A 55976-nucleotide genomic window follows, 5' to 3' on the forward strand; every position below is an offset into this window, starting at 1 on the left:
TGGGTAGCCGGCCTCCCCCCCGACCCCCGCTGCTCGCCCCCGCCCCGGGCACACCCCCCCGGCGCCGCCGTCCCCCCAGGGACGGCGGCGCCTCGCCATGTCCGCAGTGCTCCGGGGCCGGGGGTTCGCCGGTCACGACATGAGGCGGAAGTGACGGCGATGGCCCAACTTATAGTCTTCTAGCAGCATTAACGCCGCCAAAAACAGCGTGTCGCCGTACTTCCGACAGAAGCAGGGGTATTCCCCGATGGGGGAATCTCGGCTTTCAAGGAAGGTGAGCAATGGCGCGCATCTATCGATTGGGGCTCGCCGCCGCATCGGCGTTTCTTTTGGTTTCGGCACCGGCCGCCGCGTTCGCCGGCGACAGGGCCGACTCGAGGATCGATTCCTGGGGCGACACGACCGCCGCCAACAACTTTGACCCTTTCGCCTTCGCCTTCAACGATGGCGACAACAGCACACTGAACACGAACTGGGTCTTCGCCAACGGTGACACGGACTCGGAGGATGATGACACCGACACCGACGACACGGTCAAGGATTAGGTGGTCCGGCCGCAGGTGTGGATGCGCGAGGACGGCACCCACACCTGCGTGACCCCACCGTCACGTCGCGACCGGCGGGAGCGGGCGCCGGATGACCCGGGTGCCGCTGAGCAGGTCGCAGTTCCGCAAAGGGAAGTCGAACACGATGTCGCCACCGGGACATCCGGCGGCGTGGACGCTTCGCTTCTGCACTGGTGGGTGACGTGGGTTGATATCCGTTTCGATATCAATGAGTACCTGATATCGGTCTTGGACAGTGTGCCGAGAGACGTGCTGTCATGGCCGCCATGTCCAGGTCGTCGGTTCATACGCGGATGTTCAGCATTGCCCGGCTCACGGTGGCCGCCACCGCCGCCGGGCTGGTGACCGCGGCGCTCGCGCTGCCCGCCGTGGGCGGCTCGGGGGCGGCGATGGTCGCGGCGACCGAGGCGCTGAACCTCCGGCCGGAGGAACTGGTGGAGCCGCCGCTGGCGGAGAAGACGACGGTGTACGACGCCGAGGGCGACAAGATCGCCCAGTTCTACGCACAGGACCGCAAGGTCGTGCCGCTGGAGCGCATCGCGGACGTGATGAAGACGGCCATCGTCGCGATCGAGGACTACCGCTTCTACCAGCACGGCGCGATCGACTTCGAGGGCACGGCCCGCGCCCTGGTCAAGAACCTCGCCTCCGGCGGCATCGGCCAGGGCGGCTCGTCGATCACCCAGCAGTACGTCAAGCAGGTCCTGCTCAACTCGGCCGACACCGACAAGGAGAAGAACGCGGCCCTGGAGGCCAGTTACACCCGCAAGCTCAGGGAACTGCGCTACGCCATGGCCGTCGAGCAGAAGTACACCAAGGACCAGATCCTGGAGAAATACCTGAACATCGCCTACTTCGGCGCCGGGGCCAACGGCGTGGAGGCGGCGGCCAGGCGCTTCTTCGGCGTGCCGGCGGCCCGCCTGGACCTGGCGCAGGCCGCCACCCTCGCCGGGGCCGTCCAGGACCCCAACCGGACCGACCCGAACCTCGGGCCCACGGCGCGACGGCTGCTGCTGCAGCGGCGCGACGTCGTGCTCGACCGGATGGCGGAGCTGGGCCGGATCACCCCGGCACAGGCCGAGGCGGCCAAGGCTCGCAAGCTCGGCTACAAGGGAATCAAACAGCCCAACGGCTGCCAGGAGAGCCGCTACCCGTACTTCTGCGAGTACGTCCGGTACGAGCTGCTGGCCGACCCCGCGTTCGGCAGGACGCAGCGGCAGCGCGAGCAGGCCGTCAACCAGGGCGGGCTCAAGATCTACACGACGCTGGACCCCAAGGCGCAGAAGGCGGCCGAGGCGGCCCTCAAGAAGCACGTCTTCGCCTCCGACCGCGCGCTTGCCGCCGAGGCGCTGGTCGAGCCGGGCACCGGCAAGATCAAGGCAATGGCCGCCAGCCGTCCCTTCGGCGGCTCCGCCCGCAGGCACGAGATCTCCTACAACGCGGTCGCCGACAAGCGGCACGGCGGGCTGATCGGCTTCCAGCCGGGGTCGACCTACAAGACGTTCACCCTGATCACCGCGCTCAAGCAGGGCATGAAGATCGACGACGGCATCACCGCCGGCGCCGGCTACACCGCGCCCGGTCACGCCACGTTCAAGAGCTGCGCGGGCGAGAACGTGGCCGATCCGTCCTGGACCGTCACCAACGACGAGGGCTCGCCCGGCTTCAAGACGCTGGCCACCGGCACCTGGGGCTCGGTCAACACCTTCTTCATGGCGCTGCAGGAGCGGGTCGGCCTGTGCCCGACGGTCGAGACCGCCGAGTCGCTGGGCATCCGGCGGGCCGACGGTACCAAGCTGCGCGAGGTCGAGACGTTCACGCTCGGCGTCAACGAGAGCGACCCGGTCACCGTCGCCACCGCCTACGCGGCCATCGCCGCGCGCGGCACCTACTGCCCGCCAATGGCCATCACCCGCGTCACCGGCCGCGACGGCAGGCCCGTGGAGTACCGGCCGCGGTGCGAACGAGTCCTGGACCCGGAGATCGCCGACGCGACCGCCCACATCCTGTCCGGGGTGTTCACCCACGGCACCATGCGGGGTGTCGGCGGCATCGGCCGCCCGGCGGCCGGCAAGACCGGTACCACCGACGGGTACGCCAGCGCCTGGTTCGCCGGGTTCACCCCCGACCTGGCCGGGGCTGTCAGCATCGGCGACCCCCGCGGCTCCCAGCGCCACAAGCTCACCGGGGTCACCATCGGCGGCCGCTACTACGACGCGGTCCAGGGCGCCTCACTGCCCGGCCCCATCTGGAACGACACCATGAGGGCCGCGCTGCGCGGCGTGGCGGCGACCCCGTTCACCCCCGTGGACGAGACCCGCTTCGGCGGCTGCGACCAGGACTGCGCCCCCTCCCACCAGGACCCCGGCGACGCGACACCGGCCGACCGGTAACGGACCGGGACTCCAGCCGCCACAATGGAGAAGCGCTCAGGGGGTTGCGCCGAGCTGGCAGAACGCCGGACCTATCGATTCACATCTGCATCACCTTTGGCGAGAAGACCGCCGCGACGGTCCACAAGCAGAGAAGCGGTAATCCCTCCCAACAGAGTGAAGCCCACCCGTACAACACTTCCCTGGCTCGACAGGGCCGCCCACCCACACAACCCCCAGCCAGAAAGGACAAGCCCTTCCCTACCAAAGAGCGCTGTCACACCGACCATGCACATGGCCCGACGGCCGACCACGAGAAACGCGCCAGACAGGGTAGGAGAACGGTCACTCGGACACGGAGTGGCTAGAGGTGGAACCTGCCCGCCTTGATCCCATCAACGAAGGCCCGCCACTCCTGCCGCGGGAAGGCCAACACCGGGCCGCCAAGGCTTTTGGAATCCCGGACCAGGTACCGAATCTCAGCCCCATTCAGGCTTCCACTCGGGATGACGCCCGTAACCGCGAGCTCGATGCAACCGTTGGCACCCTCGCTGAAGCTGCTCTTACGCCAGGTCAGCCTGCCAACGTTCTCTTCTCGGTACGACATCGCGCATCCCCTTGCCTGTAGGACTACAGTGTCTCGGCGATTCTGCTGATCATCTCGAGCGATTCGTCTGGACCAAGCGCCATCGCCCTCAGCTGGTCGTACGCCAGGGCATATCGGTGCACATCCGCATCTTCCTCGACATAGAGGCTGCTGGCCATAGTCTCCACATAAACGACGCTGGGGTCGTACCTCCCCGGAAACTCAAGGATGGAGAACGCACCTACCGCTCCTGGATGCGCGCCGGCGCTGTTCGGCAGCACCTGGATCGTCACATTGGGCCGATCCGACTGCTCGAGAAGATGCCTGCATTGCGCCCGCATCACTTCCGGCCCTCCGACCACGCGTCTCAGCGCTGCCTCATCGAAGACCACCCAGAGATGAAGTGGGTCGGCTCTTCTCAGGACCTCCTGGCGAGTGAGCCGGACCTCCACCCGCCGGTCGATTTCGTGGGCAGGCGCAAGAGACATGAGTCCTGACCGGATCACAGCCCGCGCATAGTCCTCCGTCTGCAGTAGCCCATGGATCAGGAGGAGGTCGTACCGCTTGATGCCACACGCGGCTGCCTCAAGGCTGATGTAGTTGGCGTACTCGGTGGGGATCGAGTCGTACATGTCCCACCATCCACGCTGGCGATCGGTTCGAGCCAGCGTCAGCAACGCACCGCGTCTGCTCTCAGGGACGTTGTACAGATCCAGTAGAGCCACGAGGTCCCTGATCCGCACGCCGACGTGCGCAGTCTCGATACGACTGACCTTCGAGGCCGACCAGCCGACGCTCTCCGCGGCCTGATCGCCGGTCAGGCCAGCCCGTTCACGAAGGGTACGCAGCTCAGCGGCCAACCTGCGCCGACGAACACTGGGACCACGACGGTCGGCCACCGGCTCTCCTTTCCTCAGCACGGGCACAGTGTCGCGCACCCGCCCCCACTCCTGAGGTGAGCTGGCCAAAGAAGCTGGAGCTGCAATTCTTGCAATAAGCTTGCCGCAATGCTCGCGGTGAGTAACCATGCCGTCACAATCAATGAAGGAGACGGCATGGCTGGAAGCAGTCTCGTGGCCACGATCAACCTGATCGGCGCGAAGACCTCGGTGGCGCGGGCGCGGCAGTTCACACTCGACCTGCTCGGCGATGGCCACCCGGCGGTGGACGAGACGGTTCTCGCGGTGAGCGAGTTGGTGACCAACTCGATCGTCCACTCGGATTCCGGCCGCCAGGGAACCGTCGCCCTCTCCATCCGCGGCTCGGATGACAGCGTTCGCGTCGAGGTCACCGACGCGGGCTCCTCCTGCACAGCCCCCTACATCAGAAACGACCCCGACGCCGAGAGCGGACGTGGACTCCGGATCGTCAGCGCACTGGCGAAGGAATGGGGAGTCACCCATCGCGGTACCGCTGTCACCACCTGGTGCGAACTCCCCTTCTGAACGGCTTCCAGGTCAGTCCTCGGAACGGCCCTTTTCGGCGCGTACCAGTACCTCGGTGAGACGTCGGCGGATGACGTCGAGGGCGCCCATCCGCTCCTCCACGTCGGCGAGCCGGCGGGCGATGACCTGGGCGCTCGCGTGGCAGATGAGGCCGGTGTCCGAGACCTCCTGGTCGAGACACGGCAGGAACGCGCGGACGTCGGCGCCGGTGAGGCCGACCGACAGGAGCAGCCGGATGTTACGCACCCGGGCGACGGCCGACTCGTCGTACTCCCGGTAACCGTTGGGGGCTCGCCGGGGTTCGAGGAGACCCTGCTCCTCGTAGTACCGCAGCGCCTTGACGGTCGCCCCCGCCCGGCCGGCCAGCTCTCCGATCAACATCGCCCCGTCCTCAACCCCCCGTGCTCAGGCCGCCGTCCACACGGATGACCGTACCGGTGAGGTAGGCCGCCTCGGGGCGTACGACGTTCACGATCCACCAGGCGATCTCCTCCGGACGGGCGAGACGCCCGAGCGGGATGCGCGCCCGGAGCCGCTTTCCCATCTCGGCCGTCTGTTCGTCGGAGAAGCCGGCGTTGGCCATGACCGGTGTCGCCGTGACGCCGGGGGCCACGGAGACGACGCGGATGCCGCGCGGCGCGAGCTCCACGGCCCAGGTGTGGGTCAGGAAGTCGAGGGCCACCTTCGTCGCTCCGTACACCGAGTTGTCGCGCCAGCCGTAGTAGGGCGGGTTGGAGGTCACGTTCACGATGGTGGCCCCTGCCTCCAGGTGCGGCAGGGCCTGCTGGGCGAGGAACAACGGGGCGAGGAGGTTCGTGGCGATCTGTTCTCCGGCGACCTTCGGGTCGATCGCGCCGAGGGGGGCCGGTCTGGTGATCGCGGCGTTGTTGACCAGGGCGTCGATGCGGCCGAAAGCGTCGAGCGCGGCGTGCACGATGGCCGCCGGCGCCTCCGGCGCGGCGACGTCGGCCGTGAACGCGCGAATACGGGGGTGCCGTCCGGCGGTCTCCGCCAGGCGTTCGGCGGTGCGGCCGACGATGAGGACGTCGGCACCCTCGTCGGCGAACCGTTGCGCCGTCGCGCGTCCGATCCCGGCGCCTCCCCCGGTGATGATCACTGCCTGACCGCGAAGGCTGTTCGTCTCTTCCATGCCCGGGACGCTAAACCTTGCCCCCGGGGGCAGGGTCAAGCCGGCACGGGGGACGCCCGCCTACGAGGCCGCATGTCCCTTTTCGGCTACGTCTCCGAAAGGGATGCCGCGCAGGGTGAGCAGCAGGAGGAAGGCACAGCCCGCTGTGAGGGCGATGTCGGCGAGGTTGCCGACGAACAGGCCGGCGTAGTCGATGAAGTCCACGACATGGCCGTGGGCGAAGGCGGGCGGGCGGAACAGACGGTCGAGCAGATGGGAGGTGGCGCCACCCAGCAACATCCCCAGGGCGACGGCCCAGGCCGGCGAACGCAGCCGCCGCCCGACGTAAAGGATGCCGGCCACCGCGGCGGCCGCCGTCAAAGCGAAGACCCATGTCACGCCCTCACCGATCGAGAACGCGGCGCCGGAGTTCAGCAACAGCCGCAACCGGATCAGGCGCGGGATCACCGTGATGCCTTCACCGTCCGAGAGCGCTGAGACCGCCCAGAGCTTGGAGGCCTGATCCACGAGCAGAACTCCTGCGGCCAGCACGAGCATCCGCGCATACGGCCGCATTCCCCGTCTCGTCCGCTCTTCAGACACCTTCACCTCGCAACCTAGGACTTTCTTCTGCCAAACCTACCGAGATCGCCCTCTTCCGGGGTCGTCTCCCCGAAAAGGGACATGGATCGAGGAGGTCACCAGCCGCTGAGGCGGCCCACGACCGGCTCGGCACGCGCCGGCCGGTCAGGCCGTGACCTCCTCCACCGCGGCACGCCGGAACTCCCAGGGGTCGTGGGCGGAGATCACCTGGACCTCGGCCGAGCGCAGGCGGGCCAGCTGCTGGAGGCGGGCCAGGTTGCCGAGGCGGAGGGGGCGGTCGGCCTCGGTGACGGCCTGCAGGACGTCGGTCTCGGGGTGCGGGTGCGGGGAGCGCGGATCCAGCTCACCGTGGTAGAAGTACGCGTCGCCGGCATGGAGCAGCCAGCCGTCTCCGGTGTCGACCGCTACGGCGGCATGGCCTTCGGTGTGCCCGCCGAGCGGGACCAGCAGGATCTCCGGCGGCAACCCGTCCAGCTCGCGCACCGCGTCGAAGCCGAACCACGGTTCGCCGCCCGGCGCGGCGTACGTCACCCACTCCGGTCCGTGCCGGAAGTGGGCGTCGCGGAAGCGGTGACGGTTCTCCTCGGCCAGGGCGGCCGCCAGCTCCGCCTCGCGGAGGTGCACCTTGGCGTGCGGGAAGTCCGGCAGCCCGCCGGTGTGGTCACCGTGCAGGTGGGTGAGCACGATGTGCCGGACGTCCCGCGGCGAGTGGCCGAGACGCCTCACCTGCCGGATCGCCGTCTCCTCGGGGTCGAGCACGGGTTGCGCGAACGCCAGCCAGTCGGCGCCCAGCGACTCGGCCGGATGCTCGATGTCGACGGTGCCGAGGCCGGTCTCGACCAGCACCAGCCCCGAGGCCGGAGTCTCGACCAGCAGGCAGTGGCACACGGCGGGCGCGGGCTTCAGCCGGCCGTCCTCGTCGTGGACCGGGGCGACCTCGCGCAGGGATCCGCAGTTCAGGTGGTGGACCTTCATGGTTCTCCTTCAGGGCGGCACGGGGAGCGGAGCCAATAATATGACGTTCGGTCTATATGTTAGAGCGATGGCGAAGGAGGGTGGACACGTAACCCCGATGGGGGTATACAAGGGTTATAACCCTCTACTAACCCCATCGAGAAGGGGCCACCGTGATGCCGAAGATCAACGTCTATCTGCCGGACGACCTGGCCGAGGCGGTCAAGGAGGCCGGGGTGCCGGTGTCGGCCGTCTGCCAGCGGGCACTGGAGCAGGCGGTGCGGCGGGTGACCGCCATCCGCGAAACCGTGATCGGCGACCTGGACGTCGACGACGCGACCGCACGGCTGCCCCACTTCACCCCTCGGTCCCGCAAGACGATCAAGCTGGCCGTGGAGCAGGCCAGGGCCGCCGGCGCGTCGAACGTCGGTACCGAGCACCTGCTCGGGGGCATGCTCGCCGAGGGCGAGAACCTCGCGCTGCACGTGCTCCGCGCCGTCGACATCGAGCCGGAACACCTGGTCCGCGAGCTGGCCCGCAAGGTCGCCCACGCCGGCACTCCCCCCGTGGACGGCACGGAGAAGGACCAGGACGGCGTGGCGCGCCACTTCAGCGTCCCCGCCGCCAACGCCCTGGAGTTCGCCGTCACCGAGGCCACCGGCATGGGACACAACTACATCGGCTGCGAGCATCTGCTGCTCGGCCTGGTCAACGAGCCCGACGGCACCGCGGGTCAGGTCCTGCGCGCCCTGGGCGCCGAACCGCGTCTCACCCGCCGTGCCGTCGCCGCCGCCCTCGCCGGTTACGTCCACCTGCGCGCCCAGACCCAGGGCACCGCCGCCGCACCACCGGCGGGCGCCGCCCAGGCCCTCGCCGCCGCCGTCCGCCAGGAGATCCAGCCTCTGGTCCAGCGCATCGAGCGGCTGGAGGAACGCCTCGACGTGACGCCCGAGAACTGACCCGCATCCGTGAGAGCAGCCCGGCCCTGAGGAGGTGGGACGAGTCATGAGGCGTCACCCGAGCCCGCCGTCCGGGACTCTGCCGGCCCTGATCGGCGCGGTCGTGTTCCTGGGATGGCTGTGGACCGCGCAGGGCGCCGCCATGAAGGACCTCGTGATCGTGGTCCTCCTCGCAGTGATCAGGCGGTGATCTCGGGGCCTGACGTGCTGCGAACATTATTTGGCCGCGTACGTCACGGACAGCAGCGGGCGGTCGGCTGATGCCGATGACCAGAGCATCGCGGGCGACGTCGATGACCTCGGTGGTGATCCGGTCGACGCCGTTGAGTTTCATCACCCGTTCGGCTTGTTCCAGAAGTCGGGTGACCAGCCGGAAGTCGCCTGCGGTGGTGCGGTTGATCGCGGCGATGGCCTCAGTGGTAGTGGCGTCCGGGATGTCCAGGCCAAGGTGGGCGAAGGCTGTGGTCAGGACGATGACGACGAGTTCGGTGTAGAGGCCGGCACCGTGGAGGTTGGTCTCGCGATTGGGGTCGTCGATGTCGCGGGCGCGGACGACTGGCCGACCTGCGGGGATGTCTCCGCGGCGACGTTGCCCGGGTCGCGTCTCGAAAGCATGGATTCGAGACGAGCAGGGCTGAGCCAGATCACGTTAGTTGGCACCAGTAGGCCATCGCGACCTGGTCTGTGGGATCTTCCCGATTCAGGCTTGTTGGCACCGATGGGTCACGCTACTTGCAACCGAACGGGGAAGGCCCTCGGAACGGCGGGGTGAAACACTCGGAAAAGGTGCCGGACATGTATCGAGATGTCCGACACCTTGGTACGAGGAGAGTCATCTGTGACCCACCCCCCGGGAGCGCGAGACCGCTTCGAAGCGATCTACAACGCGCACTACCCGGCCATCCACCAGTACGCCGCCCGCCGTACGGACTCGCCCGAGGACACGGCGGACGTGATGTCCGAGACGTTCCTCACCGCGTGGCGGCGCATCGCCGACGTGCCCGAGGGCGAGGCCGCCCGCCTGTGGCTGTACGGCGTGGCCCGTCGCGTCCTGGCCAATCAGCGGCGCGGCCAGTCCCGTAGGGCCGGGCTGGCAGAACGGCTGAAGGATGCGTCGTCCGCCGCGCGGCCGTCCGGGCCGGACGGGCTTGACCGTGTGCGGGAGGCGTTCGACGACCTTCCCGCCCGTGACCGCGACGTGCTCACGTTGGCCTGCTGGGAAGGCCTGACCGGCCCGGAGATCGGCAAAGTGCTCGGCTGCACAGCGACGGCGGCCCGCATCAGGCTGCACCGCGCACGCAGGCGGCTGGCCAAGGCGCTGGGGCTGACGGAAGAAGACCAGGCGATCGTGGAACTGAGAGGAGAGAGCCTGTGAGCAAGATCGACCGGCTGGTGGCCGCCATCGACCCCGCGCCCCACGCGCCAGAACAGGGTCAGGACGCGCGGGAGTTGTTCCACTCGATCGTTGCGACGCCGGTCAAGGCACGTCGCAGGGTGCGCTGGCCGGTGGTGATCCCCGTCGCCGCGGTGCTGGCGGCGGCAGCCGTCATGGGGGTGGCGTTCATACCCACCGACGCGCCGAGCGGCATCGCGCCGACCGCCGCGCTGGCGTTCCAGCGTTCGGGCGACGACTGGATCGTCACCGTCAAGGACCTCTACGCCGACCCCGAACGCTTCGCATCCGAGTTCAAGGCCCGCGGGCTCGACATCCGCCTGTCGATCGCCCCAGGTTCACCAAGCCTGGTCGGTCATGTCACGGCCACGGATAATTCGGAGGAAGCCCGCATCGAGGAGGAGTCGGTGGAGTGCGAGGCCGGCCGATGCACGGCCTCGTTCCGCATTCCCGGGGATTTCAAGGGCAGCGCGCAGATCTGGTTCGCCCGTCCGGCCCGGCCCGGGGAGCGGTACGAATCGGCCGGTGACGCTGACGCCACTGGTGAGCTGCTGCATTGCGTACCGTTCCGCGGCATGACCGTGGACGAGGTACGGGCCGTGCTGGCCGAGCGGGACGGCTCGATCGAGGAGTTCAGGGTCGGCAAGAGCTCGGACCGCGCCCAGCAGGTGCCGGGCAACTGGTTCGTCAGCGACGCGGTGCCGACAGCCCCGGGGCAGGTGCTCGTCTGGGCGCAGCCGGACCGGGTGAAGTTCACTCCCGAGCTGACCGCACACGTGAAGAAGAAGATGGCCGGATGCCCGAAAGGCTGACCGAGAAATACCCCGTATGAGTGAGTATGGCGCCGCAGCAGAAGGTGCGGCGCCATACGTACGCCAGCCGCCGGAACGGCACAACCGCGATCAGGTTCCACCTAACGTGATCTGGCTCAGGGGCCCCGTCACTAGGAGTGACGTCCGGAAGCTCCCCTCTGCCAGGATTCGTGACGCCTCGGGGGCTTGTCGCAGGCGCGGCGCCGAAATCACGTGGTGGCGTAGTCGGACAGGGCGGGTTCCAGCAGGTCGAAGGCTTGAGTGGCTTCGGCGGCGATGATGTCGGCGATCTGGTCGTTGGGGTGTCCGGCCATGGTGAGGGCCTGGATGCGCTGGAACAGCACGCGGTGGACGGTGCCCAGCAGGCCGGCGGCGGTCTGGACGGTGATGTCGTCGGGCCGGGCGCCGGTCGCCTCGGCGAGCGCCCCCGACAGGTGGTGTTCGCGCTGGTCGTGCAGGCCTCGTAGGCAGACGGTCAGGGTGGGACTGTCTGCGATCATGCGGGCGAACTCCTGACCGGAGAACCCGGCGATCGGGTCCTGGGCGGAGACGGCGTCGGTGAACGTACGACGCAGTGCGGCCAGCGCCGACTCCCCCGGGCGCCGGGTGGCGACCGCGCGGGCCAGGGAGGCGGCGAACTCCTCCTGGTGATCCAGGGCCAGGTCTTCCTTGCGGGCGAAGTAGTTGGTGACGGTCTTCTTGGCGACGCGGGCGGCCGCGGCGATCTCGGCGATGGTCGTCTGCTCGAAGCCCTGGGCGATGAACAACCGGGTCGCGTGGTCGGAGATGAGCTGCCGAGTCTCCTGCTTCTTGGTCTCGCGCAGCCCGGCGGGGACGGAGGTCTGGGTAGCCATGACGCAATCTTACCCTCGTAGCATTTTTATGTTGACACTCTATGGAGTCTGGGCTAAGTTTACGTCCGTCGCAAGTTTGCGACGATGGAACGCCACGTCTGAAGGGGGACGCCCATGCGCCAGCACATCCACGATTTCCTCGCCCGCGCGGTCGAGCCCGCCACCGTGCCCCAGCCGCAGCCACCGAAGCGGCTCCCGCTACGCGGCGCCGAACTGCGCCGGCCGCCGGCCGAGCACCGCGTCCGTGCGGGGCAGCAGGCCCAGGCGGCCCGTATCGTCCCCCGCCGCCGTAGTTACTGACCCGCACCCCGCCACCGCACAAGCCGCCGCACCTCTAGGAGACCCGTGCAGTTCACCGCCTCCACCGTCTCGCTGACCGTCGACGATGTCACCGCCTCACAGGAGTTCTTCACCACCCACCTGGGCTACACCGTCCAGCAGGCCGCCGACGGCTTTGCCTCCCTCCAACGGCCCGACGCGTTCGGCGTCGTCCTGCTCGCCCGCGGCATCCAGGTGCTGCCGCCCGAGCAGCGCGACCAGCGCGCCGGCGGCCTGATCCTGGCGTTCACCCTCGCCGAGGGCCTGGATGAGCAGGAGAAGCGCCTGCGCGGCGCCGGAGTCGAGATCACCATGCCGCTGCGTGAGGAGCCTTGGGGCGAACGTCTGTTCCAGATCACCGACCCCAACGGCGTGATCGTCCAGTTCGTTGAATGGGCCGCCCTCGACAACGGCTGATCCCTCTCCCGGAGAGTTCAGGACGGCCGGTGGAATGTCCCGCTCCATCGGCCGCTTCCAGGAGTGCCAGTGAGAAGTACCCAGCCGAGCTCGCCCGAGAGCGCAAGACCCTGCCTGGAATCACCGCGCCGAAAGGTGTCCAGGCCCACTGCCAACCACCAGTTCAGGAGCCGTTGACCACATGACGGAGCGCACCATCAAGGCTGAATTCGAGATCGTGAAGTTCGAGGAGTCCGCGTACGAGGAGCCCGCTGAGGGCCCGAAGCTGACCCGGGTCACGATCCACAAGCGCTACCAGGGCGCGATCGACGGCACAGGCGTCGCCGAGGTGCTCACTGCGCAGGGTACGGCGGGCGGCGGCTACGTGGCCTCCGAAAGGATCGAGGGCAGGCTGGACGGCCGGCACGGCACCTTCGTCATCCAGCACGGCGGCTTGGCCGACGGGGGCGACCAGTCCAGCTACGGGAGCATCATCCCCAATTCCGGGACCGGGGACCTTGCCGGGATCTCCGGCCAGGCAATGGAGTTCGAGTTCCAGGTGCTCACGCTCGTCTACACACTGTGACGTGTCAGAGCGCCGGACTCCATGATCGACGACATCCCTGGTGGTCCTGCCCAGTGGTGAGCTCGGCTTGGGCGAGCTGGTCGGCGGGCAGGTTCGTGCGTGGCGAGCACGAGGTGGCCGACGCCGGGGCTGATCACCGCTGGTCTCAGGTCCATGCTGTGCGTGTGCGCAACCATTCCAGGGCGGCTTGCCCCTGAGCTGCCTGAAAGGCACGTAGCTTCGGCAGGCCCGGTGGCTCGGGCTGTCGGGACTGACAAATGAAATACCCGGTAAGCGCGGCCAACACGGTGGTGACCGCAGCAGGGTCGGCGTCCTGGGCGACCGGGTGGGCGGTGAAGACCTGCTCCGGCGGTGGACCACCCTGCATCCGCACGCTGGGCAGCATCTGCAGAAGATCGAACCAGGCGGCTCCGACGAACGCCCACGGCCAATCGACGACCATCACCTCATCGGTGGTGAGCAGCAGGTTGTCCGCCCGGATGTCGCCGTGAAGCAGACTGTTTCCTTCGATGGCGCTCGGCCAGAGCACTTCCAGATCCGCAAGCGCATCCAGGTGACGTGCCGCCCACGCGTCAAGACCGGCCAAATCGTCGGCCCCCGTGTCACGGGCCGCGACCAGGCGTCGCCACCCCTGGAATTGGTCCCCGCAGCTCTGCTCGGCGGTCGGGGCGGCGATCGGGCAGGGGGTCAGCGTATCGGCCAGCTGAGTCAAGGCGTTCAGCACTCGTCTCAGCTCGTCGGTCCGCCAGGGGTTGGCCGGGGGGAGACCGTCCACGTCCTCGAACAGCATCGCTACCCAGCCGCCGGAGTCCAAGGAGGCCAGCAGCCTGGGCGCGGGCACGTCCACGGGAAGCGCGGCGGCGATGCGCATTTCGGACCGATAGATGTCCGCGCTGAGCGGATTCGGCTCGGGGCCGACGGCTTTGGCGAACGCGCGTCGGCCATCGGCCAGTCTCAGCCGCACGGCGGCGCCCGGTGAGAACCCGCCAGGTTGTGTCACCGCCTCGACGACCGGCGCACCCAGATGTCTCTCGAAGGTCCGGCGGATCGGTTCGGGCACAGCGTGCCACGGCAGCCGGGTCGCGGTTGTGGAGGCATTCATCGCATCATCATCGGCAAGATCACCTCCGACGGCGACTCCATTTAATGGCCACTGGAACCTGCTGGCACTGTCAACAGGCGATAGAGGACCCTCCGGACGAGATCAGGCAAGACGGGAATGCCGCAGACGCGTCATAGATTTTGCGTTCCTGCAAGCAGTGCTACAGGCCTCCGAGCATCCGGTTGAAGGTGCAGATCGCCAACTTGTTCTTCCGCCGCCCTCGCCCCCGAGCGGATTGCCGAAAGACCGGATCAGCCCCACAGGCCCCGGTAGACCCAGACGCCGGAATCGCCATCAGGTTCATAGACGGCCCGGGAGATCTCGCCGCACCGCTCCGCCCGCGTCTGTGCCGGTCAGTCCAGCATGGCGCCGCAGCTCATGTTGATCGCCGCCCCGGTGATGGTGCGAGCCCAGTCCGAGGCGGCGAAGACGGCGACGTTGCCGACGTCCTCCGCGACATGTCCACCATGGGTGTGCCCTGCACATCACTGTCGGAGATCACGTTCAGCGAGACGTCGAGGCTGCCGGCCTCGCCCGCCACCGCCGCCGCGTGCTCCTCGATCGCCCTCTCGTCCAGCGCGTCGACCTCGGCGGTCTCCGCCGTCCCTCCGGCGGCGCGGATCTCACCGGCGACCCGCTCCAGCGTGGCCCGGTACGCCCGGCTAGAAAGACGCGTGCCCCTTGCCGGGCGAACGCCCGGGCGACCACGCCGCCGATCGAACCGCCCCCACCGTAGATGACCGCGTTCTTGCCCTTGAGCAGCATGGCCTGACTCCTGCGTGTCGATGATCCGAGTCCTGTCGGACCTACAACCCGCGGAGGTCTGCGGACTCATCGCTGTCGGCGGGAGATCACTCCACGATCTCGGCCGGAAGGCCGAACTCGGCGAAGATCTCCGGCATCAGGAACGAGACCACCTCGGCGATCTCCATGTCCCGCAGGACGATCACGTCCAGCCCGGCCGCGACGTACGCGTCCCGGCCGGCGTCCCACAGATAGGTGCCGAACGCGGGGCCGCCGTTCGCCGAGGTGGGCAGGAAGCGCCACTTCCCGGTCAGCGGTCCGCGGACGAGGAACGCCCTGATGGCGTCGCGGCCCTCGTACCACTGAGGCAGTGGCGGCATGGAGTACCTGGCGTCGTCGGTGAGCATCGCCACGATCGTCTCGACGTCGCCGTTCTCCCACGCGGTCGCGTACCGCTCGGCGAGGCCGCGAACGGCCTCGGCGTCCGGAGGATGCGAGGTGGCGGCGGGCGGCCGAGGGCCGAGGTCCGGCGGGCGCGCTGCAGGGCGCTGTTGACCGACGCGACCGTGGTGTCCAGCAGGTCCGCCACCTCGCGTGCGGAGAATCCGAGGACCTCGCGCAGTACCAGGACGGCTCGCTGCCGGGCCGGAAGGTGCTGAAGCGCACAGTGTGCCCTCAGTTCGGCCCGGAACGGCCCGGCAAGCCGCCCGAAGGCCTCGGTGTCACCGGCCCGCGCCGCCTCCAGCAGCCGCGTCTCGTGCCCGCCGTCCCCGCGCCCCACCCCGCCCCCTTCGACGTCACCGCCATCATGAAGGCCATACTGCCGCCGTCCTGACGGCCATCAGACCAGACCGGCCCGTCACGCGCCGGCGACGCCGATCGCCTAGGGTTTTCTCGTGATCTACGTACAGACGCCGTTGACCGAGGCCGTACGGCGGGCCGTCGCCGAGTGGTGGGGAGTGGACGGAGAAGGCACCCGGCTGCACGGAGGCGAGGAGTCGGCGGCCTATCGGCTCGGTGATCACGTCGTACGGGTCGGTCCCGCGTGGCGCGGCACGGCCGAGATCGAGTGGTGCCACGCGATCGCCCTGCACGCCGCCACCGGCCTGCCCGAAGCGGTGGCGCCGCTGCCCACGGCCGAGGGCGCGACCGTCGTCCGGGTCGAAGGCCGCCCGGTCTCGGTGTGGCCGTACGTCGAGGGCTCGTGGAGCGACTCCGACGAGCCCGGGCAGCGGGTCCAGGGAGCGCGCCTGCTGGCCAGGCTCCACGAGGCCCTGGCCACCGCGCGCCCCGGACCGCGTCCCGTTCCCGCGTTCCAGGAGTTCGGGCTGTACGGCGTGCCGGGTGTGCCGGCCCCGGCGGGAGACCGCTCGTACGGTGTCCCGGCCGTGCCGCCGGCGGGAGACGCCTCGTACGGCGCCCAGGGTGTGCCGCCGGCGGGAGATCCGTTGCCGGACGGGGCCACCCCAGCCGAGCTCGCCGACCCGCGGCTCGACCGGTGGCTGGCCGAGTTCCACCGCACCCATCCCCGGCGGCATCCTCTGCACGGCGACTACTACACCGGCAACACCCTGGCCCGCGACGGCGTGATCACGGCCGTGCTCGACTGGGACGAGGCGTTCGTCGGCGCGCCGGAGGTGGAGCTGGCCGCCGCCGCGCTCGAATGGGGCGACGACGAGCTCGACCCCAGCAGGGAGTTCGTGGCCGCCTACCTGGAGGCGGGCGGCACGGCCGGGAAGCTGGACGACGAGGCGCTGGCCCAGCTGATCCGCCACAGGCTGCGCCGGGAGGCCGCCTACTTCCACAAGGCCGTCGCCCGCGGCGTCGTGCACGACGAGGAGGATCTCGACTACCACCGCGAGCGGGTGGAGCTCTTCCACCGGCTCCGCCCCTGAACCACCGCACCCACCGCTTCGGCCTCTGAACCACCCACCGCTTCCACCCCTGAGCCACCCACCGTCCAGCGGGATCAGCCGGACGCCGGTTCCGGGACGCAGCAGGCGGCTCCCGTACCCGGCGTCGGTGAGCCGAAGCGGGCCAGGCAGTGCCACACCTTCTTGAGCGCCTGCGGGTCGTACCGCCCGCCGCGGGCGGCCTCCCCGATGACGCGGGGGTCGAGGTGCCCGTCCTCGGCGATCTCGGCGCCCAGGTCGACGTGTTCCTGTCCTCGATAGTCCGGGTGCCGCCGCAGGTGGTCGACGGAGAGCCGGAACCCGGCGTGCCACTCGACCGGGCACGGCAGCAGGCGGGCGGCGTCCTCCACCTCGGTGCCGCGATAGCAGGGGTCGAGGACCAGCGCCTCCACATCGCGCCCCAGCAGGACCGGCCCGTGCACCTGGGCCTCGATGTAGTCGTCCAGGGCGTCCTGGTCGTCGGCCTCGGCCAGTTCGACGAGCGCCATGCGGGTGGCCACGCCGAAGGCGGACGGCTCGAAGAAGCTGTCCGGGTAGCAGAACGTCGCCCGCCCGAGAGCCTCCGCGGTGAGCCGGAGATGCGCGGACCCGAACCTGGGGGGCCCCGACCGGCTTGCGGCGGAAGTTCAGCGCGCCGTACACGGGACGCTCGTGGGCGGGCGCCTCGTCGTACGCACCGCCGAAGATGCGGCTCTCCCACCGCCACCGATCCCCGCCCGGGTACGCGGTCAGCCCGCCGTTGCTCGTCCCGGTGACGAACTGCGAACGGTAGACGCCGTCGTCGGCCAGCCCGAGCAGAATGAGCCGGTCCCCCACGATCCGGTCCGGATGGAAGTTCAACGTCACCCGCAGATCGGCCGGGACCGGCCCGCCCGAGGCCAGGGCCGCCACGTGCCGGATGGCCCGCTCCCGCGCCGGCCCCGATCCGTCTGTACTCCCCCGCGCATTCTGCTCGAACCCGGCGGCCTCCCGCATCTCGATTGAGCGGCCCGATTCGGGCTCGCGGAGCCGGCCCTCCGGCCGGCTCCGCGAGAGGCTACTTGCCGGGTTCGGGGTCCCGCGGGAGGCCGAGCATGCGTTCGGCGATGATGTTGAGCTGGACCTCGGTGGTGCCGCCGTAGATGGTCATCGCCCGGGTGGCGAGGACGGCGCGGTTCCAGTAGCCCGCGTCGCCGAGCTTCATGTCGGCGGCGATGGTGGCGGCGGCGCCGAGCAGGCCGACCGCGCACTCCGAGACGTGCTGGGCGTGTGAGGTGGACAGCAGCTTGCGCACCGAGGCGTCGGCGCCCGGTTCGGCGCCCGCGAGCTGCTTCAGCGTCACCCGCAGGCTGAGGGCGTTGATCGAGTGGCCCTCGCAGACGACGCCGGCGAGTTCCTGCCGTTCGACGGGGTCGAGCTCCCGGCCGAGGCGGGAGGCCAGGCCGAGCAGGTCGGGGACGGACGCCCCCGTGCCGCCGGAACCGGACGACAGGGACACGCGCTCGTTGGACAGGGTGTTGCGGGCCACCCGCCAGCCCTCGTCGACCTCGCCCACGACCAGGTCGTCCGGGACGAAGACGTCGTCGAAGAAGACCTCGTTGAAGAGGTTCTCGCCGGTCATCTCGGTGAGCGGGCGGACGGTGACGCCGGGGGACTTCATGTCCACCACGAAGTAGGTGATGCCGTCGTGCTTGGGCTTGGAGGTGTCGGTGCGGGCGATGCAGATGCCCCACTCGGCGACGTGGGCCACCGAGGTCCAGATCTTCTGGCCGTTGAGCTTCCAGCCGCCCTCGACCTTCTCGGCCTTCATCTGCAGGGAGGCCAGGTCGGAGCCCGCGCCCGGCTCGCTGAAGAGCTGGCACCAGATCATCTCGCCGGACAGCGTGGCGGGCAGGAAGCGCTCCTGCTGCTCCTGCGTGCCGTAGGCGGCTATGGACGGCACCACCCACGCGCCGATGATCATCTGCGGCAGCCGCACCCGGGCGGCCTTGAGCTCCTGGTGGATCAGCACCTGCTCCAGCGGGGAGGCGCCGCGTCCCCACGGCTTGGGCAGGTGGGGCATGACGAAGCCCTTGCCCGCCAGGGCGCGCTTCTGCTCCTTGCCCTCCAGCTTCGCGATCTCGGCGATCTCCTCGCGGATGGACGAGCGCAGCGCCTCGGCGTCCTCGGGGAGGTCGATCTCCATCTCGCGCGACACACCGGACAGGGCGTAGGAGGCGACGGTGTCGGCCCACTCGGCCGAGGAGCCGAGCAGCGCGCGGAGGGTCAGCGCGCGGCGGTAGTAGAGGTGGGCGTCGTGCTCGAAGGTGTAGCCGATGCCGCCGAAGGTCTGGATCGCGTCCTTGGCGCACTGCACGGCCGCGTCGGGGGCCATCACGCCGGCGATCGCGGCGGCGTACCCGAGCTCGTCGCCGGTGGCGCGGGTGGCGTCCCAGATGGTCGCGCGGGCCTGCTCCAGCGCGACCAGCATGCGGGCGGCCTTGTGCTTGATGCCCTGGAACTGGCCGATCGGGCGCCCGAACTGCACACGCACCTTGGCGTACTCGGAGGCGGACCGCACGCACCAGGAGGCGACTCCGGCGGCCTCGGCGCCGAGGATGATCGCGGCGAGGTTGAGGACCGTGCGGCGCTCCAGCCCGTCGAGCACCCGCTCCCGGGGGACGGCCACGCCGTCCGCCTCGACCTTGGCGACCGAGCGGGTGAGGTCGAGGCTCTTGGTGGCGGTGACGGTGAGCTGGTCCTTCGACAGGACCACCCACTCCTCGCCCTTGTCGGTGGCGACCGGAAGGACGATCACGTCGGCGAGGGCGCCGCCCAGGACGGGTTCGGCCGTGCCGGTGACGGTGAGCACGCCGTCGGCGTCCCGGGTGCCGGTCAGCGCGCCGGCGAGGGACACCGCGCCGGTGAGCGTGCCGTCGGCGAGGCCGGGCAGGAGCTCGGCGCCGGCCTTGGCGTCGGCGGCGTGGATCACCGCGGAGGCGAGCACGGTCGGCACGTACGGGCCGGGCGCGGCCCGCTCGCCGAGCGCCTCGACGGCTACGGCGGTCTCCAGGAGGCCGAAGCCGCTGCCGCCGTACTCCTCGGGCAGGTGCAGGCCGAGCAACCCCTGGTCGGCGAGGCCGGACCAGAAGCCGGGGCGCTCCTCGGCCTCCGCGCCGATCACCGAGCGGACGACGCCGGCGGGGACGTTGCGCTCCGCCCAGCCGCTCACGGACTCGCGGAGCGCCTCGTGTTCCTCGCTCAACCCGATCGCCATAACACCCTCCGGTTCGCCCTGCAGAAGTGACAGAACCATATTCTAGAAGATGCTTCCAAGGCGAGCCACGGGCCGGCGGAACCGATGCGGCCAAATTAGCCACCATCGGGCCGGGCGCCGCCAGAGCGCGCGGGCGGGGGTAGGCAAACCCTCAGCCGGATGGAAGGTTCGTCCACCACCGCGTCAGCGGCGCCTCACCGCGGGGCGCGCCGACGCGGAAGGGTCACTTCCCGTGCACGTCGTCCAGCGCCTTCTCGAAGGCGTCCATCGCCTGCTCGACGCGCGCCAGGCCGGCCGACGGCAGCCACGCCATCACACGTGAGACCCCCGCCTTCTCGCACTCCTCGATCACCCGCGGGTCCGCCGGGACGGACAGCATGTACACGCGCACCCGCTTCCCCGCCTCCTCGGCGCGGCTCACGAGCTCCGGAATGCGCTCCAGGACGCCGGGGCCGTAGTTGGGCAGCCACACGTCGCCGTAGGAGAGGACCCGGTCGAGCACCTTGGGGCCGGTGCCGCCGACCAGGATCGGCGGGTACGGCAACTGGGCCGGCTTCGGCCACGACCACAGCGGGCCGAACGACACATGCTCGCCGTGGTACTCCGCCTCGTCGCGCGTCCAGATCTCCCGCATCGCGGCGATGTGCTCCCTCATCACGCCGAAACGCTTCCTGGGATCGACCCCGTGGTCGCGGATCTCCGGGTCGTTCCACCCCGCGCCGACCCCGAACTCGAAGCGTCCCCCGGTCAGCCGGTCGACGCTCGCCACGGTCTTGGCGAGGGCGATCGGATGGTGCTGCACCACCAGGCAGATGCCGGTGCCGACGCGCAGCCTGGTGGTCGCCGCGCCGGCGACCATGCACGTGGTGAGCGTGTCGTAGGTGTGCCAGTACTTCCGGGGGAGCAGGCTGCCGTCCTCGGCACGCGGCGGCTCGCCGGTGGTCGGGATGTGGGTGTGCTCGGGGAAGAGCAGCGCCGCGTGGCCACGGTCTTCGACCAGCCGGGCGAGGGCGTCGGGAGCGAGCGCGTCATGTGTCGCGAAGTAGCCGAATCCTGTTTCCATCGCCCCAAGGTAACCCGCGATCAAGTGTCCGACCTGGCGACACTCGAGCGCCGTACGGCGAGGGCAGGGCTAGATCGCCCGGGCCGTCCAGTACAGCATGTTGAGGTCGCGGTAGAGGGATTTGCGGGTGTCGGGGACACTCGCGACCAGCATGGCCGGGGCCTTCTTCGACGTGCCGATGACCATGACGTACACCTGCGAGGAGCGCTTCTTGCCGTCCACGAGGTAGCTCACCTTGTACCCCGCCAGCCAGCCGAGGTTGTAGCGGGCCCGCTGCGAGACCGTCCAGGTGAACGCCGACCCGGCCGGCTGGTAGCGCAGCGACCACTTGGCCACCTTGGCGGCCAGCGCCCGGTAGTCGGCGTACGTGGCGGGATGTTCGGGGACGGCGACCGGCACCGGGCCCGACCCGATGCGCGCGGGGCCGGCCTTCTGGGCCGCCGAGAACGGATCCCGCGACGTCTTGGCCCAGGGGGCGCCGTACTGGGCGTAGCTGATGCCGGCGGTGCGGTCGACGACGTAGGACGCGATCGGGGAACCGGAGCCGGTGAAGGTCGTCATCGCCTTGGCCGCCGGGATCGCCGGCACCGCGACCGGGGCCGGCGCCGGTGGTGAGGACGAGGGCCGCCTGACGGGGGCGGCGGCCCGGGTGGGGCCGGCTCCCACGGGCTCGGCGGGCTTGTCGCCGGAGAACAGCATGAAGATCAGTACGACGACGACGGCGGTGACGACGAACGCGCCGACGCCGTAGACCACTCTTATCGGGATGTCGCCGAGGACCAGCATCGCCCGCGAAAGCCAGAGAGGCGCGCGGCGGCGGCGCGGGCGGTCGAACATCGGAGTCGCCGGGAGGTGGCCGGGCGGCCGGGGAGTGTAGGGACCGCTGGAGGCGGCGGGGCCGGGCGGACGGAGGAACGGTCCAGCGGGCTTGCGCACGCTCGCCGTCGCGTCGCCGTCGCCGGACCCACCCGGCCCGGACGCCTTCACGGGCAGGTCCGATGACGCCTTCGGGGCGGCCAGGCTGCGGACGTACGCCTTGACGTCGGGATTGTGGCAGGGGGCCTTCGGCGGCACGCGGACGTACGCCGTCGCGTCCGAGTCGAGACCGTCCGCCGGGCTCACCTGGGGCATGGGGCCGGTGGGCGCGTCGTGGGAGGAGGGGTATGTCGGAGGCCGCCCCGAACCCGGGCGGCTGGGGGTGTTCGCAGCGCCGTCCGCCATGTCGGCAGACTACGTCACAAACAGTGATCCACGAGCCTCGCCGACGGTCACAGAGCCGTTCCGGACGGCGTTTCCGCAGATGGGCGACCGGAGCGGCCGGTGAACAAAATGACGTTCCACCTGATCCGCGCCGGGTCGCCGGAGCGCTTGATCACGGTGAGTATCTTCCGCTCGCCCGGGAAGTACCTTTGCCATGGGAACGACACCACGCGGAGGGCGATCCCGGCGCTTCCGCCGGCAGATCATCACCGCCGGACTCGCCGGCATCCTGGTGGTGTCCACCGGTTGCGCGCTCGCGCAGACCCCGGCCACACCCGGCGGTACCGCCAAGGAAGGGGTCGTCACGACCCAGCCGCCCGCCCCCACGTCCGCGGTCGGCGAGGAGCAGGCGTACGAACGGGTGATCTCGCAGGTCCTGCCGTCGATCGTCCAGATCACCACCAGTGGGGGCCTCGGCTCGGGAGTCGTGTACGACACCAAAGGCCATATCCTGACGAACGCCCACGTGGTGGGTAAGTCGACCAGCTTCCAGGTCACCCTCGCCACGGGGGGAAGTCCGCGCAAGGCGAGCCTCGTCGCGTCGTACCCCGTCGGCGACCTCGCCGTCATCCGCGTGAACGACACCTCCGGCCTGACCCCCGCGCGGTTCGGTGACTCCGGCAGGCTCAGGGTGGGCCAGATCGTGCTCGCCATGGGCAACCCGCTCGGCCTCTCGGGCAGCGTCACCAACGGCATCGTGTCCGCCCTCGGGCGTACGGTCACCGAGCCCCAGGGAGAGGGGTCACCCGGTGCGACGATCACCAACGCCATCCAGACCTCGGCCTCGATCAACCCGGGCAACAGCGGCGGCGCGCTGACGAACCTGTCGAGCGAGGTGATCGGCATCCCCACGCTGGCCGCCATCAACCCCGAGCTCGGCGGCGGCGCGGCCCCGGGCATCGGCTTCGCCATCCCGAGCAACACCGCCAAGGACGTCGCCGACCAGATCATCAAGAACGGCAAGGTCACCAACACCCGCCGCGCCGCCCTCGGCGTGCGGGTCAACACCGTCGTCGGGCCCGACGGGCAGCCGATCGGCGCCGGCGTCGCCCTGGTGGAGCCGAACGGCGGCGCCGCCAAGGCGGGCATCCGGGCGGGCGACGTCATCGTCGCCGTCAACGGCAAGCCCACCCCCACGGCCGCCGCCCTCTCGGAGGTCCTCGCGGCGCTCAAGCCCGGCATGCGGGCGAGCGTGGAGATCATGCACCCCGACGGCCGGCACGCCACCGTCACGGCGACGCTCGGAACCCTTCCCGGCAGCTGACGCCTCCCCGGACCGCGCTCCATCCCCGGCGGCCGGCGCATGCCCCTGAGTGCGCAATGGGATCAAGAAGCACTAAAGTCGTACGGTCAGGACGAGCCGCCACTTCCACGGCGTTTCGCCCCCCGCTGTTCCCGCGATGGAGTTTGGCATCCGATGACCACCACCACGATCGTCTACGCACGCATGATGATCGAGCAGGCGGCCAGAGGACAGTACCGCACTGTCTACACCCCTTCCGCGCTGGAGGCGGCCTCCACGGTGCTGGCCGAGGTGCACGCCGCCGCGGAGCGGCACGGCGTCGCCCCGGCCGACTGGACGGGCGTGTACGGCGCCGACCAGCGCCTGGCGGAGGCCGTCCTGGTGGCCCAGTCGACCGCGTACCGGCGGGCGTCGCTGGTGGACCTGCGCGACCCGCGGGCCCTGCTGGCCGAGGCGGCCGCTCGGTCCGGGCTGGAGACCGCGGACGAACGACCCGGGCGCGCGCCCCTGGAGGAACGGAGCGGGTTCCCCATGCGCGAGGGGATGCCGGGGGGTGACGCTTCGCCGCACCGGGTCACGATCCGTCTCGCCCGCCTGCCGGAGACGCCGCCGTGGGGCTGGGACGGCCTGGCCCCGCTCGTGGTGGCCCTCGACCGGTTCGAGAGCCTCGAGAGCCCCGCGTGGAAGTGGGAGCTGTACCCGGACGTCGGGGAGCCGAGCACACAGATGGTGCAGGTCGTCGCCCCGCCCCCGTCGGCGGCGGTCGCCGACGAGGTCCTCGCCGTGGCCCGCAGGATCCTGACGGGCACGCTCCGCCTGTACCTCTGACACACCGAATACGACCGGCTGGACCGCCGCTCCCTGCGGCCGGTCGGCCTCGGGCCCGCCTGGATGGCCGGGCCGTTCATGGCGGACCGGCCGGCGTCCGTCCTGCCGCCTACTGCTTACGGATGATCCAACGGCGGCTTTTCATCCTTTGTCATTATTTGCGACTTACAGTCGTTGATCAACAATCGTCTCGGCTCGCATCGCCGGGCCGCACGCACCAGGAGCCGTCGTACCCGCTGTCCGCGAGGCCGGCCCGGGGCACCATCACCGGGGGAAGTCGTCGTCCATCGCCGGACGCGGGTGCTCGGCCAGGCATCCGACGATTGGAAGACACGTGCGAAGAAAAGTCCCCCTGTTCGGCCTCGTCGTGGCGGCGGCCGCCGCTCTCCTCCCCTTGTCGCCCGCGGGGGCCACGACGGCCGCCCCGGCCAAGGGCACCATCGCCTGGAGCCCGTGCCCGGAGGACGCGAACGTCGAGTGCGGCACGCTGAGCGTCCCGGTGGACTGGTCCCGCCCGAACGGCCCCACCGTGGACCTCGCCCTGGCCCGGCGCAAGGCGACCGACCCGTCGGCCCGCGCCGGCTCCCTGCTGATCAACCCCGGCGGGCCGGGCGGATCCGGCGTCGACTTCGCCCTGTTCGGCGATCAGTACTTCAGCAAGGAGATCAACAGCAGGTTCGACATCGTCGGCTTCGACCCGCGCGGCGTCGCCCGCAGCCACCCCATCGTCTGCTCCACCGACCTGCTGAGGCAGGCGCCGTACCCGATCATGAAGAGCCAGGCCGACTTCGACCGGCAACTGGCCTACAACAGCCGGCTCCGCGCGGACTGCCGCGCCCGCACCGGCCCGCTGTACGACCACGTGGACACGCTCAGCGTCGTCCGCGACCTCGACGCCATCCGCGCCGCCCTGGGCGAGGACAAGCTGACCTACTACGGCATCTCCTACGGCACCCTGATCGGGCAGCTGTACGCCGAGACCTTCCCCGAACGGGTCCGCGCCCTCGCGCTCGACGGCAACATGGACCACAGCCTGCACACCCGCGGGTTCCTCGACACCGAGGCCGCCACCGTGCAGGACTCCTTCGACGAGTTCGTCTCCTGGTGCGATCGCGAGGCCTCGTGCGCGCTGCACGGGCGTGACGTACGCGCCTTCTGGGCCGGCCTGCTGGCCCGCGCCGACCGCGGTGAACTGCACTTCCCCGGCCAGCCCGAGGCGCCGCTCACCCGGCTCGACCTCATCGGCATGGCCACCGGCGCCTTCTACGGGCCGGCGTGGGCCGAGCTCGCCCGGTTCCTGAACGACGTGGACACCGGCACCGCCGCCGCCCCCTTCACCCTCAGGTCCCCCAAGCGCGACGCGGACGTGACCGAGTACCCCACGCAGGTCTTCTGCGAGGACTTCTCCCTCCCCGTGCACGACTACCGTGAGTACGCCGCGCTCCTGCGCCGCTCGGCCCGGATCGCACCCGACATGCGGTTCAGCCCGCTCGCCCTGTCGATGACGACGAGCTGCCTCGGTCAGCCCACCCCGATCCCGAACCCCCAGCACCACCTGCGGGTGCACGGCAGCGCGCCGCTGCTGCTCGGCAACTCCGTACACGATCCCGCCACCGCCTACAGCTGGGCGGTGAGCAGCGCCCGCCAGATCGGCCGGGAGGCGACGCTCCTGACCTATGACGGCTGGGGCCACGGCATCTACGGCCACAGCGACTGCACCACCGGGACCATCGACTCCTACCTGGTCTCGCTGGCTCTCCCGGCCCGCGGCACGCACTGCCCGGCCGTCGAGCCGCCCGCGCAGCTCAAGGCCCAGCGGCCGCCGCTCCCGCTGCCGCCCGGCCCGCTGCCCGCCGTCCCCGGCTGGGGCCTGCCGAGGTCCTGACCGTCCCACCCGCGAGCCGTACGGGCACCGTCCCGTACGGCTCGCGCCGTACCGGCGGGGGGTGTCACTCCCGTGGCAGGCGGCGCACCATGACGCCGACGAACTCCGCGCCGCGCACGAAGCCGAACTCCCGTGAATCCCAGCTGGTGTCAGGGTTGTCGCCCAGCACGACCAGCGCGTCCTCCGGTACGACCGTCTCGGAGACGTCGCGCAGGGCCGGGAAGGACTCGCGGGGCACCGGCTCCCCGGCCACCGCGACCGCCCGCTTCACGAGCAGGCGCCGGCCCGGGTGGTCGAACATCTCCGGCACCGTGTCCTCCTCGCCGGGCTCGACGCCGGGCGGCAACCCCTCCACCGCGGGAGGGTCGGGAATCCGCACGACGACGATCTGCCCGGAGTGGACCCGCTTCGTCCTGCGCACCAGCAGCCGGTCACCGGAGCGCAGGGTGGGTTCCATGCTGGGCCCGCGGACCGTCGCGACCATGTACCGGCGCCGGAGCCACAGCAGCGAGGCTCCCACCGCCACGACGCCGAACGCCGGCAGGAGCAACTTCGCGTGCCCGGTCATGCCCGGGATTCGATGGGCAGTTCCTCCAGGCGGCCACCGGCGGCGATGAGGCGATGGTCGGAGCCGAAAAGGTAGAGCGCCGGGGTCCACGAGTTCCGGAACGCGCTCGCCACCGGCCCCTCGTCGTCCTCGACGATCACACGGGCGGCCGGGGTGAGCGCCTCGACGGCCACGGGGTCGTCGCCGGCGACCACGGCGAGCACGTTCTCGCGTCCGAGCTCGCGGGCCCGCTCGGTGAACCTCGGCAGCAGCGTGTGGCAGGGCTCGCATCCGGCGGAGAAGAATCCGACGAGCCCGGTGACCGTGTCCTGGGACACCGGCTCGCCGTCCAGGGTCACCGCGGCGAACTCGCCGGCGGGCGAGCCGAGCGGCAGGGCGATGGGAGGCCCGGCGTGCGAGGCGCCTCCCCCGCCGCCCGTCTGCTTCATCCGGCGTATGAGGCCGACGGTCAGCAGCAGGTTGAACGCGGAGACCAGAGCGATGAGCACCACGGCGGCGATGAGGTAGGGCATCAGGCGTTCCTCGCGAAGAGATCGACGATGTCGTCGAAGGAAGCGATGATCATCGCTCCGATGAGCCCCGCGACGACCGCCAGGGCCGTCCCGGCGAGCACGGGCACGCCGGCGGGCAGCAGGGCGCCGAGCGCGGCCACGACGATCAACAGGGCGTTGCGCACCAGGTGGCGGGCTCCAAGGGGTGCGGCGGAGGCGCCGAAGCATCGGCAGGGAGCCCGCTGCCCGCGCCGCAGCGCGAGGGCGATCGCGGCGGTGAACGCGACCAGCAGCGCACCGGCGAGCGCGAGACCGTACGGCGTGAGCGGCGGCACGGCGATCAGGATCGGGATCAGCGCCTCCGTCGCGACGACCGCCACCGCGATCGGGCGGAGCAGGGGGCGCCGGACGGGGACGAGCTGGGGCAGGGAGCGGCGGAAGCCCTCGAAGTCGCGCAGCTTCGACACCGCGGTGATCGCGAAGACCAGTGCCACGAGGCAGGCGCATCCGATCCGCACGTACTCCATCCGCACCTCCACCGCCGGGCGGGCGGCGGAGACCCGCCGCCCGCGGACATCTTTACAGACGGATCAGCAGGTGCCGACCTTGACCGTCTGGCAGCCCTGGTCCAGGCAGCACTGACGGAGGTACTTCACGTGGTTGGAGCAGTAGTAGTAGTTGCTGCAGCCCGCCTCCACGGTGGCCTTGTGAGCCACGCGTGCAAGAAGACGGTCGACGAGACCCATCATGATGTCTCCTCTCGAAGGCCCTGATCGGGCCACGGGGTTGGCGAGCACGATCTTCCGGTCTTCCGAATTACGGCGCAATGGTCGAGATCGAATCCGCAGAAAACGATCAGACGGTCCAGGTGCCGGAAGTTTCGGCCATGATCATTTGATGCCCTGGAAGGGACCGAAAAGCCGGGCGTCCGGACGCATGCCCCTTCTCACCTGCGCAATCACCGGAACTCCCCGTAAGAGCCCCGCCACACGGCGTACCGGAACCCGCTCGGCGACCGAGACCGCCGGCGCCTACCCGGCGAGGAACTCCGTGACGGCCGCGAGGAAGTCGGCCGGGCGGGTGGAGTGGATCTCGTGGCCCGCCTCGATCGTGACGAGCCTCGCGCCGGGGATCCGCGCGGCCACCTCACGGACCTGGTCCTGCGGGAGATGACTGGCCGTACCGCCCGCCAGGACGAGGGTCGGCGCGGTGACACCGGACAGCCCCTCCAGCCAGCGCGGGTCGGGGTGATTGCGCTGGTGGGCCGTCTGCTCGACCATCGCCCAGTCGAACGGCAGGTCCCCCTCGGGCCGCTCGGGGAGAGGCAGGCCGGCGGGGTGGGGGGCGGGCACGTCCTCCAGCACCAGCCGCTCCACCCGGCCGGGGTGCTCCTGGGCGATCAGGAAGGCCACCATGCCGCCCATCGAGTGCCCGATCACGGTCGCGCTCGCCACGCCCAGGTGGTCGAGCAGGGCGACGACGTCGTCCCGCATCAGTTCCAGGGAGTACACCCCTGGCCGGCCACTGAGGCCGTGACCTCGCAGGTCGGGTGCGTAGATCCGCCAGGAGGAGGCGAGGTGGTCGATGATCCCGGCCCAGTCGGTGTGGTCGAGCCCCCGCCCCGGAAGGAGCAGCAGGGGCGGCGCGGCGGCGTCCCCCTCGACGCGGTAGGCCAACTCGACGCCGTTCACCAGGGCGGTGCGTATCTCGCTCATCGCGTCACCATAGGCACCGTTCGTCCCAGAGTGGCCGGAATTCACCACGGGCGGAAGACGGCAGGCGGGGCAGGTGTCCACTGCCCCGGAACGCGAAAGGCCGCTCCCGCCTTCGATCGCTCGAAGGCGGGAGCGGCCTTTCGCCGTGGAGGTGGCGGGAATCGAACCCGCGTCCTTCAACACCACGACAGGGCTTCTCCGGGTGCAGCCTGCTGCGATTTTCTCAGCCCCGGCGATCACGCAGGCGAGTCGCCGACGGGCTCAGTCACTGTTAGGTTTCCCTATCGACCCCGTGACCGGGTCGATCGGTTTAGCCTCCTAGCGATGCCAGATCCGGGCCGGAGGCGGTCCCGGGCTGACAAGGGCGAGGTCCTCGCTCAGGCGGCGAGGGCCATCTGGCCCTGAGTGCTCTTAGTATTGGCACTTGTTTTTTGCGGTCACAGGATTAACGAGGTTATGTCCGCAGTCCTCGACCCGCTTCCCCTGGCGCGACATGCCGAAGTCGAAACCAGTCACCCCCTGTGGAGTTGTCAACTCTGACCACCTGGAAGACCAGGCAACCAGAAGATACTCCAGACAACACCCGCAGCGCCAACTTGATTCCCGGCGCGGCCGGCGGTACGGGTGCCGAAACCCCCGGAGACGTGGCACACGGCACACGCCCCCGGGGGCCGACCGGCAGGGTCGAGCCGGTCCGGACGGCAGGGCTTCCCCCGAGATGAAGCCCTGGTCTCATCACGGCGACTGAGTCCGCAACCCCCAAGCGGTGCTCAGTCACCCAGAAAGACGCCGGGAACCGCCCCGATGGTTGCTCGCCCCGAGAACAATTTTCGGTGACGTGTCACCAACGCCGTCGCGCCTCACCCGAGCGGCGCCGCCGATCCCGAGGTGGAGGCCCGGCGGCATCACTCCGGCCGGGCACTACGCGGCGCTGCGGGCGCTGCGGAAGAACTGGCCGGCGATCTGCGCCGAGGCCGCCGGGGTGGACGTCTCGGTCAGCACGGCCACGGCGATGTCACCCTGCCATCCGACGAACCACGACAGGTTCTTCTGGTGCTTCTTCTCGCTGTAGGTGACGGTGGAGGCGACGCCGTACACCTTGCCGCCCGCGACCGCGGCGGCGGACGCCGAACCCGAGGTGACACCGGCCCGCATCAGCGCCTTGAGCTTGTCGAGCGTCTTGGAGTCCAGCTGGACGGGACGCGAAGGAGTGACCGGCGCGGTCCCCGCCGGGGTGTCCGGCGCGTCCGGCGCGGCCGGCGAGGTGACCAGCGTGGGCGGGTGCCAGGTGCCGGAGGCGACGGCGCCGGCCACCAGCGCCATCGACAGCGGGCTCACCCGCACACTCGTGCCGGCGATGATCTTCGCCTTGGCGGCGTCGGAGGTGCCGGCGGGCAGACTGCCGCTGAACGACCGGAGCGGGAGGTTCCAGGCGGAGCCGATGCCGAACCGCGACGCGGCCTGGCTGAGCGCCGTCGAGCTGATGCGCCGCGAGAGCGACGCCAGGGCCGTCACGCACCCCTGGGCGAAGCCCGCGGCGATCGTGGGCGCCGTGCCGGCGGGAATCGTCGCCTGCTGGAATCGGGCGCCGCCGACGGTGCGGTCGGCCGGGCACGGCACCTTCTGCGACGGATCGACCCCGGCGCCGAGCAGCCCCTCGGCCGCGACGACCGAGAACGCGGTGCCCGGCGGGAACCGTCCGGCGAGCCCGTCACGCTCCTGGTCCATCCCTCTGGACGCCACCGCCCGGATGGCCCCCGTGGGGGCGTGCACGGCGACCAGGACGGCGGGGGTGGCGCCGCTGACGGCGAGGTCGGCCGCCTGCTGGATGCCCCTGTCGATGGTGGTGCGCACGGCCGTGGTGTTGTCGCGGCCGGGCCACTCCTCCAGCTGGGCGACCTTCGCGCCGGTCTTCTGGTCAAGCGTGATGATCTTGGTGTCGGTGGAGCCGGTGAGCTGGTCCTGGTAGGCCTTCTGCAGGCCGCTCTGCCCGATGGTGTCCCCGGCGCGCTGCGGGCCGCCCAGTTGCTGCTCGGTCTCGGCGGTGATCGCCCCGACCCTGCCGATGATGTCGGCGGGCTGGGTGGGCGCGACCGGCTGCTGTCGCTTCTCCACCAGAAGGCCGGGGATGTCCAGCCTGTCGCGCAGCTGGGAGTACTTCTTCAGGCCGAAGGTCACCAGCGGGACGAACTCCTGCGGCGGTGCCGACATGATGCGGCCGAGCAACCGGTCCTGGGCGAACCCGGTGAGCTGGTAGAGCCGCTCGCACAGCTCGGCCGGGTTCTTCACGCTGGCGGGGGTGACGCCCGCGACGTACAGGTCCTGCTCGGTCTGCAGGGCGTTGCCGGCGACGTCGTTGATCGGCTGACGGTCCCTGGGCGTGACCTGCACCGCGAAGCGCTGCCCCGGCTGCAGCTTGGGATGGATGACGCTGGGCGACCAGCGGACCTTCCACGAGCCGTCGACCACGTGGAGGGGCAGCTTGTTGTCGTACTGCCACAACGGGTTGTTGTCGCCGAGGTCGATCTGCACGTGGAAGTCGGCGGTGGCGTCGTCGCCGTCCATGCGCAGCCCCTTGAGGGAGAAGCGGATGGACGAGACGTCGAGCTGCGTCGCGGTGTCGGCGAGGGCCTTCTTCACCACCGCCGGATCGGCGTCGGCCCGCCGCGCCGCCGCGTCGTAGTCGCCGGTCTGCCAGCCGACCAGGAACTCGCTGACCGCGTCGTGCGGCGAGGGCTCGGAGAAACAGGCCGCCAACAGGGGCACGGCGACCGCCAGGGACATCCCGGCCGACAACGCCCTTCTGAAACGTACGCCTAGCGCCACGGCTTATCGAGCCTCACCGGTTGCGGTGACGGAGGGCCCGGGCCATCTCGCGCTTCGCCTGCTGCTCGGCGAGGTCGTGCCGCTTGTCCCAGGTCTTCTTACCGCGGGCCACGCCGATCTCGACCTTGGCCCTGCCGTCCTTGAAGTACAGCGAGAGAGGGACCAGGGTCAGGCCGGTCTCCTTGGTCTTGTTGACGATCTTCCCGATCTCTTTGCGGTGCAGCAGCAGTTTGCGGGGCCGGCGAGCGGCGTGGTTGGTCCACGTGCCCATGTGGTACTCGGGGATGTGGATGTTCATCAGCCACACCTCGTCGTCCTTCACCTGGGCGAACCCGTCGGTGAGGCTCGCCCGGCCGGCACGGAGGGACTTGACCTCCGTGCCCATGAGGACGAGCCCGGCCTCGTAGGTGTCCTCGATGTGATAGTCGTGCCGGGCACGCTTGTTCTGGGCGATGAGCTTTCGCCCGGTCTCACGTGGCATACAGCGAGCCTACCGGGGCGCGTCACACCCGCAGGTATCGGCGGAGCGTGAAGAACGACGCCAGGATACAGATCACGACACCGATCACGGTCGTGAACGTGATCACCTGCGCGACGTCGGCCCAGTCGAGCTGCGTCGCCAGCACGAAGTTCGTCTGAAGGCTGTCGAACAGCACGACCTTGGCCACCATGAGCATGACCGCGGAGATCACGCCGCCGATGAGGCCGGCGATGGTGCCCTCCATGACGAACGGCAGCTGGATGTAGAGGTTGGAGGCGCCGACCAGGCGCATGATGCCGGTCTCGCGTCTGCGGTTGTACGCCGACAATCGCACGGTGTTGCCGATCAACAGGATGGCGGCGAAGACCTGGATCAGCGCCACGATGAGCGCGGACAGCCGAAGTTTGTTCATGAAGCCGAAGAACTTGTCGAGGAGCTCCTGGTCGTTGACGACGTTGGAGACTCCCGGCGCGCCCTTGAGGGCGTCGAAGACGGCCTTGTAGTCGTTGGGGTCCTTCAGCTTGACCCGGAACGACTCCGGCATGTCCTCGGCCTTGACCGCGTTGAGGAACACGGTGTTGCTGCTGTAGGCCTCTTTGAACTTCTCGTAGGCCTCCTGCTGGGGCTCGAACGTGACCTGTTCGACCTGAGGCATGCCCTGGATGCGCGACTTCAGCTGGTCCTTCTCCTGCTGGCTCACGGCACCCCGGCCCTTGCAGGCCTCGAACACGTCGTTCTTCTTGCACAGGAACGCCGAGAGCTGCACCTTGTCGGACCAGTAGGAGCTCATGTGCCCGACCTGGGCGTTGATCAAGAGCCCAATGCCGAGCAGCGCCATGCCGATGGCCACGGTCACGATGACCGCGATGGTCATCGTGAGGTTGCGCCGAAGGCCGATCCAGACCTCAGAGAAGATGAAGTTTGCCCGCATGCTTTGGGTGTCCCCTGTTGCTCTCGCTTGGTGATCAGTACGCCTGGCCGTAGACGCCGCGCGACTGATCCCGGACGATCTTGCCGTCCTCGAGCTCGACCACGCGTTTACGCATGGAGTCGACGATGGCGGCGTCATGGGTCGCCATGACCACGGTGGTGCCGGTCCGGTTGATCCGGTCGAGCACCTTCATGATCCCGATGCTGGTGGCGGGGTCGATGTTTCCCGTCGGCTCGTCGGCCAGCAGGATCATCGGACGGTTGACGAACGCGCGGGCCATGGCGACCCGCTGCTGCTCACCGCCGGACAGCTCATCGGGCATGCGGTGGGCCTTGCCCTCCAGGCCGACCAGCTCGACGACCTCGGGCACGACCTTGCGGATGAACCTCCGGGGCTTGCCGATGACCTCAAGGGCGAACGCCACGTTCTCGTAGACGTTCTTGTTGGGCAGCAGCCGGAAGTCCTGGAACACGCAGCCGATGCGGCGGCGCAGATGCGGCACCTTGAAGTTCGACAGGCGCGCCAGATCCTTTCCGGCGACGTGGATGGCGCCCGAGTTCGGGCGCTCCTCCTTCAGGACCAGACGGAGAAAGGTCGACTTCCCCGAACCCGAAGGACCGACCAGGAACACGAACTCGCCCTTGTCGACGTCGACGCTGACGTGGTCGAGGGCGGGCCGGTTCTGGTTAGCGTAGACCTTGGTGACATTATCGAAATGGATCACAGGCGCATCACGGCATGCCAGTCTAGGGGTTAGGACGGTAGCGGACGTGGCCACGTGGCCACTTCGCATTGGTCGCCGGCCGGGGGGCGCCGCTCTTTACCATTGATCGACGTTCCGGTTGGCCGAGGCTCAGTCTAGGGGTAACACTGGCATGGAACGTCCATAACGGAAACAAAACGATTCCACGCTCGCTAACGGCCTGGTAAAGCGAGCCCCGTGGAGAGGGAGATCCCCGTGAGCTGCGAACACCTCATCTGCGCCCAGTGCGCCGGCCCAGTGGTCGAGGGACGGTGCCCGACGTGCCGGGCCGGGAGGGCGAAGGTGCACCACCACGGCTTCGGCGGCATTTCGCCCACGCTGATCGCGATCGTCCTGATCGTGGTGCTTGTGTGCACGCTCGCGCTCAGGCACCTGTACGGCGCCTGAGCCGCTCTTCACGTCACGCCGGCGGGCGCCCCAGGGCGCCCGGTGCCGTTACGCCGCGCCCGATTCCTGGCGGCGCATCCAGCGGATCTCACCCTCGATGAACTCGTCGAGATCGCCGTCGAGCACGGCGCTGGGGTTGCCCGCCTCGACCGCGGTGCGCAGGTCCTTCACGATCTGGTAGGGGTGCAGCACGTAGTTGCGGATCTGCGTGCCCCACGAGGTGGTCGACTCGCCACGCAGCTCCGACATCTTCTCGGCCTCCTCCTGCCGCTTGCGCTCCAGCAGCTTGGCCTGCAGGACGGCCATCGCCGAGGCGCGGTTCTGCAGCTGGGAGCGCTCGTTCTGGCAGGACACCACGATGCCGGTCGGCAGGTGGGTGATGCGGACCGCCGAGTCGGTGGTGTTGACGCCCTGCCCGCCGGGACCCGACGAACGGTAGACGTCGATGCGCAGGTCGTCCTCGTTGATGTCGATGTGGTCGGTCTGCTCGACGACCGGCACGATGTCGACGCCCGCGAAGGAGGTCTGGCGGCGGCCCTGGTTGTCGAACGGGCTGATGCGCACGAGCCGGTGGGTGCCGTGCTCGCCCCTGAGCGTGCCGTAGGCGTAGGGCGCCTTGACGACGAAGGTGGCCGACTTGATGCCGGCCTCCTCGGCGTAGGAGGTGTCGTAGACCTCGGTGGAGTAGCCCTTGCGCTCGGCCCAGCGGAGGTACATGCGCAGCAGCATCTGCGCCCAGTCGGCGGCGTCGACGCCACCGGCCTGGGAGTTGATGGTGACGAGGGCCTCACGGGCGTCGTAGGGGCCCGACAGCAGCGTGCGGACCTCCAGGGCGTTGACGTCGCCGCGCAGCGAGGCCAGCTCACGCTCGGCCTCTTCGCGCGTGTCGGCGTCGTCCTCGGCCTCGGCGAGCTCGAACAGCACCGAGACGTCTTCGAGCCGGCGCGCCAGGGCCTCGACGCGGTTCAGCTCGCCCTGCAGGTGGGAGAGCTTGCTGGTGACCTTCTGCGCCTGCTCGGGGTCGTTCCAGAGGTCAGGCGCGGCAGCCCGCTCCTCCAGCTCTGCGATCTGCTTGCGCATAGCGTCGAGATCCAGCACGTCCTGAATGCTCTTCAGTGTGCCGGTAAGCTCGCTGATCTCTTCTGTGGGATCGATGGCTGCCACATCGTCCAAGGGTACGCGACGACGGAGGCACCTTGCGCGTGGCTAGCATTGGCCCGGTACCGATCGGGGAGGACGGGCGTGAATAAGACCATGCGTGTCGCCCTCTCGCCGTTGCTGCTCGCCGGTCTGCTGGCCGGCTGCTCGGCGGGCGGGTCGGCGGACGGGCGGCTTCCGACGGCGTCGTCGTCGGCCACGACCGTCCCCGCGGCCGCCACCTCGCCGTCCGCGACGCCGGACGGCCCGGCCGTGACGCTCGCGGAGGCCGGCCAGGAGGCGCGGAAGATCCTCAAGGCCGACGAGATCATCAGGGCGTTCGGCGCCGAGTCGTACGCGCTCGCCCAGACCGCCGACGCGCAGAGGCAGGTCACCGTGGCCGATTTCCAGTCGACGGCCATGCGTCCGGCCCGCTACACCTGGGGCGATCCCACGTTGCTCGTGCCGAGGCTCGAAGCCGGCCGCTACCCCTACTGGTTCGCCGCCGTCGCCGAGCGGCGCGACGCGGGCGGTACGAGCCGCACGGCCGTGCTCGCCTTCATGAAGTCCGACGAGAGATCCCGCTGGCAGCTGAGGTCGGTCTCCCTGCTCTACCCCGGCACCAAGCCGCCCGCCATCACCCTCGACTCCGAGGGGTACGCCACGGCGCTGGCCACCCGCGACGAGAGCGTGGCGATCAGCCCGCGCCTGATGGCGCCGCTGCACGCGACCATCGCCGAGGAGGGCCCGAAGGGGTACGCCGCGCAGCTGATCACGGCGGGCCCGCAGACCACGGGGTACTTCGCCGAGGTCCAGAAGGCCCAGCCCGCGGCCAAGCGGCAGGGCCTGCTGTACGACTCGATCTTCGCCGCCACGCCGTACCCGATCTACGCGCTGCGGGCGGCCGGCGGCGGCGCGGTGATCATTTACTCCCTGAGGCGCACCACGTCGCTGCAGGGCGAGACCGTCAGCGCCAGCGGCCTGGTGCCCGTGCCGAAGGCCGTGCGCTGGGCCGTCGACCACCAGGCCGCCAGAGTGGCGCGCAAGCTGCGTGTGGTGGAGACCCAGCAGTACGTCAGCCAGGTGGCCCGCAAGGGCGCCACCGACCCCGCGAAGATCATCGCCTTCGACGGCACCCCCACCACCATCACCGTCGACTGAGCCCCTCACCGCCGAGCGCAGCGAGGCCATCGAACACAGTGAGGGGCGCGCCTCGGAGCGCGCCCCTCACCGGTCGGGCGGTCAGGCGGGCAGGTTGCTCGTCGCAACCAGGGTGCGGACCGCCCGGAGCGCCACCGACAGCGTGGCCAGGTCGAAGTGGTCGCTCTCCCAGATCTCCGACAGCGTCTGGCGGGACCGCGCGACGGCCGCGGAGTTGGCCTCCGACCAGCGGGCCAGGCGCTCCTCGGGCGACAGCCCCGGCTCGCTGTGCGTCAGCACGTCGCGTGTCAGCGTCGCGTGCGCGGCGTACAGGTCGTCGCGCAGCGCGGCCCGAGCCATGGAGTTCCACCGGTTGTCGCGCGGCAGCGCGATCACCCGCTCCCTGAGCCGGGCGAGCTGCAGCCGCTCGGCCAGGTCGAAGTAGACCTCCGCGACGTCCGTCACGGGACGGCCGGTGCGTGAGGCGATCTCCACCAGGTCGAACGTGGAGTACGCCGGGACCATGACGGCGGCGCGCTCGGCGAGGTCGGCGGGGACGCCCCGGGCGACGAACCCGTCACGGCGCTCCTCGAACGCCGCCAGGTCGGGGCCGGCGAGCAGCTTCGGCAGGTGCGGAAGCAGCCCCTCGGCGCCTTCGACGAAGAACTTCACCGTGGAGGCCAGGTCGAGCGGCGGCCGCCGGTTGCCGAGCAGCCAGCGGGCCCCCCGCTCGGCGAGCTTGCGGCCCTCCAGCAGCATGGCGAGCTGGGTGGCGGTGTCGACCTTGTTGTCGAGCGCCTCCACGGCCCGCCAGAACGCCGGCAGTTCGAAGACCTCCCTGGAGACCAGGTAGGCCCTGGCGATGTCGGGGGTGGAGGCGCCGGTCTCCTCAGCGAAGCGGAACATGAACGTGGTGCCGCTGGCGTTCACCAGGTCGTTGACCACGCCGGTCGTGATGATCTCGCGCCGCAGCGGGTGCCCGTCCATCGCGGTGCGGAACCGCTCGCGCAGGGCCGAGGGGAAGTAGGAGACCAGCCACGACGAAAGGTAGGGATCGTCGGGCAGGTCGGAGGCGAGCAGCTCGTGGTCGACGACGAGCTTGGTGTAGGCGAGCAGCACCGAGAACTCCGGAGCCGTGAGCCCGAGGCCCGCCTGGCGGCGCTCGGCCAGCATCTTGTCGGACGGCAGGGCCTCAAGCTCGCGGTTGATCAGCCCGTCGCGTTCGAGCTTGCGCAGGTAGCGGGCGTGGATGTGGAGCATCTCGGGGGCCTGCGCCCGCGCGGCGGCGAGGACGACGTTCTGGGCCTTGTTGTCGCGCAGCACCAGCCCGGCGACCTCGTCGGTCATGTCGAGGAAGAGCTGGTCGCGCTCCCGCTCGCCGAGCTCGCCGTCGCGGACGACGCGGTCGAGCAGGACCTTGATGTTCACCTCGTGGTCGGAGGTGTCGACGCCGGCGGAGTTGTCGATGAAGTCGGTGTTGACGTAGCCGCCGTTGAGCGCGAACTCGATGCGGGCGAGCTGGGTGAGGCCCAGGTTGCCGCCCTCACCGATGACCTTGCACCGCAGGTCGCCGGCGTTGACCCGCAGCGGGTCGTTGGCCTTGTCGCCCACGTCGGCGTGGCTCTCGGAGCTCGCCTTGACGTAGGTGCCGATGCCGCCGTTCCACAGCAGGTCGACCGGCGCCTTGAGGATGGCGCTGATCAGGTCGTTGGGGGTGAGCGCCGAGACGCCCTCGGGGATGCCGAGCGCGGCGCGCATCTGCGGCGACACCGGCACGGATTTGGCCGTACGCGGCCACACCCCGCCGCCCGCGGAGATCAGCTCGGAGTCGTAGTCGGCCCAGGAGCTGCGCGGGAGCGCGAACAGGCGCGAGCGCTCGGCGAAGCCGCGCGCGGCGTCCGGCGAGGGGTCGACGAAGATGTGCCGGTGGTCGAAGGCGGCGACCAGCCTGATGTGCTCCGACAGCAGCATGCCGTTGCCGAAGACGTCGCCTGACATGTCGCCGACGCCGACCACGGTGAAGTCGGTGGTCTGGACGTCGACGCCCATGGCGCGGAAGTGGTAGGCGACCGACTCCCAGGCGCCCCGGGCGGTGATGCCCATGGCCTTGTGGTCGTAGCCGACGGAGCCGCCGGAGGCGAAGGCGTCGCCGAGCCAGAAGCCGTAGTCCTTGGCGACGCTGTTGGCGATGTCGGAGAAGGTCGCGGTGCCCTTGTCGGCCGCCACGACGAGGTAGGTGTCGTCGCCGTCGTGCCGGACGACGCCGTGCGGGGGCACGACCTTGTTGTCGACGAGGTTGTCGGTGATGTCGAGCAGGCCCGAGATGAACTGGCGGTAGCAGGCCACGCCCTCGGCCAGGATCTCGTCACGCCCGCCGCCCACCGGCGGCCTCTTGACGACGAAGCCGCCCTTGGAGCCGGTGGGCACGATGACGGTGTTCTTCACCATCTGCGCCTTGACCAGGCCCAGCACCTCGGTGCGGAAGTCCTCCATGCGGTCGGACCAGCGCAGGCCACCGCGGGCGACCTTGCCGAACCGCAGGTGGACGCCCTCGACCTTCGGCGAGTACACGAAGATCTCGTACTTCGGCCGGGGCAGTGGCAGCACGCTGATCGCCGAGGACTCGAACTTGACCGAGATGTACGGCTTGCGGTGGCCGTCCACCCGCTGGAAGGCGTTGGTCCGCAGCGTGGCGAGGATCATCTCGAGGTACGCCCGCAGGATGCGATCCTCGTCGAGGGAGGCCACGTCGTCGAGGGCGGCGAGGATCTCCTCGTGCAGCGCCTCGCTGAGGTCGTCCCTGGAGTCCTCGGAGCGGCGCGGGTCGAGCCTGGCCTCGAACAGCCGCACCAGCAGCCGGGCGAGGCGGATGTTCCCGAGCAGCACCTTCTCGATGTAGCGCTGGCTGAAGGTCGTGCCGGCCTGACGGAGGTACTTGGCGTACACGCGCAGGATCAGGGCCTGCTCCCAGGTGAGACCGGCGGCGAGCACGAGCGCGTTGAAGCCGTCGCTCTCGATGTCGCCGCGCCACAGGGCGCCGAAGGCGTCCTGGAAGAGCCGCTTGAAGACGTCGGGCTCGATCGTCTCCGGCGAGGAGAAGCGCAGGCCGAAGTCGTAGATCCAGCCGCCCTCGCGGTCGCCGCAGGAAATCTGGTACGGCCGCTCGTCGACCACCTCGACGCCCATGCGGGACAGCAGGGGCAGCACCTCCGACAGGGAGACCGCCGAGCCGAGCCGGTACACCTTGAACCGCCACTCCCCCTGAGCGCGGTCGCGCGGCTCGTACAGGTCCATCCCGATCTCGCCGGGCGAACCGGCCAGACGCTCCAGGCGGCGCAGGTCGGCGACGGCGGTGCGGGCGGTGAAGTCCGCCTTGTAGCCCTCGGGGAACGCCGTGAGGTAGCGGCGGGTCAGCGCCGCCGCCTCCTCGTCGGAGGCCAGCTCGGCGATCGCGGCGGCGAGGTCGTCCTCCCAGGAGCGGGTGGTGGCCGCGATGCGGGCCTCCAGCTCCTCCAGGTCGACCTGCGGGGTGGCGCCGCCCAGTGACTTGCCGCGTTCGCCGCGGACGACCACGTGCAGGCGGGCCAGCGGCGACTCGCCGATCATGGTGCTGTAGTCGAGCGACTTGCCGCCGAGCGCCTCCAGGAGGATCTCCTGCATGCGGACGCGCACGCCGGTGGTGTAGCGGTCGCGCGGCAGGTAGATCAGGCAGGAGATGTAGCGGCCGTAGTCGTCGCGGCGCAGGAAGAGCTTGACCCGTCTGCGCTCGCGCAGGCGCAGCACGCCGAGGGCGATGGGCGCGAGCTCGTCGACCGGGATCTGGAACAGCTCGGCGCGCGGGTAGGTCTCGAGGATCTCGATGAGGTCCTTGCCGTCGTGGCTGTCGGGCGTGAGACCGGTCTGGGCGAGCACCTCGTCGAGCTTGCGGCGCAGCACCGGGATGTGCGAGATCGACTCGCTGTAGGCGACGTGGGTGAACAGGCCGAGGAAGCGGCGCTCGCCGATGACCTCGCCCTCGGGGGAGAAGAGCTTGACGCCGATGTAGTCGAGGTAGTTGGGCCGGTGGACCGTGGCCCGGCTGTTGGCCTTGGTGACGACCAGCAGCTGCTTCTCACGGGCCTTGGCCCGCAGCTCGGGGGACATGGCCGCGAAGCTCGCCGAGCCGGCCTTGTCGGCCCGCAGGATGCCGAGGCCGGTGCCGGGCAGTGCGCGCAGCCCGTCGCCGTCGGGGGTCTCCTCCAGGCGGTACTCGCGGTAGCCGAGGAAGGTGAAGTGGCCGTCGGCGAGCCAGCGCAGCAGCTCGAGGCTGTCCTCCAGGTCGGCCTCCGGCAGGGGCGGCGGCGCGGCCTCGAGGTCGGTGGCGACCTGGACGGCCAGGGCGCGCATCTTGTCGCAGTCCTCGACGGCGTAGCGGACGTCCTGCAGGACCCGCTGGAGGTCGGCCTCGATGCTCTTGAGGACCTCGGCGTCGGTCTGCCGGTCGATCTCGAGGTGCATCCACGACTCTTCGAGCAACTGCCCGGTGAGCCCCTCGTCGCCGGGACCCAGCATCTTGCCGGTCATGTCGCGGCGGACCTTGACCTGCGGGTGCACGACCAGGTCGGTGGTGATGCCGTGGCGTTCGAGCTCCATGGTCACCGAGTCGACGAGGTAGGACATGTCGTCGGTGACCACCTCGACGACGGACCGCCCGACGTCGTAGCCGTCCTCCTCGACGGTGGGAGTGTGGGCGCGCACCAGCGGCCGGCCCTGCGGCCGGTGGGCGGCGAACCTGCGGTGGGCCATCGCGGGGGCGTACAGCTCCGCCGGGTCGCGGTCGATCACGTCCTCGGGCGCGACATGCCGGTAGTACAGCTGGAGGAAGTCCAGGATCGCGCCGGCGTCCAGTTGATCGTTTCCGGGGGATTCGGCGCATTGTTCAGCAGCGGACCGCAGAAGCTGGTCTTTTGCCTCGTCGAGCGGCATGTCGCTCTCACTCCTTTGTGAGGGGGTCGCCTGTTTCGAAGTGGTCACAGCCGGCACCGTGCTTCCATGACGGGGGCATGGTCACGGCGCCGCGGACAGGCTGGGTCCACGGCAGCAAAGAGGAGGGGGCGGTGGGACAAGCATCCCACAAGCCCGGCCCCGGCGAGGCGCGAAGCGCCCGCGCGGGTTCCGCGCCCCTCGCGGCGGGGGGCCGCTCGCCCGTTCCCGCCCTCGACCGCGCCACCGAGCACGCTCCCGGACACGCGACACCTCCACAGTTGGGGAGTCAAGTTCACCGATCTCCGTTGACCGGATCGTCTCCCGACGTACCGATACCAGCCCATCACAGATGAAACGTCAACTTGTCCGGGAATCATGCTCGGTTCCCGTTCAAAGCCACCCTTGCGCCGCCTCCACGTGCACCGTTATCGAGTCGAGATAAACCAAGCCTTCACCCAGCACGTCTCACAGAACGGGCGCGAGCTTTCGCGATCCGTGATCTCGTGTTGGGAGAAGATTGACCATGCGCGCCGCGCTCGACCGCCGGAGCTTCCTCCGCGTCTCCGCCGTCACCGCCACGGCCATGGCCGCCGGCTGCGCGCACACGACGGCGAGCGGCCCGGCCTGGGCCGGCGGCGCGAGCGCCGCCGCGCGCACCGGTGCCAGGACCGCCCCTTCGCGCTCCGACTGGACCGCCCTCGGCAAGGGCCTGGCCGGGCGTCTCATCCGCCCCGGCGACGCCTCGTACGACGCGGCCCGGCGCCTGTACAGCCCGTCCTTCGACGGTATACGGCCGAGCGGGGTGGCCTACTGCGCCGGCCCCTCCGACGTGGCCGAATGTCTGGCCTTCGCCAAGAAGTTCGGCGTGCCGGTCACCTCGCGGTCCGGCGGCCACAGCTACGCCGGCTGGTCGACCGGCACCGGCCTGGTGATCGACGTCTCCCGCATGAACACCGTGAGCGCCGCCTCCGGCCGGGCCGTCGTGGGCGCCGGGGCGCAGCTGATCGACGTCTACGACCGGCTGGCCGCCCACGGCGTCAGCATCCCCGCGGGCTCGTGCCCGACCGTGGGCGTGGCGGGCCTGACCCTCGGCGGCGGCATCGGCGTCGTCGCCCGCAAGTACGGCCTCACGTGCGACGTGCTCGAGTCCCTGCAGATCGTCACCGCCGACGGGCGCGTGCTGACCTGCGACGCCGACCACAACCCCGACCTGTACTGGGCCTCGCGCGGTGGCGGGGGCGGCAACTTCGGTGTCGCGGTGTCCTTCACCTTCCGCACCCACCCCACGCGCCAGGTCACCGTCTTCTTCCTGCACTGGCCCTGGTCGCTCGCCCGCAAGGCGATCGCCGCCTGGCAGGCGTGGGCGCCGTACGCGCCGGACGCCATGTGGTCCAACCTGCACCTCAACAAGGACCCGGGCCTCGACCTGCAGATCGGCGGCCTCTACCTCGGCTCCCAGGCCGACTGCGAACGGCAGCTGGAGCCCCTGATCTCGAAGATCGGCTCGCGGCCGTCCAGCCGCTACGTCAGCCAGGCGTCCTACAGCCACGCGATGATGCTCATGGCGGGCTGCTCCGGCCGCACGGTCTCCCAGTGCCACCGGCCGGGCGACCTCCCCGGGCAGACCGCCGACGGCCGCTTCCCGCGCGACGCCTTCTCCGCCAAGTCGCACATGGCGTACAGGCCGCTGTCGGCCGCGGGCATCAACGCCCTGGTCGAGCAGACCGCGCTCCCGGGCCGCCACGCCGTGCTGCTCGACGCCCTCGGCGGCGCCGTCGCCCGGCTGCGTCCGGACGCCACCGCGTTCCCGCACCGCGCCGCGATCTTCAGTGTGCAGTACTACGCGCACATGGCGGGCGCGGCGGCGTGGCTCGGCCGTGCCCACGCGGCCATGTCCCCGCACTTCGGCGACCACGCCTACGTCAACTACATCGACCCGTCCCTGAGCGGGTGGCGTCAGGCCTACTACGGCGCCAACGCCACCCGCCTCGCCAAGGTCAAGGCCGCCTACGACCCGGGCCGCCTGTTCCGGTTCCCCCAGGCGGTCTGACCGCGCTGCGGGGGTAGACGACCAGCCACGCGCGCACCGTGACGGAGGCGTCGCTTCGCGGTGATGTAAAGAAAACTAGACACGGTGTCCACGCTGCTTTACATTCAAGGCGTGCCATTCGAAGAGAAGCTCGCGTGGATCATGGCGGTGGTCTCCACCGCGGCCTACGCGACGTACGTCACGCTGCTCCTCGGGCGGATCGGCTCCACCCCGGCCGCCGAGGTGCCGTACGTCCCCCTGATGCTGTGGACCATCGGCGCCTCGATCGTCGCCTCGATCGTCCTGCGCGTGGTGGTCTCGGCCCTCGCCCCCGAGGACGCGGGCAAGAAGGACCAGCGCGACCGGGAGATCAGCCGGTTCGGCGACCACATGGGCCAGTCGTTCGTCGTCACCGGCGGCGTCGCGGCCCTCGTCCTGGCGATGGCCCGGGTCGACCAGTTCTGGATCGCCAACGTGCTCTACCTGGCGTTCTTCCTGTCCGCGGTCCTCGGGTCCGCCGCGAAGATCGTCGCCTACCGCCGGGGCTTCTGGCCGTGGTGAAGCCGACCAAGGTCACCAACTCGATCCGGGCCCTCCGCTTCGCCCATGGGGAGATGACCCAGGCGGAGCTGGCGTCCCGCATCGGCGTGACCCGCCAGACCGTCATCGCCATCGAGCAGGGCCGCTACTCGCCGTCCCTGGAGATGGCCTTCCAGATCGCGCGGGTCTTCGGGGTCCCGCTCGACAAGGTCTTCCAATACAACGACAGCGCGGAGGAGATCCCGTGAAAGCGATCCTGCAGGACAGGTACGGCCCGGCCGAGGTCCTACGGCTGGGAGAGATCGACCCGCCGGCGCCCGGGGACGACGAGGTGCTCGTGCGGGTGCGCGCGGCGGGGGTGGACTCGGGCGTCGTGCACCTGACGACGGGCCTGCCGTACGCCGTGCGGCTGGCGGCCGGGCTGCGCGCCCCCAGGGGCAAGGTGCCCGGTATGGCCGTGGCCGGGGTCGTCGAGGCGGCCGGGCGGAACGTCACCGGGTTCCACCCGGGAGACGAGGTGTTCGGCACCTGCCAAGGGGCCTTCGCCGAGTACGCCCTCGCCCGGCAGGACAAGCTCGCGCCCAAGCCCGCCACGCTCACCTTCGAGCAGGCGGCGGCCGTCCCGGTGTCCGCGACCACGGCCCTGCGTGGCCTCCGGGAACCAGGAAAGGTCCAGCCGGGGCAGAAGGTGCTGGTCACCGGGGCCGGCGGCGGCGTGGGGAGCTACACCGTGCAGCTCGCCAAGGCGTTCGGCGCCGAGGTCACCGGCGTGTGCGGCACGGACAAGGCGGATCTGGTCCGCTCGCTCGGCGCGGGCCACGTCATCGACTACACGCGCGAGGACTTCACCGACGGGCCGGCCCGCTACGACGTCATCCTCGACATCGCCGGCGACCGCCCGCTGTCCCGGCTGCGGCGGGTCCTCACCCCGGGCGGGACCCTTGTGCTCATGGGCGGCGAGGGCGGCGGGCGGTGGACCGGCATGGGCCGCCAGTTCCGGGCGACGCTGCTGTCACCGTTCGTCCGGCACCGGCTGCGCGTGCTGGTCGCGATGCCGCGCGGGGCGGACCTTCGCGACCTGGCCGAGCTGATCGACGCCGGGCAGGTGACACCGGTCGTGACCAGGACATACCCCCTGGGCGAGGCTCCCGACGCGGTGAGGTACGTGGCCGGGGGCCACGCCAGGGGCAAGGTCGTCGTCACCGTCTGAGGTGCGCGGCTACGGCAGGAAGTGCTTCAGGACCTCGGGGTTCGCCATGGCGCCGGGGTTGGCGGCCTTCTCCACCGGGGTGCCGAGCAGGATCTTGCGCACCGGCACCTCCAGCTTCTTGCCGCTCAGCGTGCGCGGGATGCCGGGGACCTCGTGGATCTCGTTCGGCACGTGACGTGGGGAGAGCTCGTCGCGCAGCGTCGCCTTGAGCTTCGCCACCAGCTCGTCGGTCAGCGTCTCCCCCTCGGCCATGGTCACGTACAGCAGCAGGCGGCCCTCCTGCCCCAGCTGGCCGGTGTCGATCACCAGGCTGTCCTCGATCTGCGGGAACCGCTCGACGACCCGGTAGAACTCGCTGGTGCCCATGCGGACGCCGCCGCGGTTGAGCGTGGAGTCGGACCGGCCGTAGATCACGCACCCGCCGTCCGGGAGGATCTTGATCCAGTCGCCGTGCCGCCACACGCCCGGATAGTCGGCGAAGTAGCTCTCCTGGTAGCGCTCGCCGTCGGGGTCGTTCCAGAACTTCACCGGCATCGAGGGCATCGGCTTGGTCAGCACCAGCTCGCCGACCTCGCCGACCACCGGCCGGCCGTCCGGGTCGTACGACTCCACCAGCGCGCCGAGGCAGCGGCACGGGATGACCCCGGCCCGGACGGGCAGCAGCGGGACCGCGCCCACGAAACCCGTGCACACATCGGTGCCGCCCGAGAACGACCCGAGCTGGACGCCGGGCAGGACGTCGTACAGCCAGCCGAACCCCTCGGGCGGCAGCGGTGAGCCGGTGGAGCCCACGCCCCGCAGTCGTCCGAGGCCCTCTGGGCGCACCCCCGCCCGCATGGACGCCACGATGTACGGCGCGCCGGTGCCGAAGTAGGTGACGCCCTCCTCGGCGGCGAGGCGCCACAGCGCGTCGGCGCCGGGATGCGTGGCGCTGCCGTCGTACAGCACGACGGTGGCACCCACGAGCAGGCCGCCGGCCAGGAAGTTCCACATCATCCAGCCGGTCGTGGTGTACCAGAAGAACACATCGCCCTCACCGAGGTCCTGGTGGAAGGTGAGCGCCTTCAGGTGCTCCAGCACGATGCCGCCGTGCCCGTGGACGATCGGCTTGGGCAGCCCGGTCGTGCCCGACGAGTAGACCACCCAGAGCGGGTGGTCGAACGGCACCGGCTCGAAGGCGAGCGGGGCGCTCTCGGCGCGCAACTCCTCCCACGACGCCTCGCCGACCACCACGGTCGCCGCCAGGGTCGGCAGCTTGGCGGCGATGTCGGCCACGACGGCCGACCGGTCGAAGTCGCGGCCGTTGTAACTGTAGCCGCCGACCGCGATGAGCACCTTCGGGGTGATCTGGGTGAACCGGTCGACGACGCTGGAGGCGCCGAAGTCGGGCGAGCAGGACGACCAGATCGCGCCGAGGCTGGCCGTCGCGAGGAAGGCGATCAACGCCTCGGCGGTGTTGGGGAGGTACGCCGCCACGCGGTCGCCGCGCGTCACGCCGAGCCGTACCAGCCCGGCCCGTACCCGCGCGACCTCGTCGGCCAGCTCGCCGTAGGTGAAGGTGCGGCGGCCGCCCTTCTCGTCCCGGGCGATCACGGCGAGCCGGCCGGGATCGCCGCGCAGGGCGTTGGCGGCGTAATTCAGGGTGGTCCCGTCGAACCATTTGGCGTTCGGCATCGTTCCCTTGATGACGGGCCCGTCGCCACGCTCACCCACGACCTGGAAGTAGTCCCAGACCGACGTCCAGAACTCCTCGGGAGCCTCGACCGACCACCGCCACAGGTCGTCGTACTCCCCCGGCCGCCCGAGCCATGCGGCGAACCGGGTGATCTTCGCATCGCGGACGACCTCGGGAGACGGCTCCCAGAGCAACGCACCTTCCTCAACCATGCCCTCATCCTGCCCCCACCCCCGCCCGCACGCCATACCGCTCACCCACACACCGCCGCGGCCGCCGGTGGCTTTTCGTCACATGGGATCCCCGCACCGCATGGTCCTCATCCACACACCGCCCCGGGCCATGGTCCTTCACCTCCGCGCCTTGGCGGCGCTCCGGGTCGGGCCGTGTTCCCCAGGGCGTGGTGAGGTCAGAGTCTGCGGGCGATCGTGACGCCGTCGCGCAGCGGGAGCATGACCGATTCGACGCGGGGGTCGGCGGCGATCATGTCGTTCAGGGCGCGCATCGCCACGTGGTGCTCCTCCTGGCAGGCGGGGTCGACGACGCGGGCGCCGAGCAGCACGTTGTCCAGGACGACCAGGCCGCCCGGCCGCAGCCGTCGCACGATCTCCTCGTAGTACACCGGGTAGCCGATCTTGTCTGCGTCGACGAAGGCGAAGTCGAGGTCCCGCTCGTCGGGAAGGGCGCGCAGGGTCTCGACGGCCGGGCCGATCCTGAGGTCGATGCGGTCCGCCACGCCCGCGCGTTCCCAGTACGGCCGGGCGATCGACGTCCACTCCTCGCTGACGTCGCAGGCGAGCAGGCGGCCGTCCTCGGGCAGCCCGCGGGCGATGCAGATGGAGGAGTAGCCGGTGAACACCCCCACCTCCACCGCCCGCCGCGCGCCGATCATCCGCACCAGCATGGTCAGGAAGGCCCCCTCGTCGTGGGACACCTGCATCCCGGAGGCGTCGCCGGTGGCCTCCCGCGTGCGCACGGCCAGCTCCTGGAGCACCTCGTCGGCCGGGGTGCAGTGGGTGGACACGTAGTCGTCGACGACCGGATCGACGATGTGCACGGCGTCGGCCGCGACGGGCTCGGTCCATTCGACCTTGAGCTCCTCCTGGGTGGCGAACCTCAGCAGGTGGCGGGCGACGACATCCTGTACGGCGGCGACGCCCTCCGCGTCCGCGGCACTGGCGATCATCCGCAGCCCGTCCCGCAGCGGGACGAGCACGCAGCGCCCGCGGCTCAACGTGATCACTCCCCGGCCGTCGCCGGAGATCTCCGTGCTGGTTCTGTGGCCCATGTGGGCGACCAGCTGCTTGATGTACCGGTCGGGGCGGGCGGTGAGGACGTGGGCCGTGGAGGTGGGCATCGGGATCCTTCGGTAGGCGTCGGGACGCAACGGGTCGTGATGCGTTCACTGCCAGACAAGCCGGAAGGACGGCGACAAATCAAGTGCCGAGCACGGCGGGTGCGCGGCGGCACCGAGCAGTACTTCCCGCTGGTCAGAGCCGCCTTCAAGTACGACGAGACCATCGGCCCGGAATTCCGGTGCCGTCACAGCCCCCCGGCCACGCGCAGGATCGCGCCGGTGGTGTAGGAGGCGTCGGCGGACAGCAGCCAGGAGACGGCTCCCGCGATCTCCTCCGGCTGCCCGGCACGGCCGAGAGGGATGCCGGGAGCGACCTTCGCCGGACGTTGCGGATCCTGGTGGAAGTCCGTCCAGACGGTGCCCGGCGCCACGCAGTTGACCCGGATGCCGTCGGCCGCGACCTCCTTGGACAGTCCGACGGTCATGGCGTCGACCGCCGCCTTGGAGGCCGCGTAGTGGACGTACTGTCCCGGGCTGCCGATGGTGGCGGCGGCGGAGGAGATGTTCACGATGGCGCCGCCCCCGTTGCGGGCCAGGTCACGGACGGCACGGCGGGCGCACAGAAGGTAGCCGAGCACGTTGACGTCGAGGGCCCGGCGCATCCCGGCGACGTCGGCGTCCGCGAGGCGGCCGTTGGGCCCGCTGATCCCGGCGTTGTTGACGAGGCCGGTGACGGCGCCGAGCTCGGTGGCGGCGTCGAACAGCCGGTCGACGGAGGCCTCGTCGGCGGTGTCGACGGGGACCGTGGCGCAGGCGCCACCCCTCTCGCGGACGGTCGCGGCGACGGTGGCGGCGGCGGAGCCGTCGGAGCGGTACCCGAGGACGATGTCGTGGCCGTCGGACGCCAGGCGGGCGCAGATCGCCGCCCCGATTCCGCGGCTGCCGCCGGTCACGACGGTCACGAACCGTTGCTGTGGCACCTGTGGGCCTCCGACTTCGTGAGGATCAGTGATGGGATCGAAATCATACGGTCATCCCATGTATGAAGGGAAGTCGCCAGGCGATCCTGTGCAGTCAAATGGACAGAAGGGGTCCGCTTAGATATCGTGGCGAGCCAATCGGACGCGATGTGTCCACTTGAGAGGATCGTCATGGACAAGATCCGTGTAGGCATCATCGGAGCCAACCCCGATCGCGGATGGGCGGTCAGGGCCCACGTCCCCGCTCTGCGGGCTCTGCCGCAGTACGAGCTCACCGCGGTGGGCACCAGCAGGGAGGACACCGCCCGCGCCGCCGCGGCGAAGTTCGGTGCCCGGCACGCCTTCACCGACCCCCGGCGGCTCGCCGAGCACCCCGACGTCGACCTGGTGTCGATCACCGTGAAGGTGCCCCACCACGCCGAACTCATCGCGACCGCGCTCGCGGCCGGCAAGCACGTCCTGTGCGAGTGGCCACTGGCCCTGACCACCTCCGAGGCGGAAGGCCTTCTCCGGCTGGCGGACGAGAAAGGGGTGCACCACGCGCTCGGGCTGCAGGCGAGGTACTCCCCCGCCGTCATGTACGCCAGGGAACTGGTCGCCGACGGCTACGTCGGCCGGGTCACCTCGGTGAACCTCTACGCGGCCAACGGCAAGGGCGCGGCGGAGGACCTGCCCGCCTTCAGCGTCTACACGCTGGACAAGGCCAACGGCGCCGGGAACCTGGAGGTCATCGGCGGCCACACGCTGGACGCGGTGCGGTACGTGCTGGGCGACATCACCGAACTGTCGGCGATGCTGTCGATCCAGCGGCCGCGCTACACCGTGAGCGGGACCGACCAGGTCATCGAGGTGACCAGCCCCGACCAGGTCCTGGTGCACGCGAACCTCGCCCGTGGCGCCGTCCTCTCCGCGCACCTGCACACCGGCAAGGTCACCGACGGCCGTACCGTCGTCGAGATCGCCGGCACCGAGGGCGACCTGTCCATCGTCTCCGGTGACGAAGGGCCGATGGGCCTGCAGATCAGCGCCCTCGGCCTGCGCGGTTCCCGGGGGGTGGGCGGCGCCGCGGAGGACCTGCCGGTGCCGGCGCGGTTCCGTACCGCGGCGCCGGACGTCCCCGACGCGACCGTCCTGAACGTCGCCCAGCTCTACGCCGCCCTCGCCGGCGACATCCGCACGGGCGCCCGCACCGTCCCCGACTTCGCGACCGGCGTCGGCCTCCACCGCCTGCTCGACACCATCCGCCGTGCCGCCGAGACCGGAACCAGGCAACCCGTCCTGGGATGAACGATCGGGCAGTGATCCGTCACGGCCGGCACCACCCGCGGAGCCGGACGAACCCCGCCTCAGGGACTGGCGACCGGGCTGGTCAGGCGGGCTATCGCGGCGACCACCTCGGAGGGGTTGACGAGGTCCTGCAGGACGATGTCGGCGCCCGCCTCGTGCAGTTCGGCGGCGGTCGAGCGTCCCGAGGCGACCGCGATGACGGGGACCCTGGCGATGGCGGCCGCCTGGACGTCCCGGGTGGAGTCGCCGACCAGCACGGTGTTGGAGCCGTCGCAGGCGAAGCCGTACACCTGCTTCACCCTGCCCTGGGCGACCTGCAGAAGGCTCGCCTTCGGGTAGACCTCCTCGCCGTACCCGCCGACCTCGAAGTCGACGAACTTGTCCAGGCCGAAGGCCTTCAGCTTGTGCACGGCATTGCTCTTGATCGTGCCGGTCAGCACCGACTGGACGACGCCGTCGAGCTTGGCGACGGCCTTGAGCGCCTCCTTGGCGCCCGGCATGACCCGGCCGTCCTTGTCGAGACGCTTGCGCCTGGCGGCGAACGTGGCGGTGAGCGCGTCGATGAACCTCGGCAGGTCGTCGTCGCCGGGAGCGACGCCGTTGATGGCGAGCGTCTCGAAGATGATCTCCGAGTCCGGACGGCCCATCGCGGGCGCGAGCTTCACGAGCGGACGCCCGGTGACCTGCCGGAACGCGTCGGCGTAGGCCTCACGGGTGACGATCGCCACGTCGACCAGGGTGAGGTCGACGTTCCACAGCACGAGACGGTTAATGGGGGGCCTCCACACCTGCGAAACGAGTCGGGCTCAGAGTACGACCATCTCGTCCCCCGGCCGCACCCCATGCCCAACTTGTCACCGGACGAGAGGGGCATCTCGGGCGGAGACCGGTGACGGATCGTCAGTTCGCGTAGTTGAACGCCTCGACGAGGGTGTCGACGACGGGGAAGCCGGAGGCGGCGAGATCGGTGCGGCTCGTCATGCCGCCCGTGTAGAGGACGGCGGTGGCGCCGACGTGCTGAGCGGCGTGGGCGTCGTCGAGGCTGTCACCGATCACGAGCACCTTGGAGGGGTCGATCCGCAGCGACTCGATGTGGACCACCATGTGCTCGGCCTTGCCTCCGCCGGGGGCACCGTTGAGCAGGCCGTCGATGCGGTCGAAGTAGTGGGAGATCTCCAGCTCGGCCGCCTTGCGCACCAGCCGCTCGTGCGCCCACATGGACAGCAGCGACTGCGAGCGACCGGAGTCGGCCCAGGTGCGCAGGCAGTCGAGCGCGCCCTCGGCCAGGACGCAGGACAACATCAACTCGTGGTAGTTGTCGTGGAAGGCCTGGTCGAGCGCCTCCCACTCGCCCTCGCGCAGCGGGCGGCCGAGCATGCGCTCGTAGGCCACCCAGATGGGGCGGGTGTAGGCGGCCCGGAAGCCGTCGTTGTCGAAGGGGGCAAGGCCGTAAGGCTCGAAGACCTTGTTGGTGGCCGCGACCACCGCGTCGATGTCGTGAAAGAGCGTGCCGTTCCAGTCCCAGATGATGTGCTTCATAGCGAAGTCAAGCCTAACCGCTGATCGTGCATCCCCGCATGACACGACCACCCAACCCCAGCCACCCCTCCCGCCCGACACTCCCCCTCCCTCCCGGCCTTGGTCGGGACACCGGCCAGAAGGTACACGCCGAAGGCCAGGACCGCCGTACGGCGGGCGAGAGAGTTACGGGAGCGCCACCTCACCCCCACACTCCCCCAGCCTCCGGGCCTTCCGGTCGGCGCCGGGGCGGCGGGAAGGTGTGCGGTGAATTCGGCGCCGCCGTACGGCGGGCGAGCGGTTATGGGAGCAGGTCGGGGATTTCCTGGGTGGCGTACCACATGAGCTCGTGGGCCTCGGCGCCGTCGACCTCGAACCGGGCGTCCTCGTCGCCGCCGTCGGCCCGGAACACGGCCGCGAGCGCCACCTCGATGTCGGGTACGGCCTGCGGGTCGTCGACGTGGACGGCGGCGATCTTCTTCATCGGCACCGGATCGGGGACGCGCACCCGTGACCGCTCCTCGATGTCGGCGCCCGAGGCGATGACGGTGTCGTCGGGCACCTCGGCGGCGATCACCACGCGCCGGGCCGGGACGTCGAGCCCGTCGGCGCGGTCGGCGGCCAGCATCCGCAGGGATGCCCTGGCGGCGTCGGTCAGGGCGACGTATTCGAGCTCCTCGGTGTCGCCGGAGACGTACCACTCCACGAGCGCGGGGGTCACCGCGTAGCCGGTGAGCGGGGCCGGGCCGAGCTCCCCCTCGGCGGCCACACGGGCCAGCGCGGGAAGGGTGCATGGCAAGTAGACGCGCATGCGTTCCTCAATCACGATATTTCCGAATCGCGGCGTCTGAGCCGCGCCGATCACACACACGAGTGTGCCAGCCGCCGAGCCCTCGACGGCACACCGTCACGCCGAGCGCCCCGTCGGCGGCACGCCGGCGGCGCGGTACGGTCAGCTCAGGCGGCAGGCCAGAGGCCGTACGGTCAACTCAGGCGGCAGGGCCACGACCGTACGTTCGGCTCACGCGACACGTAGCGTGATCTCGCAGAGTTCCTCCATCGCCGCGATCGTCGCGTCCGCGTCGCGGTGGTGGAGACCGACCAGGCCGAGCGCGCGGGCCGCCTCGATGTTGGCCTCGATGTCGTCGATGAAGACGCACTCCTCGGGACGCAGCCCCACCAGCCCGAGCGCGTGGTGGAAGATCCGGGGCTCCGGCTTGCGCATGCCCACCTCGCCCGAGATGACGACCTGGTCGAAGTAGAGGTTCCAGCCCTCCCGCCGGTAGTGGTCGCCCCAGGAGTTGGAGACCAGGCAGGTCGCGATGCCGGCGCTTCGGGCGGCACGCAGCATGTCGTACATCGTGGGCACGGGCTGGAAGCCGGCGAACATCCGGGTGAGCAGGCCTTCGGCGACCGGGGGCACGCCATGGACGGTGAGGAGCCTCGCGGCCAGATCGCGTTCGAAGGCGGCGACGTCGATCTCTCCCCGCTCCAGCGCGTGGATGGGGTTCTCACCGGCGCGCCCGTCGCCGTCGTAGGCGTGCTGGATGAGCTCGCGCATCAGCTCACGGTAGTGGTCGGCGTCGATGCCGTCGGCGACGAGCCATTCGCTGATCGCCTCGTGGAGACCCGTGGTGAGAACGCCACCCCAGTCGATGAGCACACCCTTGAGCACGTCCGCTCCTTCTGTCCGGCCCGCCCGTTTCACTCCGGCTCGGCCTCTCGGATAAGTCGGGCCTTTCAGAGTAAGACGGGGCATACGGCCAGCGCGTGCCCACCCCTCCTCGTCACCCGCGCAGGCGGACGGGGAGCACCCCCTTGGCCTTGAGGTCTCCGGAGAGGGCCTTGGCGGCGGCCTTGAGGGAGGGCTCCCCCCGCGAGTAGACGGCGAGGGCGACGTCGTACCCCCGCAGCCGCGCCAGCTCGTACGGCGCGCCCATCGACACCACCACGACCTTCTTGCCGGTGGCCGCCATCGCGGAGACGAGACGGCTCTGGGCCGGCCCGGCGTCCTCGGTCGTGACGACCACGGTGTCGGCCTTGGCGGCGGCCGAACGGGCGCCGGCGATCTGGGCGGACGTCGGCGTGTCGCCCGTGGCGGCGGCCGAGGCGCCGTCCAGCATGCCCGCCAGGCGCTTGGCCGCGGGCCCGGTGACCAGGACGTCTCCCTTGAGGGGGAGGCCGCGGGCCCCCTTCACCACGGTCACCGAGCGGTCGGCGATGCCCTGGGCGGCCGTGCGGTGGTCCTTCGAGCGCAGCACGTCGCCCGCCTCACCCTCGCCGGCCGCCGATCCGTCCAGGACGCCCCTTGCGGCCTTCATCGCCAGCAGGCGGGTGACCGACTGGTCGAGCCGGGCGCGGGAGATGCGGCCGGACTTCACCGCGTCGAGCACCGCGCCGTACGCCTTACGGAAGTCGGGCGGCATCAGCAGCAGGTCGACCCCCGCGAGGACGGCGCGCACCGCGACCTCGGCGTCGCCGTACTTCTCGCGCACGCCCTGCATGTCGAGCGCGTCGGTCGACACGACGCCGTCGTAGCCGAGCTTCTCGCGCAGCAGCCCGGTCAGGATGGGCTTGGACAGCGTCGCCGGGTCGCCGGAGGGGTCGAGCTTGGGCATCACGACGTGGGCGGACATGACGATGTCGACCCCGTGCTCGACGGCGGCCCGGAACGGCGGCGCGTCGATCCTCTCCCACTGCGACCGCGAGTGCTGGATCACCGGCAGGCCGCTGTGGCTGTCGACCTTGGTGTCCCCGTGGCCGGGGAAGTGCTTGGCCGCGCTCCCCACCCCGGCGTCGTGGAAGCCCTCGATCGCGGCCCCCACCATCGTCGCCACCCGCGCCGGATCGGAGCCGTAGGAGCGGGACCCGATGACCGGGTTGGCCGGGTTGACGTTGACGTCGGCGACCGGCGCGAAGTCGAGGTCGATGCCGAGCGCGCGCAGCTCCTCGCCGGTGACGCGGGCGGCCGTACGGGCGTCGGCGGGGCGCCGGGTGGCGCCGATCGCCATGCTCCCCGGCACCTCGGTGACGAGGGGGGCCAGGCGGGAGACCAGGCCGTTCTCCTGGTCCGCGCCGATGATCAGGGGGACGGTGGACGCCTTCTGCAGCCCGGCCGTGAGCTTGACGATCTGCTCGGCGCCGGAGACGTTGCCCGCCCAGGGGAACAGGATGACCCCGCCGGGATGGTACTTCCGGACGATCTGGGCGGGGGTCCCCACGCCGAACCTGGCCTGGTTCTCGCCGTGCGCGCCGTCGGCCCGCGAGCCGTAGACGACCGGCATGAACAGCTGGCCGACCTTCTCCTCGACGCTCATCGCGGCGAGTGTGGCGGAGACCGGCGAGGAGGGACTCGGGCTCGCCGAGGGTGACGCGGACGGCGAGGGCGCCGCGGCGGCGGAGGGACGGGGCGGCGGGCTCGAACTCGGCGGCGCCTGGCCCCCGCTCGGGGAACCGCACGCGGCCGTCAGCGTCGCGATCAACAGCAGGGCCACCGGGGGGAGGGATCGAGCCATGGCGTCAACCGTATCCGGGACGCGGCGGTGTACACCCGCCGAAACGGGCGCCCCCTCTCAGACGGCCAGGTCGACCAGGCCGGGCAGGTGAACCCTGGCGGCCGCCTTGGCGGCCTCGGCGGTGGGGGCCGAGCGGGCGGCGACGGCGGCGGCCCGGCACTGGTCGAGGGTGTGGCGTGCCAGCGTGGCGCGCACCCAGGGCAGGGCGGGCGCGCCCATCGACAGCGAGGTCACGCCGAGCCCGACCAGCACGCAGGCGAGCGCGGGATCGGAGG

56 protein-coding genes, 1 other RNA gene and 2 pseudogenes (1 of these 59 running past the window's edge) are annotated in these 55976 nt (G+C 70.4%); 23 read left to right on the forward strand and 36 right to left on the reverse strand.

The features are described from left to right. Nucleotides 1–281 precede the first annotated feature (281 nt). Together KIK05_RS01135 and KIK05_RS01140 are read left to right on the forward strand one after the other, a co-directional pair. On the forward strand, nt 282–545 hold the full coding sequence (locus KIK05_RS01135) for a hypothetical protein (protein WP_214408600.1): 264 nt from the start codon (nt 282–284) through the stop codon (nt 543–545). A 314-nt stretch (nt 546–859) separates the two neighbouring features. Then, complete coding sequence (locus KIK05_RS01140; protein ID WP_214408601.1) at nt 860–2959, forward strand: transglycosylase domain-containing protein; 2100 nt, start codon at nt 860–862, stop codon at nt 2957–2959. A gap of 343 nt (nt 2960–3302) precedes the next feature. On the opposite strand, the gene KIK05_RS01145 is transcribed toward KIK05_RS01140, so the two are convergent. Together KIK05_RS01145 and KIK05_RS01150 are read right to left on the reverse strand one after the other, a co-directional pair. Further along, on the reverse strand, nt 3303–3545 hold the full coding sequence (locus KIK05_RS01145) for a DUF397 domain-containing protein (RefSeq protein ID WP_214408602.1): 243 nt from the start codon (nt 3543–3545) through the stop codon (nt 3303–3305). Between the two features lie 23 nt (nt 3546–3568). After that, nucleotides 3569–4462 (reverse strand): helix-turn-helix domain-containing protein, encoded by an 894-nt coding sequence (locus tag KIK05_RS01150; protein WP_308249684.1) that lies wholly within the window; start codon nt 4460–4462, stop codon nt 3569–3571. A gap of 69 nt (nt 4463–4531) precedes the next feature. Between KIK05_RS01150 and KIK05_RS01155 the strand changes: the two genes are divergently transcribed. After that, nucleotides 4532–4969 (forward strand): ATP-binding protein, encoded by a 438-nt coding sequence (locus KIK05_RS01155; protein ID WP_214408603.1) that lies wholly within the window; start codon nt 4532–4534, stop codon nt 4967–4969. Between the two features lie 12 nt (nt 4970–4981). Here the strand turns inward: KIK05_RS01155 and KIK05_RS01160 are convergent, their stop codons facing one another. The 4 genes from KIK05_RS01160 to KIK05_RS01175 form a co-directional block, all read right to left on the reverse strand. Next, nucleotides 4982–5350 carry a MerR family transcriptional regulator gene (locus tag KIK05_RS01160; protein WP_214408604.1) on the reverse strand — a complete coding sequence of 123 codons (369 nt, stop codon included), beginning with the start codon at nt 5348–5350 and terminating at the stop codon, nt 4982–4984. A gap of 10 nt (nt 5351–5360) precedes the next feature. Next, nucleotides 5361–6119, reverse strand: a complete 759-nt coding sequence (locus KIK05_RS01165; RefSeq protein ID WP_250562082.1) for an SDR family NAD(P)-dependent oxidoreductase — start codon at nt 6117–6119, stop codon at nt 5361–5363. 60 nt (nt 6120–6179) lie between these two features. Then, nucleotides 6180–6656, reverse strand: coding sequence for a signal peptidase II (locus KIK05_RS01170; protein WP_214408605.1), 477 nt, complete (start codon nt 6654–6656; stop codon nt 6180–6182). 189 nt (nt 6657–6845) lie between these two features. Next, nucleotides 6846–7676: an MBL fold metallo-hydrolase gene (locus tag KIK05_RS01175; RefSeq protein ID WP_214408606.1), complete on the reverse strand. Its 831-nt coding sequence runs from the start codon at nt 7674–7676 to the stop codon at nt 6846–6848. A gap of 155 nt (nt 7677–7831) precedes the next feature. Between KIK05_RS01175 and KIK05_RS01180 the strand changes: the two genes are divergently transcribed. The 5 genes from KIK05_RS01180 (at nt 7832) to KIK05_RS01200 (ending at nt 10819) form a co-directional block, all read left to right on the forward strand. After that, on the forward strand, nt 7832–8614 hold the full coding sequence (locus tag KIK05_RS01180) for a Clp protease N-terminal domain-containing protein (protein ID WP_214408607.1): 783 nt from the start codon (nt 7832–7834) through the stop codon (nt 8612–8614). Nucleotides 8615–8660: 46 nt separating this feature from the next. Next, nucleotides 8661–8804 (forward strand): hypothetical protein, encoded by a 144-nt coding sequence (locus KIK05_RS01185; protein WP_214408608.1) that lies wholly within the window; start codon nt 8661–8663, stop codon nt 8802–8804. Nucleotides 8805–8834: 30 nt separating this feature from the next. Beyond that, nucleotides 8835–9386, forward strand: coding sequence for a hypothetical protein (locus KIK05_RS01190; RefSeq protein ID WP_214408609.1), 552 nt, complete (start codon nt 8835–8837; stop codon nt 9384–9386). Nucleotides 9387–9452: 66 nt separating this feature from the next. Then, nucleotides 9453–9989, forward strand: coding sequence for an RNA polymerase sigma factor (locus tag KIK05_RS01195; RefSeq protein WP_308249685.1), 537 nt, complete (start codon nt 9453–9455; stop codon nt 9987–9989). Then, nucleotides 9986–10819, forward strand: coding sequence for a hypothetical protein (locus KIK05_RS01200; protein ID WP_214408611.1), 834 nt, complete (start codon nt 9986–9988; stop codon nt 10817–10819). Before KIK05_RS01195 ends, KIK05_RS01200 begins: the two co-directional genes overlap by 4 nt. 209 nt (nt 10820–11028) lie before the next feature. Here KIK05_RS01200 and KIK05_RS01205 read toward each other — a convergent pair whose 3' ends face one another. Continuing rightward, on the reverse strand, nt 11029–11673 hold the full coding sequence (locus KIK05_RS01205) for a TetR/AcrR family transcriptional regulator (RefSeq protein ID WP_214408612.1): 645 nt from the start codon (nt 11671–11673) through the stop codon (nt 11029–11031). 114 nt (nt 11674–11787) lie between these two features. Here KIK05_RS01205 and KIK05_RS01210 point away from each other — a divergent pair, with 114 nt between their 5' ends. The 3 genes from KIK05_RS01210 (at nt 11788) to KIK05_RS01220 (ending at nt 12973) form a co-directional block, all read left to right on the forward strand. Continuing rightward, nucleotides 11788–11973 (forward strand): hypothetical protein, encoded by a 186-nt coding sequence (locus KIK05_RS01210; RefSeq protein WP_214408613.1) that lies wholly within the window; start codon nt 11788–11790, stop codon nt 11971–11973. A gap of 45 nt (nt 11974–12018) precedes the next feature. Then, the gene (locus tag KIK05_RS01215; protein WP_214408614.1) at nt 12019–12408 is read left to right on the forward strand and encodes a VOC family protein; all 390 of its coding nucleotides are present in this window, start codon (nt 12019–12021) and stop codon (nt 12406–12408) included. Nucleotides 12409–12589: 181 nt separating this feature from the next. Then, the gene (locus tag KIK05_RS01220) at nt 12590–12973 is read left to right on the forward strand and encodes a DUF3224 domain-containing protein (protein ID WP_214408615.1); all 384 of its coding nucleotides are present in this window, start codon (nt 12590–12592) and stop codon (nt 12971–12973) included. 145 nt (nt 12974–13118) lie between these two features. On the opposite strand, the gene KIK05_RS01225 is transcribed toward KIK05_RS01220, so the two are convergent. From KIK05_RS01225 to KIK05_RS49360, 3 genes and pseudogenes are all read right to left on the reverse strand, one after another. Next, a complete protein-coding gene (locus KIK05_RS01225) occupies nt 13119–14075 on the reverse strand; it encodes a phosphotransferase family protein (RefSeq protein WP_214408616.1) in 957 nt (318 codons plus the stop codon). Nucleotides 14076–14926: 851 nt separating this feature from the next. Next, nucleotides 14927–15424: a nuclear transport factor 2 family protein gene (locus KIK05_RS46490; RefSeq protein WP_372455562.1), complete on the reverse strand. Its 498-nt coding sequence runs from the start codon at nt 15422–15424 to the stop codon at nt 14927–14929. Further along, nucleotides 15358–15567 (reverse strand): annotated as a pseudogene (locus KIK05_RS49360) (sigma factor-like helix-turn-helix DNA-binding protein); the annotation flags it as partial. The pseudogene KIK05_RS49360 and the gene KIK05_RS46490, both read right to left, overlap by 67 nt. Here KIK05_RS49360 and KIK05_RS46495 point away from each other — a divergent pair. Further along, entirely contained in the window at nt 15487–15654 is a 168-nt protein-coding gene (locus KIK05_RS46495; RefSeq protein ID WP_250562083.1) for a hypothetical protein, read from the forward strand. The pseudogene KIK05_RS49360 and the gene KIK05_RS46495 overlap by 81 nt on opposite strands. Nucleotides 15655–15715: 61 nt before the next feature. Further along, a complete protein-coding gene (locus tag KIK05_RS01240) occupies nt 15716–16714 on the forward strand; it encodes a phosphotransferase enzyme family protein (RefSeq protein WP_214408618.1) in 999 nt (332 codons plus the stop codon). Between the two features lie 74 nt (nt 16715–16788). On the opposite strand, the gene KIK05_RS46500 is transcribed toward KIK05_RS01240, so the two are convergent. The 5 genes and pseudogenes from KIK05_RS46500 to KIK05_RS01260 form a co-directional block, all read right to left on the reverse strand. Next, nucleotides 16789–17232 (reverse strand): DUF3626 domain-containing protein, encoded by a 444-nt coding sequence (locus KIK05_RS46500; RefSeq protein ID WP_308249686.1) that lies wholly within the window; start codon nt 17230–17232, stop codon nt 16789–16791. 163 nt (nt 17233–17395) lie between these two features. Next, nucleotides 17396–17707, reverse strand: a pseudogene (locus KIK05_RS46505) (DUF3626 domain-containing protein); the annotation flags it as partial. Nucleotides 17708–17768: 61 nt separating this feature from the next. Continuing rightward, nucleotides 17769–19967: an acyl-CoA dehydrogenase family protein gene (locus KIK05_RS01250; RefSeq protein ID WP_214408619.1), complete on the reverse strand. Its 2199-nt coding sequence runs from the start codon at nt 19965–19967 to the stop codon at nt 17769–17771. A 223-nt stretch (nt 19968–20190) separates the two neighbouring features. After that, nucleotides 20191–21030, reverse strand: a complete 840-nt coding sequence (locus KIK05_RS01255; RefSeq protein WP_214408620.1) for a TIGR03619 family F420-dependent LLM class oxidoreductase — start codon at nt 21028–21030, stop codon at nt 20191–20193. Between the two features lie 69 nt (nt 21031–21099). Next, nucleotides 21100–22251, reverse strand: a complete 1152-nt coding sequence (locus KIK05_RS01260) for a hypothetical protein (protein WP_214408621.1) — start codon at nt 22249–22251, stop codon at nt 21100–21102. Nucleotides 22252–22444: 193 nt separating this feature from the next. Here KIK05_RS01260 and KIK05_RS01265 point away from each other — a divergent pair, with 193 nt between their 5' ends. From KIK05_RS01265 to KIK05_RS01275, 3 genes are all read left to right on the forward strand, one after another. Further along, nucleotides 22445–23554, forward strand: coding sequence for a S1C family serine protease (locus tag KIK05_RS01265; protein ID WP_214408622.1), 1110 nt, complete (start codon nt 22445–22447; stop codon nt 23552–23554). A 153-nt stretch (nt 23555–23707) separates the two neighbouring features. After that, nucleotides 23708–24361 (forward strand): hypothetical protein, encoded by a 654-nt coding sequence (locus KIK05_RS01270; protein ID WP_214408623.1) that lies wholly within the window; start codon nt 23708–23710, stop codon nt 24359–24361. 334 nt (nt 24362–24695) lie between these two features. Continuing rightward, nucleotides 24696–26246: an alpha/beta hydrolase gene (locus KIK05_RS01275; RefSeq protein WP_214408624.1), complete on the forward strand. Its 1551-nt coding sequence runs from the start codon at nt 24696–24698 to the stop codon at nt 26244–26246. A gap of 64 nt (nt 26247–26310) precedes the next feature. Here the strand turns inward: KIK05_RS01275 and lepB are convergent, their stop codons facing one another. The 10 genes from lepB to ftsE form a co-directional block, all read right to left on the reverse strand. Next, nucleotides 26311–26814, reverse strand: coding sequence for a signal peptidase I (gene lepB, locus KIK05_RS01280; protein WP_214408625.1), 504 nt, complete (start codon nt 26812–26814; stop codon nt 26311–26313). Then, entirely contained in the window at nt 26811–27326 is a 516-nt protein-coding gene (locus KIK05_RS01285; protein ID WP_214408626.1) for a TlpA disulfide reductase family protein, read from the reverse strand. The genes lepB and KIK05_RS01285 overlap by 4 nt, the downstream gene beginning before the upstream one ends. Further along, nucleotides 27326–27832 (reverse strand): MauE/DoxX family redox-associated membrane protein, encoded by a 507-nt coding sequence (locus KIK05_RS01290; RefSeq protein ID WP_214408627.1) that lies wholly within the window; start codon nt 27830–27832, stop codon nt 27326–27328. The genes KIK05_RS01285 and KIK05_RS01290 overlap by 1 nt, the downstream gene beginning before the upstream one ends. Nucleotides 27833–27895: 63 nt before the next feature. Beyond that, on the reverse strand, nt 27896–28021 hold the full coding sequence (locus KIK05_RS47895) for a hypothetical protein (RefSeq protein ID WP_284681174.1): 126 nt from the start codon (nt 28019–28021) through the stop codon (nt 27896–27898). Between the two features lie 315 nt (nt 28022–28336). Then, the gene (locus KIK05_RS01295) at nt 28337–29020 is read right to left on the reverse strand and encodes an alpha/beta fold hydrolase (protein WP_214408628.1); all 684 of its coding nucleotides are present in this window, start codon (nt 29018–29020) and stop codon (nt 28337–28339) included. A gap of 143 nt (nt 29021–29163) precedes the next feature. Beyond that, nucleotides 29164–29540, reverse strand: a transfer-messenger RNA (tmRNA) gene (ssrA, locus tag KIK05_RS01300). Between the two features lie 401 nt (nt 29541–29941). Beyond that, complete coding sequence (locus KIK05_RS01305) at nt 29942–31804, reverse strand: penicillin-binding transpeptidase domain-containing protein (RefSeq protein ID WP_214408629.1); 1863 nt, start codon at nt 31802–31804, stop codon at nt 29942–29944. Between the two features lie 55 nt (nt 31805–31859). After that, nucleotides 31860–32327: an SsrA-binding protein SmpB gene (gene smpB / locus KIK05_RS01310; protein ID WP_214408630.1), complete on the reverse strand. Its 468-nt coding sequence runs from the start codon at nt 32325–32327 to the stop codon at nt 31860–31862. 22 nt (nt 32328–32349) lie between these two features. Beyond that, the gene (ftsX, locus tag KIK05_RS01315; RefSeq protein ID WP_214408631.1) at nt 32350–33258 is read right to left on the reverse strand and encodes a permease-like cell division protein FtsX; all 909 of its coding nucleotides are present in this window, start codon (nt 33256–33258) and stop codon (nt 32350–32352) included. Between the two features lie 34 nt (nt 33259–33292). Further along, nucleotides 33293–33982 (reverse strand): cell division ATP-binding protein FtsE, encoded by a 690-nt coding sequence (gene ftsE / locus KIK05_RS01320; RefSeq protein WP_184939289.1) that lies wholly within the window; start codon nt 33980–33982, stop codon nt 33293–33295. Nucleotides 33983–34216: 234 nt separating this feature from the next. Between ftsE and KIK05_RS01325 the strand changes: the two genes are divergently transcribed. Next, complete coding sequence (locus tag KIK05_RS01325; RefSeq protein WP_214408632.1) at nt 34217–34408, forward strand: hypothetical protein; 192 nt, start codon at nt 34217–34219, stop codon at nt 34406–34408. Between the two features lie 48 nt (nt 34409–34456). On the opposite strand, the gene prfB is transcribed toward KIK05_RS01325, so the two are convergent. Continuing rightward, complete coding sequence (prfB, locus tag KIK05_RS01330) at nt 34457–35572, reverse strand: peptide chain release factor 2 (protein WP_214408633.1); 1116 nt, start codon at nt 35570–35572, stop codon at nt 34457–34459. A gap of 78 nt (nt 35573–35650) precedes the next feature. On the opposite strand from prfB, the gene KIK05_RS01335 reads away from it, so the two are divergent. Continuing rightward, the gene (locus tag KIK05_RS01335) at nt 35651–36706 is read left to right on the forward strand and encodes a DUF8094 domain-containing protein (RefSeq protein ID WP_214408634.1); all 1056 of its coding nucleotides are present in this window, start codon (nt 35651–35653) and stop codon (nt 36704–36706) included. 81 nt (nt 36707–36787) lie between these two features. Here the strand turns inward: KIK05_RS01335 and KIK05_RS01340 are convergent, their stop codons facing one another. Next, nucleotides 36788–41650 (reverse strand): NAD-glutamate dehydrogenase, encoded by a 4863-nt coding sequence (locus KIK05_RS01340; RefSeq protein WP_214408635.1) that lies wholly within the window; start codon nt 41648–41650, stop codon nt 36788–36790. 523 nt (nt 41651–42173) lie between these two features. Between KIK05_RS01340 and KIK05_RS01345 the strand changes: the two genes are divergently transcribed. The 4 genes from KIK05_RS01345 (at nt 42174) to KIK05_RS01360 (ending at nt 45429) form a co-directional block, all read left to right on the forward strand. Then, nucleotides 42174–43700: an FAD-binding oxidoreductase gene (locus tag KIK05_RS01345; RefSeq protein WP_214408636.1), complete on the forward strand. Its 1527-nt coding sequence runs from the start codon at nt 42174–42176 to the stop codon at nt 43698–43700. Between the two features lie 111 nt (nt 43701–43811). Next, nucleotides 43812–44240 carry a hypothetical protein gene (locus KIK05_RS01350; protein WP_308249687.1) on the forward strand — a complete coding sequence of 143 codons (429 nt, stop codon included), beginning with the start codon at nt 43812–43814 and terminating at the stop codon, nt 44238–44240. Beyond that, nucleotides 44237–44467 (forward strand): helix-turn-helix transcriptional regulator, encoded by a 231-nt coding sequence (locus KIK05_RS01355; RefSeq protein WP_372455558.1) that lies wholly within the window; start codon nt 44237–44239, stop codon nt 44465–44467. The genes KIK05_RS01350 and KIK05_RS01355 overlap by 4 nt, the downstream gene beginning before the upstream one ends. Beyond that, the gene (locus KIK05_RS01360) at nt 44464–45429 is read left to right on the forward strand and encodes an NAD(P)-dependent alcohol dehydrogenase (protein WP_214408638.1); all 966 of its coding nucleotides are present in this window, start codon (nt 44464–44466) and stop codon (nt 45427–45429) included. Before KIK05_RS01355 ends, KIK05_RS01360 begins: the two co-directional genes overlap by 4 nt. Nucleotides 45430–45438: 9 nt before the next feature. Here KIK05_RS01360 and KIK05_RS01365 read toward each other — a convergent pair whose 3' ends face one another. From KIK05_RS01365 to KIK05_RS01375, 3 genes are all read right to left on the reverse strand, one after another. Next, nucleotides 45439–47316, reverse strand: a complete 1878-nt coding sequence (locus KIK05_RS01365) for an acetoacetate--CoA ligase (protein WP_214408639.1) — start codon at nt 47314–47316, stop codon at nt 45439–45441. 197 nt (nt 47317–47513) lie between these two features. After that, nucleotides 47514–48461, reverse strand: coding sequence for a DUF2218 domain-containing protein (locus KIK05_RS48655; RefSeq protein WP_308249688.1), 948 nt, complete (start codon nt 48459–48461; stop codon nt 47514–47516). Nucleotides 48462–48646: 185 nt separating this feature from the next. Beyond that, nucleotides 48647–49363, reverse strand: coding sequence for an SDR family NAD(P)-dependent oxidoreductase (locus KIK05_RS01375; protein ID WP_308249689.1), 717 nt, complete (start codon nt 49361–49363; stop codon nt 48647–48649). Between the two features lie 189 nt (nt 49364–49552). Here KIK05_RS01375 and KIK05_RS01380 point away from each other — a divergent pair, with 189 nt between their 5' ends. Further along, entirely contained in the window at nt 49553–50668 is a 1116-nt protein-coding gene (locus KIK05_RS01380) for a Gfo/Idh/MocA family protein (RefSeq protein WP_250562085.1), read from the forward strand. A 59-nt stretch (nt 50669–50727) separates the two neighbouring features. Here KIK05_RS01380 and KIK05_RS01385 read toward each other — a convergent pair whose 3' ends face one another. From KIK05_RS01385 to ptsP, 6 genes are all read right to left on the reverse strand, one after another. Beyond that, on the reverse strand, nt 50728–51429 hold the full coding sequence (locus KIK05_RS01385) for an HAD family hydrolase (RefSeq protein ID WP_308249690.1): 702 nt from the start codon (nt 51427–51429) through the stop codon (nt 50728–50730). 139 nt (nt 51430–51568) lie between these two features. Beyond that, nucleotides 51569–52207 (reverse strand): HAD family hydrolase, encoded by a 639-nt coding sequence (locus KIK05_RS01390; protein WP_214408642.1) that lies wholly within the window; start codon nt 52205–52207, stop codon nt 51569–51571. Nucleotides 52208–52487: 280 nt separating this feature from the next. Continuing rightward, a complete protein-coding gene (locus KIK05_RS01395) occupies nt 52488–52997 on the reverse strand; it encodes a DUF6912 family protein (RefSeq protein WP_214408643.1) in 510 nt (169 codons plus the stop codon). Nucleotides 52998–53207: 210 nt separating this feature from the next. Continuing rightward, entirely contained in the window at nt 53208–53861 is a 654-nt protein-coding gene (locus KIK05_RS01400) for an HAD family hydrolase (protein WP_308249691.1), read from the reverse strand. Between the two features lie 112 nt (nt 53862–53973). Beyond that, the gene (locus tag KIK05_RS01405) at nt 53974–55701 is read right to left on the reverse strand and encodes a glycoside hydrolase family 3 protein (RefSeq protein WP_214408645.1); all 1728 of its coding nucleotides are present in this window, start codon (nt 55699–55701) and stop codon (nt 53974–53976) included. Nucleotides 55702–55758: 57 nt separating this feature from the next. Next, a protein-coding gene (gene ptsP, locus KIK05_RS01410) for a phosphoenolpyruvate--protein phosphotransferase (RefSeq protein WP_214408922.1) crosses the window boundary here: on the reverse strand, nt 55759–55976 show its final stretch. 1465 nt of this gene lie beyond the right edge of the window; 218 of the gene's 1683 nt are visible here — the last part of the coding sequence; the start codon falls outside the window, past its right edge — the gene reads right to left on this strand; its stop codon occupies nt 55759–55761.

This window comes from Sphaerisporangium fuscum (assembly GCF_018531465.1).
GTDB lineage: Bacteria > Actinomycetota > Actinomycetes > Streptosporangiales > Streptosporangiaceae > Sphaerisporangium > Sphaerisporangium fuscum.

Coding starts and splice junctions, on each gene's coding strand:
- KIK05_RS01135 (WP_214408600.1), top strand. CDS start 282: ATGGCGCGCATCTATCGATTGGGGCTCGCCGCCGCATCGGCGTTTCTT.
- KIK05_RS01140 (WP_214408601.1), top strand. CDS start 860: ATGTTCAGCATTGCCCGGCTCACGGTGGCCGCCACCGCCGCCGGGCTG.
- KIK05_RS01145 (WP_214408602.1), bottom strand. CDS start 3,545: ATGTCGTACCGAGAAGAGAACGTTGGCAGGCTGACCTGGCGTAAGAGC.
- KIK05_RS01155 (WP_214408603.1), top strand. CDS start 4,532: ATGCTCGCGGTGAGTAACCATGCCGTCACAATCAATGAAGGAGACGGC.
- KIK05_RS01160 (WP_214408604.1), bottom strand. CDS start 5,350: ATGTTGATCGGAGAGCTGGCCGGCCGGGCGGGGGCGACCGTCAAGGCG.
- KIK05_RS01165 (WP_250562082.1), bottom strand. CDS start 6,119: ATGGAAGAGACGAACAGCCTTCGCGGTCAGGCAGTGATCATCACCGGG.
- KIK05_RS01170 (WP_214408605.1), bottom strand. CDS start 6,656: ATGCTCGTGCTGGCCGCAGGAGTTCTGCTCGTGGATCAGGCCTCCAAG.
- KIK05_RS01175 (WP_214408606.1), bottom strand. CDS start 7,676: ATGAAGGTCCACCACCTGAACTGCGGATCCCTGCGCGAGGTCGCCCCG.
- KIK05_RS01180 (WP_214408607.1), top strand. CDS start 7,832: ATGCCGAAGATCAACGTCTATCTGCCGGACGACCTGGCCGAGGCGGTC.
- KIK05_RS01185 (WP_214408608.1), top strand. CDS start 8,661: ATGAGGCGTCACCCGAGCCCGCCGTCCGGGACTCTGCCGGCCCTGATC.
- KIK05_RS01205 (WP_214408612.1), bottom strand. CDS start 11,673: ATGGCTACCCAGACCTCCGTCCCCGCCGGGCTGCGCGAGACCAAGAAG.
- KIK05_RS01210 (WP_214408613.1), top strand. CDS start 11,788: ATGCGCCAGCACATCCACGATTTCCTCGCCCGCGCGGTCGAGCCCGCC.
- KIK05_RS01220 (WP_214408615.1), top strand. CDS start 12,590: ATGACGGAGCGCACCATCAAGGCTGAATTCGAGATCGTGAAGTTCGAG.
- KIK05_RS01225 (WP_214408616.1), bottom strand. CDS start 14,075: ATGAATGCCTCCACAACCGCGACCCGGCTGCCGTGGCACGCTGTGCCC.
- KIK05_RS01250 (WP_214408619.1), bottom strand. CDS start 19,967: ATGGCGATCGGGTTGAGCGAGGAACACGAGGCGCTCCGCGAGTCCGTG.
- KIK05_RS01255 (WP_214408620.1), bottom strand. CDS start 21,030: ATGGAAACAGGATTCGGCTACTTCGCGACACATGACGCGCTCGCTCCC.
- KIK05_RS01260 (WP_214408621.1), bottom strand. CDS start 22,251: ATGGCGGACGGCGCTGCGAACACCCCCAGCCGCCCGGGTTCGGGGCGG.
- KIK05_RS01265 (WP_214408622.1), top strand. CDS start 22,445: ATGGGAACGACACCACGCGGAGGGCGATCCCGGCGCTTCCGCCGGCAG.
- KIK05_RS01270 (WP_214408623.1), top strand. CDS start 23,708: ATGACCACCACCACGATCGTCTACGCACGCATGATGATCGAGCAGGCG.
- lepB (WP_214408625.1), bottom strand. CDS start 26,814: ATGACCGGGCACGCGAAGTTGCTCCTGCCGGCGTTCGGCGTCGTGGCG.
- KIK05_RS01285 (WP_214408626.1), bottom strand. CDS start 27,326: ATGCCCTACCTCATCGCCGCCGTGGTGCTCATCGCTCTGGTCTCCGCG.
- KIK05_RS01290 (WP_214408627.1), bottom strand. CDS start 27,832: ATGGAGTACGTGCGGATCGGATGCGCCTGCCTCGTGGCACTGGTCTTC.
- KIK05_RS01295 (WP_214408628.1), bottom strand. CDS start 29,020: ATGAGCGAGATACGCACCGCCCTGGTGAACGGCGTCGAGTTGGCCTAC.
- KIK05_RS01305 (WP_214408629.1), bottom strand. CDS start 31,804: ATGTCCCTGGCGGTCGCCGTGCCCCTGTTGGCGGCCTGTTTCTCCGAG.
- smpB (WP_214408630.1), bottom strand. CDS start 32,327: ATGCCACGTGAGACCGGGCGAAAGCTCATCGCCCAGAACAAGCGTGCC.
- ftsX (WP_214408631.1), bottom strand. CDS start 33,258: ATGCGGGCAAACTTCATCTTCTCTGAGGTCTGGATCGGCCTTCGGCGC.
- KIK05_RS01340 (WP_214408635.1), bottom strand. CDS start 41,650: ATGCCGCTCGACGAGGCAAAAGACCAGCTTCTGCGGTCCGCTGCTGAA.
- KIK05_RS01345 (WP_214408636.1), top strand. CDS start 42,174: ATGCGCGCCGCGCTCGACCGCCGGAGCTTCCTCCGCGTCTCCGCCGTC.
- KIK05_RS01365 (WP_214408639.1), bottom strand. CDS start 47,316: ATGGTTGAGGAAGGTGCGTTGCTCTGGGAGCCGTCTCCCGAGGTCGTC.
- KIK05_RS48655 (WP_308249688.1), bottom strand. CDS start 48,461: ATGCCCACCTCCACGGCCCACGTCCTCACCGCCCGCCCCGACCGGTAC.
- KIK05_RS01380 (WP_250562085.1), top strand. CDS start 49,553: ATGGACAAGATCCGTGTAGGCATCATCGGAGCCAACCCCGATCGCGGA.
- KIK05_RS01390 (WP_214408642.1), bottom strand. CDS start 52,207: ATGAAGCACATCATCTGGGACTGGAACGGCACGCTCTTTCACGACATC.
- KIK05_RS01395 (WP_214408643.1), bottom strand. CDS start 52,997: ATGCGCGTCTACTTGCCATGCACCCTTCCCGCGCTGGCCCGTGTGGCC.
- KIK05_RS01405 (WP_214408645.1), bottom strand. CDS start 55,701: ATGGCTCGATCCCTCCCCCCGGTGGCCCTGCTGTTGATCGCGACGCTG.